Origin of the sequence: Rufibacter immobilis, assembly GCF_003721565.1 — a bacterium.
Lineage (GTDB): Bacteria > Bacteroidota > Bacteroidia > Cytophagales > Hymenobacteraceae > Nibribacter > Nibribacter immobilis.
On sequence record NZ_RJJE01000017.1, the window covers coordinates 608,636 to 666,306 of the forward strand.

Here is a 57,671-nt window from a genome sequence, read left to right on the forward strand (position 1 = left end):
TGGTACAACCGGAACTACAGGTACAACCGGAACAACTGGAACTACAGGTACAACCGGAACTACGGGTACAACCGGAACTACAGGTACAACCGGAACTACAGGTACAACCGGAACAACTGGTACTACAGGTACAACCGGTGGTTGATAAGAGTGGTATCCTTTGTCATAAGGAAATCATCTAAAACAGAAATGGCAGCTACTATTAGCTGCCATTTCTGTTTTAAGGTTAATTTTAAAAAAAGAGGCTCTAAACCCAACTTTAATTAAGCTTCTTCCAGATTTTCCTCCGGCTGTTCTGCGGTTTCCGGCAAGGAAGGAGCAAAGGAGGTGGACTTCTGCAACCATTGGGCCTCCATGGTTTTGCTTGTGCGAGCTCCCAGTTTCTTAAGTAATTCTACCTTCTTGAGCAAATTGCCGTTACCTTCGCTCAGTTTGTTCATGGCCATTTGGTATTTCTGCTGGCTGCGGTCCAGGTTGATGCCAATGTCTTTGAGGTCATCTAGAAAATTAGCGAATTTATCATAGAGTTTGCCGCTTTCCTCTGCTATGCGCAGCACATTGCGCTTCTGGTTTTCCTGCTTCCAGACACTGGCCACGGTCCTGAGGGTAGCCAGTAGGGTAGAGGTGGTCACAAACACGATGTTACGGTCCAGCGCCTCTAGAAAAAGATCGCGGTCATGCTGAATGGCCAGGTTAAAAGCCGGTTCAATGGGCACGTACATGAGTACAAAATCCGGGGATTGGATGCCGTGCAGGTGCTGGTAGTTCTTGCGTCCTAAATCTGTGAAGTGAGTGCGCAATGCCTGAATATGGCTTTTTAAATGAAGTTGCTGCTGTAGCTCATCTTCGCAGTTACAATAGGCATCATAGGCTACCAGACTCACTTTGGAGTCAATAATGAGGTGCTTGTTGTCAGGCAGGTCAATGATGACGTCTGGGCGGAAGATTTTGGCGTCATCGTGCTGCAGTACCTGCTCGCGGCGGTAATGCACGTTGCGCTCCAGGCCAGATTTCTCCAGCAGGTTTTCCAGCAGGTATTCGCCCCAGTTGCCTTGCGCTTTTTTCTCGCCCCGCAGTGCTTTGGTGAGGTTAAGGGTGTCTTGGCTCATCTGCTGGTTCAGACTGGCCATGTACGTGATCTGCTCTTTCAGCGAAGTGGTGTCTTTGAGTGTTTTCTCATAGGTCTGCTCCACTTTGCTCTCAAATTCCTTGATGCGTTCCTTAAGGGGGGAAAGCACCTGCTCCAGATTTTCAGCCGACGTTTTCCTGAAATGTTCGGCGTTATTGACCAGCACCTGGTTAGAGACCTGGGTGAACTGCTGCATGAACGTTTCGCGCAGGTGTGAGAGTTCGGCGCGCTCATCGGTGAGTTTCTGCTTGAGATGGTAAATGTCGTTCTCGGCGCGGGTCACCTCGGCGTGCAGTTCCATGACTTTGCTGTTCTCGCGACGCAGTTGTTCCTGCAGTTTCTGAACCTCGGCGGCTGCCACTTCCTGCTGTTTCAGGGCGAAGGCACGGTCAGTTTCCTGCTGCTGCAAAGCCGTTCTGAGCGAGGAAAGCTTGGCCTGCGTGAAAAAATAGGAGAGAATTGCCCCCACCAGAAAAGCCAGCAGAGAAAGCGTAATGTCCATAGAAATGAAAGCTAGGTGAGCAAAATCAACACCTAAAGATACGGAGAAAGTGCCTCTGCCTAAAATTTTTCGCAAATAGTAATAGGGTTAGCAAGGGACTTTGCTGTCTTTAGCTTACGAGCCCATAGAAACGGGTCATTTAAATCTGAAAACAATGGTTACTTCTGGCGGTTTAGGGTATTAACCAGTGGAAAGGGTTTTTGCCTTGGCCATTGGAGATCAGGGCGTTGCCGGGGCCGGCCGCAACCTGGTCTGTTTCTTGGAAAGAAAGCTAAATTCTTTCAGACACCGGGGGACTTTACCCCAACTTTGAGCGTTACGTAGGTAAGGCTGCAAAGCTCCACCAACAGTTGAAATTATAGAGAAACGTGTTACTACTTAAAAAAGGGGGATTCAGACATTTTTTACGCCGCAAGCTGTGGGAGCCGCTGCTGGATCTGGCCAAACAAGGCTTTACCCCGCACCAGTTGGCGCTTACCATTGCTCTGGGCTCAGGCTTCGGGATGATTCCCTTTATTGGGCTTACCACCGTGCTGTGCACGTTCTGGGCGCTCAGGCTACGGCTCAACGTGGCGTTCACCATTGTGATTGGCTACCTCATGCAGCCGTTCCAGCTGGCGCTCTACGTGCCTTTTGTGGACCTGGGGCAGACCATCTTCCCGGTTACGCCCATTTCGTTCACGCTGGAGAAACTGAGCAGCATGTTTCAGGCCGATTGGCTTCTGGCGCTGCAGAAACTATGGCTGGCCAATCTGGTGGGAATCTTTGCCTGGCTTTTATGCTTTATCCCCTTTGGGTTGGCAGTTTATTTCTCCAGTAGAAAGGTGCTGCACCGGGTGCTGCCAACGGAATAAGCCAATTTGCGTTTAGCGGCCGTTTTTCCTGATTTGGCTCCAAACTAGATCATCCAATAGAACTTTCCCCCGAAGGACGAAAACCAAATAGCACTATTGTTGCTTCTGTAGTAAACAGAGAAATTATTTCCTACAGTTTGAAAATGCGTTTAGGGGCTGTTTTTTGAAAAACAGCCCCTAAACGCATTTTGGGTTTTACACGGCAAAGTATTGCCATTACTACTGAATTTGGGCAGATAGGCGCCGCCTAACACAACACCTGTTTTCTGCTCGCGTAGCATAGGGAGCAGTGAAAATGATTTGCTGCTGAAATAAAGCATACCGGCAAGGACCTATAAACAACGCTTTGCGCGGGAGCTGGCACCCAATAATGATCAGCAGAACTATGTCAACCATTCCCGAAGAGAAAACCCTGGACAATTCCCTCCAACTGTTGCGCGAAGGATTCCCCTTCCTGCATTCGCGTTTCCAGCGCTTTCAGTCAGACATCTTCAAAACCCGGCTCATGATGCAGAACGTGATCTGCCTTCATGGCGAAGAGGCAACCAAGCTTTTCTATGACCCAGAGAAATTCATGCGGCTGGGGGCTATTCCTAAACGGATTCAGAAAACCCTCATGGGAGAGAACGGCATCCAGACCTTAGACGGAGAGGAACACCGCAAACGCAAAGCCATGTTCATGTCGCTCATGACCCGGCCGCAGGTAACCAAAGTAGCCAACCTGGCCGCCGACTATTGGTGGTCCGCCATTGGCAAATGGGAGAAAATGGACCAGGTGAAACTCTTTGACGAGGTGCAGGATTTGCTGTGCCGGGTGGCCTGCCAATGGTCTGGCGTTCCGCTCCCGGAGAAAGATGTTAGAAAGCGCGCGCAGGACTTTGGGGACATGGTAGACGGTTTTGGAGGTGTGGGGCCGCGGCACTGGAAAGGCAAGAAAGCCCGCCGCCGGGGTGAGAAATGGATCATGGAATTTGTGGAGGACGTGCGGGCCGGTAAAATCTATGTTGCCGAAGACACGCCCGCCCGTACCATTCTCTTTTACCGCGACACCAACGGAAAACTGCTGGACACCTACATTGCGGCGGTGGAACTGATGAACATCCTTAGGCCCATTGTGGCCATTGCCACCTACATCACCTTCGGGGCACTGGCAATGCATACTTACCCAGAGTGCCGACAGAAACTGCAGGCCAACGAAGACAACTACGCCGAGCTGTTTGTGCAGGAGGTGCGGCGTTTCTACCCGTTCGGGCCGTTTCTGGGCAACCGCGTGCGTCAGGACTTTGAGTGGCGTGGCCACCATTTCAAGAAAGGCACGCTGGTGTTCTTGGACATGTACGGTGCCCTGCACGACCCCAAAATCTGGGAGCACCCCGATGATTTCCGTCCCGAGCGATTCAGAACCTGGGATGAGAGTCCCTACAATTTCATCCCGCAGGGCGGCGGCGACCATTACACCGGCCACCGCTGCGCCGGCGAACGCATTACCATTGAGGTCATGAAAGTGGCCGCTATCTTCATGACCCACTTCATGGACTATCAGCTGCCGCCCCAGGACTTAAGTTTCAGTCTGGTACGTATGCCTACGTTGCCTAAGAGCGGCTTTGTGATGCGCAACGTGCGTCGGATCCAGATCCCGGTGAGCACAGCCTTGTCTGCTTCACCGGCCGCAACTGCGTACGCTTATACCGGTGGCGGAAAATGCCCTTTCCATCACTCCTGAGCGATGTGTAATTAATCCGGAGTTTACGTTTAGGGGCTTTTTTTGGAAAAGTAGCCCCTAAACGTAAACTCCGGTTTTCTGCTTAAAGCAGAGAAGTTTCAGTTTCTGTGCGGCAGAGTGCCAGAATAGTTTTACATTTGGCGGAAAGTAGGAACATTGGTATCTGCCTGTCTCTAAAGGGTTTGGTGCAGAACCAGTTCCTGATCTCAATTCTATTTTCAAGACAAAGCTATGAAAGCGATTTTGACCTTGTTTCTGGGCATGTGCGTAACCACCGCCACGTACGCTCAGCAAAACATTCCTTCTGCCAAAGCTGGGGTTACATACGGCAAAAAGACCACGGCCAAGAAAGCCGTTAAGATGACTGATCTTCCGGCCAAGTTAACTTCAGACTCTGTATTTGTAGGCAAGGTGGAAGGCACGGTGGTGGAGGTCTGCAAGAAGAAAGGCTGCTTCATGAAACTGGCCCGCACCAACGGCGAGCCCGTGATGGTGAAGTTCACTGACTACGCGTTCTTCATGCCGCAGGACATTGTGGGCAAAACCGTGGTAGTGGAAGGTACTGCCAAAGTGAAAGAAACTTCTGTGGAGCGTCTGCAGCATTTCGCGCAGGATGCCGGAAAAAGCAAAGAAGAGATTGCCGCCATCACGAAACCTAAAACCGACATTGAGATTGTCGCTGACGGAGTTTTAGTGGTGAAATAGAAAATTATACATACGCCGCACCGTTAAAGGTGTGCTTTTTAGTGAAAACGCTTCTTGAATCTCTGTTGTGGGGGTAAAGGAAGCGTTTTCTGTTTAGGGGCTGTTTTGGGAAAAAGAGCTCCTAAAAGGGTTGTTTAGGCTTTTGCCTAGGCTGTGGCGTTTGTCTATGGGTTTAAGAGCTGTATTGTTTCATCTTTTCTGGTAAGCGCTCACGGCCGCGAGGCCCCGTCTTCCCCTCTCGCACTGCCCTTGCGGCCAAGCCAGTACAGCTTGTGCTTAGCTGCTTACTTACTTGCCCACAAGCGAGGCGCTCTAGGGAAAGACTGGAAATGAGTGCGTTTAGCAGAGGCAGTTCTTATTGGCGACTAATTCAATTTCTTCTTGGGGAAACTTCAAGAAAAGGCTGCTGGCGCGAGTCTCCGGACTCATGCCTTTGGATGTTGGGGAGTCTCCAGACTACCCTCGCTGCCACGCAGCGATAGCGGGGCAGCAGAGTACGTAGACGGTAACCTCCAACAGGCGTTTAGCGGCTCTTTTTCTGAAATTAAGCCAAAACCAGAGAACTGCCGTTGCTCATCTAATCATCAGCTGCGGGCGCAGATGGTTTTGTAGGCGCAGTATTGGCAGGTTTCCAGGTCGTTAGTTTTCCGGATGGGTTCTTCGGGGTTGAGCATGTGGAGCACGAGGTCTTTGAGCAGGCGTTCTGAGGTGGCCGTGAAATCGGCGGGTTCGCCCTGGGCATCTGTGAACGGCAGTTCTGAGGTGAGCACTCCGGCCCCCAGGTTCCGGAAGGAAATGATACCGGCTTCGTACTCATATTGACTTTTGGGCAGGTTGAGCACTTTGCTTTCCAGGAGGCTGCCTTTCTGGATTTCCTTGGCCAGAATGTAGCGGTAAAGCCAGAGCTGGCGCACCTTGTCCAGATGACGGTCGTGGAGGAGGGTGGTTTCCAGGTCTTCGGGGGCTACTTTCAGGTTTCGGGCCTCTACTTTGCCGGTTTTGTAGTCAATCACGCGCAGGGTGCGGCCACTGAGGTCAATGCGGTCGGCTTTGCCGGCAATGCGTACGGGTACCCTTTCCCCGCCCGGCAGTGTCACGTCCAGCTCCGTTTTTAGGGTTTCCTCCAGTTGCAAAATGTAGAGCGGCAGCTCCTCTGAGGTCAGAAGCCCCTCCAGGTAGCGGGTAAGCAGCTGCACGGCCACCTGGTACAGAATGAGGTTCATGCCCTGCTCGGGCAGGTTACCCAAAGTGCCGCGCTTGAACTCGTCCTTCACCTTTTGCGGCAGTCCCGCCAGCATTTTCTCCACGTCTGGCTTCTCTATGGGGTGTGCTTCCTCGGCAAAAGGTTTAAAGTAATCTTCCAGCACCTGGTGCACAATGGTCCCGAAGGTGTCGGCGCCCACCAGTTCATCAATCTCGTCTACTTCCTCCAGTTTGGCAATGCGGCTGAAATAATATTGCAGCGTGCAGTTCACGTACTGGTTCAGGTGCGAGGGATAGAGGCCGCGCCGAAGTTCGGCTTTGATCTTGCCCAGCACCTCCTCATCTTTCTGGATGATAATGTCTGGTTCGTATTCTTTTGTATCCAGCTGCTCCACCACCGCCGTCAGTTCCCTGAACTTAATGTTAGGGTTGCGCAAGGCCAAATCATGCTGCAATTGCAGAATAAAACGGCTCCGTTCTCCAGACCCGTAGGTGTCTGAGGGCAGCACGTACAGCAGATTCACGCGTTTGGCCCGTTGCAGCAGACGGTAGAAGTAATAGGAGGTAATGCTTTCCTGCTCGGCATAGGTGGGCAACCCGAAGGTGCGCAACACATCATAGGGGAACAATGAGTTCTGCGTCTTGGGCTGGGGCAGCACGTTCTCGTTCACGCTCAGGATGATGAGGTTCTCAAAGTCCAGGGCGCGGGTCTCCAGCATCCCCATGACCTGGGTGGGCGAGATGGGTTCTCCGCTGAAGGGCAGTTTGGTGTTGTTGATCTGCTCGTAGAGGAACTTCTTGAAGCTGCGCACCGATATCTTGTGCTCGCGGCAGTCAAAGAGGGTGTCCAGGCGCTTCACGATGGTGTACAGAATGAAGAGGTACTCTGTCTCTATAGGGTTTTCCGTTTCTACCCTATAAATGCGGCCCAGCGCATCCACTAACTGGTAAAGTGATTCGATCAGATCCGTACAATCGTTCCAGGTGCGGAAGAGCGTCACGAACATGGGGTGCTCCAGACCCAGCCGGATGATCTCTTCGGCAGAGAGCAACACACTGTTGCGCTGCACCATCTCGTCCAGCACGTGCTGGAACAGATCCAGGTCGGTTTCGCGCTCCGCAATGCTGTTCAGGTACTGCTCGTAACGCCGCAGAAAAGGGTGTTGCAGCAGTTTTGTCACGGCCAGGTGGTGGTAGCGGTTTACTTTGTAGCCCGAGTCAGTGGGTTGGACTACGCCCGTGAGGTGTACCTCAAACAGCAGGTCTACCAAATTGAACAGGGGAGTGCCTTTGAAGGAGAGCCCCATGGTCACGTTGTAATCCTGTACTTCGTCTGAGATGGAGTGCAGCACCGGCAGGAGCAGGGTTTCATCTGGCAAGACAATGGCAATCTCGGCAGAAGGGTCCTGCTGCCGGATTTCGCGGAGCAGTTGCCCGGCAATTTTGCCCTGCATGCTGGCGTTGGCTACCCCAATGGCGTTGATTTCCTTTTGGTCTGAGAGCAACAGGTTCTGTTGCCAGTTCCACTCGGGCAGCGGCCACTGGGTTTTGTAGCGTTTCAGGAAGTGCCCCGCGCGTTTGTCGGCCTCCGGGGCCATGTAATACTCATCAGAATCGAAGAAAATATCGGCTTTGCCGGCCTCCAGTAAGGTTCTGATGATCTTCTGTTCGGCACGGGAAAGCGCATTCAACCCGATGAACACGTACCGGAAGCAGCCTTTCTCACTGCGGGCAATGTCTTTGATGCGGTCGGCCACCATCCTGAAGGCCATGCCGGTATATGCCTGCTTGTCACGCTTGAGCTTCTCCTGTAGGGCATGGTAGGTGCGCTCCAGATTGGCCCATAGCTGAAAGTACTGTTTCACATTGGCTGTAGGTTCGCTGCTGTTGGGTTTGCCGGGGTCCCAGCGTTCCAAGGCTTTGGCTTCGCTCACGTATTCAAACACGGCTTTGGGATCTACCAGCTCCATGTCCATGCGGGAGAAATCTTCCAGCAAGGTGGCACTCCAGCCCACAAACTGATCAAAGTCCAGCTTCGGGTCAAATTGCAGCATGAGGTCATAGAGGTCCAGTTGCAGGTGCAGCGGTTCCAGTACGTCTACGTTGGCCATGTTACAGACAAACTCCTCCATAGAGTAAATCTGTGGCGACCAGATACCGGTAGGGGCGGCCTGAGCCAAAGCGTTTTTGAAATATAGCGTAGCTCGGCGGGTAGGCAGCACAATGCACAGGTCACTGAGACGGTCGGCGTAGGTCTGGTAAATATGGTCGGCGGTTTGCCGAAGGAAAGACTGCATGCGTGGGTAGTATCTTTTGGCGTGGAGCGGAAAGTAAAGATACTACGTTTTTGGCCTGTTTTTCAGAAAACAGGCCAAAAACGCACTTGGTTATGGAATGGGTGAAGCGGGTAGACTTATACGGAGGCCGACTTACTAAAGGAAGCTTTCTTCACAATGAAATAGACCAGCAGATACACAACTGCCCAGGAAGCAAAATCAATGAGCAGCTTAGAAGTAAGAAGCCCTTCGGTGAAAGGATCATAGGCGAAACCGGCCAGATAATGTACTATTTTCACCACTACATAGGTGATGAATAAGAAGAGTAGTTGGGAAGGTTTATTATTGTTTTTCATGATAGCTTAATGGGGCATTGAAGTTGGAATATCAGAAAAGAAATCCCCTGCCAGGTTCAGGCACATGAGCTTGTTTTAGGGTGGCTTGTTCTGTCTTTATTCAGGTTTCGTGCTGGCCTACTTTGACCACTTTACCGTCTTTGAACTCTATATCCAGAACGTCTGGATCAATGTTGGCAAAACCAGGTCTGAACCCGAGATAATAATTCCAGTGGTCGCTGAGGTCTGTGTTGCCCTCGTCTCCCAACAATTGCCGGACTTCAGGTTTTGTCTTGCCCAGAAGCATTTTACTGTCAATAATATCGGAAGAGAGTTCATACCGCTTTTCTTTAGCGGCCATCCATCTTTCTCTTTTGAAGTCATAGCGGGGGTGATAGCTTAAGCTTTTGAGCAAAAGCATGATCAGACCCATATAGATAACAGGAGTAGCAACAATAGTGGTGGCCCACGTTGTTATGCGTCTTGTTCTGGTGTTTATGATGAATTTTTTAAGGACCCAACGGAAGAAGGCAAAGGTTGGAACCCCCAGTAGTATCATGATCAAATATACATCCAGGCTTATTCCAAAAATTGTTGGTAGGTATAGTAGCGTTGTCATATGGTGATAATTTATAATGATTCTGTCTTTTTAGCAAAAGTACCATGGTCAAGATTGATGGTGAATTCCCTGTCATCAATTGTTCTTACTACCAGGAAGGTCTGTCCGTTTGGTGCCGTGTTGTAGTGGTAGGGTACATCAAACTGGGAAAGCCACAGAAAGTGTAGAGGGGTTTTCTTCAGTTTTCTTGGGGAGGCGGCGAGACTATTAGGTAAAGAGTGCCGCTTACGCATTGTTGTGGTATGTTTTCTTGCTTATATTTTTATAGTAATAGGGCATGTATAGGGTTGTCTTTAAGATTTGCTTCAGGGCTAAATGAATTTAATAAGAACTTTATTCATTTTTTTCTTCCTTTAGATTTTTTGTTCAGATTAAATGTAATGTCTAGTTTGAACAATGTGCGAGGCCATCGGCAGAAGATGACGTTTACATGTGGATGGCAACAGTATTTATTTATTTTTAGTCACTAATTCAATAGCCCGTTCAAGTATTTCATCTTTGCCATCAACAGTCCCTTGAAGGGTTGGTTTGATTTCAATATCGATTTTCACACCCTTTCTTTGTATCGGGGCCATGTCTGGGTAGAAGATGGCACTGCTCGTAAAGTAGGACTTGTAACCTCCTACAAACTCCTGGGGAACCATCGTTCCGCCTGCTCCTGCGGTTTGGCTGCCTACCGTTTTTACATGGTATCCGTTCTGTAGCCACATGGCGGTATATTCGGCCCTGCTTTGCGTGTATTCGTCAACAAGAACTAGAACTTCACCTGTGAACTTGGGGTCCCCTTTGGGAACTATAGTATGGTTGGATAAAATATACTTACCAGGAAACTTAAAATCTGGCTTTGTTACTTTATTCGTTTCTGCGTTCCTCACTCCCAGAAAGTCCCTGAAATGGTAACCATAAAATTCTTTAGGGTAACCTCTCAGATCTATAATGATGGCTTTGGCGCTTACCAAACTATTAAGGGCATCAGCAAGCTCTTTCTCATTGATGATTCCCAGTTTAATATAACCAATGTTATCTTGAAGAACCTCCCACGATTTTTGATTAGTACCATACTTAAATCGGTCAAACGTGTATCTTGCCAGCTTTCGGTCTTTGGTTTCCCCACCCCTCGTAATTTCAACGTTGACACTGTCCGAAGAGCCACTTAGGATTTTGACAGTAGCATGTTTTAGTTTGGACTGATAGTTCGATCCATTGCAATATTTTAGATTCTGCTTCAATACCTCAGCTACTTCAACACCTTCCACTTTGCTTATGACGTCCCCTACCTTTATGTCATTTAAGTTGGCCAGTGCATTGTCATAAATGCCCGTTATTATAATCTGATCATCAATGATTCTGAACGCCGCTGGTATTTGTTTCAGGCCGAAATGCCCATCCAGCACATCAGTTGTAAAGTAGCCATGACTGTCATCAATCTTTACCACAAGCTCCAGCATGGCCAAGTGGTACGCTAATTCAGAAGCTGGGGAGGAAAATTTAGGAAGCATCTGGGAGAGAACCTCATCCCATTCTGTGTCTAGTTGATACTTGTGGGGATAGAAATACTCAATTATATTCCAGTACCTGAATAAAGACAGGAGACGTAATGGCCTGTTTGTCCAGACGAAGTTGTCATATGGTTTTTCATTCGAGATAACAAGGCTGGAGCTTCGACCCTCGGTAGTTACATAAAAAGGTTTCCCCTGAAACCTGTTTTGTTCTATGAACTTAAGTTTTTCCGTGAGCTCTTTGGTGAATACCTTGTTGTTTTCAAACCAAGTCAAATCAAAGTTTTTATCGAATGGTGCTGATTGAGGACTTGTCTGGCATTTTCTGCACAACTTAATTCCGCCTAGAGACTCGATCCAGGATGCAAAGATGCCAGACAGCTCCTCTTTGGTGCTGGCCTTTTCTATGGAGGGTAAGATTTCTAGGAACTGATTGTCCCAGTCTAACTTTCCGTTGGCAACATTCGGGTGGTAATACTTCAGAAACCCCCAGATTTTGGCAGTTGCTGTTAGTTTTTCTGTATCAGATAAGTTGTTTTGAGCATTTACAGTTTTATAGCTAATTATGATACTCAGGAGAACTAGAATTATATTTTTCATCTTGATATTGTTGCCAACGTACTTGTGTAAACGACGGCGAGGCCGTCGGCCGTAGCATGGTGTTAATACCTTATTAGGGCACGTTGTTTTATTCTTCACTCAAGCTAGTGTATAGTAGTTGCCTATTAGCTTTTGGAAATGAAATTGTGCCGAATTGTTTAGGGGTTTTGGCTGTTCTATTCACCTTGTCTGTATATATCTTCTCGTAATACTTTCCCAAGGAGTCTATCTGTGCCTCGGTTAGTTCAGGGCCCTCACTCCGTTCTAAATGTATTGACCTTGTGATAGCCGCCATTGGAGTGTCGTAATATGACTCATCAACCAGTTCTGTCAGGTTCCATTGCCTTGTTTTTTTATCAAACCTAAAGCGAAGTTCGTTGTAACTACTTTTGGCCGTGGCCTCCATAGCCCTGAATGTGAAATGGCAAGAGAAACCGCCTCCGAGAGAATCCACCTCGATGTAGTCATTATCGTTGCCGTCCTCAATATACTCAAGCAAGCCATGGTTACTCGAGTGGATACGCAGGGAGTTGTCTTTCTCTCTTACTATCAGGTGCACCAGCAGCTTTTCCGCCTCTTCATCTTCTTGGGGTGTTTTTTTCCCGTTCCTAAGGATAAGTATGTAATCTCCTAACTTGTCGCTGTTCAAATCCGCTTTCAAGTACTCGTGAAGTGTGTAGCCTTTGCCTATCATTGGAGCAAGTTCCTTTACAGAATTATCCATTCCATTTTTGGTTTCTACAGAAGGTGTGTCAGGTGTGGAAGTTTGATAAACTGGATTGCTTGCTGATGAATCACTTTTATCTTGATTTTCTGAAGCGGAAATAATCTTGCTGTCTCCGCTTTTGCTGCAGGAAATACTGGCAACTAGAGAAAAGGCCAACAAGAGGCGAGATATTTTCATGATTTTTGATTCAATGTGCCCTAACGGTTAGTATAAAAAACGTGCTAGGCCGTCGGCCGTAGCATGATTTTTATACAGTGTTAGCTGTTGTATTTTCTCCTTTCTTCATCTCTTTCAGACTTATAATCTTCCAATGTAAATTGCCAATGACTTTCTGGATTATCAAAAACTTTTGAATCTATTGCTTTTAAGTCTCCAATAACCTTGTCAAGCTCTTCATCCGAAAATTCCGTATCAAAGAATGAGTCAGGTTGTAGTTTTGTAAAGCTTTTAAAGAATCTGTCGAATCTAAGCGCACTAAATGAAAACTTCTTTAAGTCCGTGTTTATGAAAACCTCTTCAAAAAAGTTATCATGGTTAAGGTACACTAATTCTTGAGTCTCTAGATTTACTGCTATCGGGTCGCCTGCTCCATTGAAACCAATAGCTAAATACTTATCGTATTCAGAGTCGTTAAGCTCCCACATTTGGTTAACTGTGACTAACTCTTTTTCTTTTAAGTAGTCAAAGTTCAGCTCTTGAAACTCTGATGGCATGCCTGTAATGAATAGGAAATCAAACGCAGCGGAACCTAAATTGTATTTTGATTGCATATTTTGTTCTGCAACTAAATGTTCCCTCCCAAGGGTCTTCCACTTCATTAAGAATTCTTCTGATTTCATTATTTAATATAACAGCTAACGGCTAGTATAAACAACGTGCTAGGCCGTCGGCCGTAGCATGATTTTTATACAATGTTGTGTGTAGGCTTTTTTTTCTATTCTAATGGAATTATTACTTGCCGAATCAGAGAGGAGCTGTCGTTTATCTTTTTCAAATTCCATTCTTCATGAATCAATGTTATTTCAAAAGAATTTGTCTCAAGTTTTGATTCCTTCATTTGCTTGCCAAGTCTTTTGCTCCAGTCGTTAGCTTTTTCTGAATCTTTTATCTCTTCAAAACCTGGATATGCCAAAGACCAATTCGTTCCCCATACAAATCCGTCTGGTTCTTTATGCTTTTCCCATGTTTCAAAATCAGTAAATAGGTCATCCCAAGATTTTTTGATTAAATCGTCATCTATTAAGGTTTTGTATATCAAGTCGTAACAATGCTTAAATGTAAGTATGTATCTACCCGCTAAATCACCTATCCAATTTGCTTCAATTTCAAATTGGTAATCACGAACATAATCTGTAAAGCCATGTCTTAAAATGGCTACATCGTATATTTCATCTAATTTTATATCTTCTAAAGTCATTTTATTTTTAAGCTTGCACACAACACTTAGATAACATCACCGGTGATGTTATTTTCAATATATCTATACCAAAACATCCTGTTACAGACGCAATTGACAGATAAATGGAACTGGACTACCCAATATACTATATAGCAACTACTTAATGAAGTGTCTCCCGCTTAATTTTCAAGAGTAAATATGCGGAAGTTACTTCTCAGAAATACCCAGAGCGGGCAGGTAATCCTGCTCTCCAGATAGCAAGACGAAGAGGCCAATGTTCACGCCGTAGGCTGCTTGCCGTTGTCTAATATGTTCTTCCATCCGGGGCCATGTTTTTCCGCCGTGCCGCCGGTAGTACGCCAACAATTGGTGCAACGCCTGCTCGCCAAAAATGGATAGGAAAGAAACAAAGTCAATGGCAGGGTCTGAGACTTCGGCCTCCGTCCAGTCCAGCAGCCCCGTGACCCTTGAGGCATCATCCACTAATATATGGGCAGCTTGCAGATCGGCGTGGACCAGGCAAGAGTGGGGAGGCCAGTAGCTATCCTCAGAGAGCCAGAGCTTCCATTGCTGCCAAAGCGCCTCAGCTACCCCAATTTCATGTTTCACCCGGTCCATTTGGGCGCTTATTGTTTCACGGACTTGGGTTGGGGTGGAGATGTTGAGCTCTGCCTGTGCCGCTGCTTCCGGGGCACCAGCGTGTAGGGCCACCATGGCTTGGGCCAGGGAAGAAACAAAACCCAGGGGCAGTTCCTTGTGGTTCAGGTGCCAGTTGTATTGCTGCCGTTCCAGGTCTATGGTAGCCGCCGGGGTGCCCGGTAACTGCGGGTAGGCAATGAGAGTAGGCTCAAAAATTTGCCAGTTGGGTACGGCTACGGGTAGTTTGCCATGCAGGAATTGCAAGACCTTTTGTTCATTTTTGGCGCGGGGCAGCACGTCTGGGCGGCGCGGAATCCGGAGAATCCAGGGTTGTCCTGCCTGGTCTAGCGCATGGATTACCTGAAAATCCAGACCAGTCTCATTAAATCGGAAGGAGGAAGGGTTCAGGGGCAGGCCATGTTGCCGCGCCAGTTGCTCTATGAAGTCGGTATTGAGTGGTTTGGCCATGAGCACAAAGTCTAGGTCTACTTAGGTATTTTTATCAGTAAGAAAAGGGGGATGCCCTGAAGAGAGAAGGGTTCTTCTGGTAGGGACAGAGAAATGCAATGGCAAAAAGGATTTGCCCCGGCTCTTTAGAGGGCCGGAAGACGCCACAGGAATACAGGCTTTATTGTTAGAAGTAAAGTTGTAATAAGAAGGTGCTCATAACGGAACTTGTATACGTTGAATTTAGGGGTGGAAGGAGAAGGAATGTTGCGTTTAGAGGCTTTTTTTTCAAAAACAGGCGCTAAACGCACCGGCGCTTTTTCAAATAAGCCCAATCTTCAGCCACTAAATTCAGTGAGCGATCAAAAGTATTGTAACCTTTTGAAGAGGAAAAGGATTTAAAAGATACCTAGCGACCACTCTATGCCCCGATACGCCATTTCAGACATTCACGGCTGCTGTAAAACCTTCCGGTACATGGTGGAGGAGGAGCTACGGCTGCAACCGCAGGACCACCTATACCTGCTGGGCGACTACATTGACCGCGGTCCAGATTCTAAAGGAGTGCTGGAGTACATTATGTCATTGCGCGAGAAGGGCTACCAAGTCACCACCTTGTCTGGCAACCACGAAGACATGCTGCTGCACGCCCGGGACAACGCTGCCCACCGCACGGCCTGGCTCCGCATCAGTGGAGGGGAAACCCTCAAAAGTTTTGACGCGGAGTCTCTTGACGGAATTTCACCGCGGTACTGGGATTTTCTGGAGCAGCTGGAGTTGTACGTAGCTCTAGAAGATTACCTGCTGGTGCACGCTGGTTTTGACTTCTCGCTCCAAGACCCTTTCTCAGACAGGGAAAGTATGCTTTGGATCAGGCATTTTGAGGTAGATGTAACGGTGTTGGGCAACCGGAAGATAGTGCATGGGCACACGCCCACCCCACTGTCCAAGATGGAACATTCCCTCAAAACAGAACAGCGGCCGGTAATTAATATCGACGGCGGTTGCACGTATTGGGCGGGCTACGGCTATTTAACGGCGCTCAACCTGGACACCCTGCAACTCCACCGCGTCAGGAACAGAGAGACGTAAAACGTCTAGGCTCATGAAACTTCGGCCTAAAGAACAGAGGCTGATTAGAGGCTCTTTTTCCATAAATAGGGTAAAACTAACTCTTTCCTCAAGTAGACAGAAACGTTAATAAAGGCAAATCTGGTAGCATCTCATTTAGTTAAGAACTCTTTCTGAAAACAAAAAGCCCCAGAATTTCTCCTGAGGCTATCCTGTGTGTAGGGTAACTTACCGTTGTACCGGTTGCGGCTCCTGTAGTTGCAGAACCCGGCTGGTGTAGGCTCTGGTTTCTTCGCAGAGCTGCGGGTCTTTGGCCAAAGACTGCCCGTAAGTAGGGATCATCTGCTTGATTTTCTCCTGCCAGGCCGGCGAGGCGGCTTTGTCTGGGAAGCAGGTGTGGATCAGGCTCAGCATGATAGACACTGCCGTAGACGCTCCCGGAGAAGCGCCCAGTAAAGCCGCTATGGAACCATCAGCGGCGCTTACCACCTCAGTCCCGAATTCCAGTACGCCGCCGCGTTTAGGGTCTTTTTTGATGACCTGCACGCGCTGTCCGGCAATTTCCAGTTCCCAATCTTTGGGGTTGGCGGTAGGCACGTACTCCCGCAAGGCCGCCATCCGGTCTTCAGACGACTGCATTACCTGGTTAATAAGGTATCTGGTCAAGGGAATATTGGTGTAACCGGCTGCCAGCATGGGGCGCAGGTTGTTCACCTTAATGGACAAGGGGAGGTCAAAGAACGAGCCTTTCTTCAGGAATTTAGTAGTAAAACCGGCGTATGGGCCAAAAAGCAGAGCTTTCTGTCCGTTGATCACGCGCGTATCTAAGTGGGGAACAGACATAGGTGGAGAGCCAACCGCTGCTTTCCCGTACACTTTGGCCTGGTGCTGGGCGATAACGTCTGGGTTGGTACACTTGAGCCACTGTCCGCTCACCGGGAAGCCGCCAAAACCTTTGCCTTCGGGAATTCCTGAGGCCAGCAACAGCGGCAATGAACCTCCGCCAGCGCCAATGAACACAAATTTAGCTTTGGCCCTACGCTTCTGGCCCGTAGTTAAGTCTTTGATGCGCACGCGCCACAGCTTGTCTTCTTTGTGGCGGAAAGAGCGCACTTCATGGTTCAGGTACATTTTCACGCCGCCCATGCTCTCCAGGTACTGGAGCAGTTTACGTGTAAGGCATCCGAAGTTCACATCGGTACCCACTTCCATGCGGGTAGCGGCCAGGGGAACTGAGGTATCGCGGCCATTCATAATGAGCGGCATCCATTCAGACAGCTGGTCCAGGTTTTCTGAGTATTGCATACCCTGGAACAGGGGAGAGGTGCTCATCTTCTCGAAGCGCTTCTTCAGGAAAGATACATTTTTATCGCCCCACACAAAGCTCATGTGCGGCACGCTTCTGATAAACTCTTTGGGGTCTTGGAGAATGCCCTGCTCTACCAGGAAAGCCCAGAACTGACGGGACTGCTCAAACCATTCGGCAATCACATCGGCCTTGGAAATGTCAATGGAACCGTCTGGTTTCTCAGGGGTATAGTTCAACTCACAGAAAGCGGAGTGGCCGGTGCCAGCGTTGTTCCAGGCGTCAGAACTCTCGGCGGCCACTTTGTCTAAGCGTTCGTATATTTCTATGGTCAGATTTGGTTGCAGCTGCTTCAGCATCACGCCCAGGGTGGCGCTCATAATGCCCGCGCCAATCAACACAACATCTGGTTCGGTTACTATTTTGTCCATGGTTTCCTTTTAAATACTCTCCTAGGATACGAATAAACTATCAGAAAGTGTTTTGCCAAAGTAATCTGGTATATAAAACAAAAAGCCAATGCAACTGCATTGGCTCTTTGGTATAACCTCAAAAGTAATTAATTGTTTTTCACTAGTTTGTGCATAGTTACCTCTTTGCCCTGGTATACTTTCAGAAAGTAGATACCCGCCGGAGACTGTTGCAGAAGATCCAACTCTATTTTCTGCTTTCCGGCTTGGCCCTGAACCGATTTACTCTGCAGCGTTCTGCCCGTCTTGTCAAGCAGCACTAGGTTTACTTCGCCCGCGCTAGCCAACTCTACATCCAGAACAACCGGTCGGCTGGGAATAACCGGGTTAGGGTACACAGCGGTTACATTTACTCTCTGCATTTTCTGGATGCTTGGAGCCGCTTTTACGGTAATCATTTTAGAATACTCATACGCTCCGTCAAAATCTACTTGCTTTAAGCGGTAGTAAGTAGTGCCTGCTACGGGCTGCTGATCCAGGAAGGTGTAGCTAAGGGCCACTTGGCTGTTTCCGTTACCTTTCACCTGGCCAATTTGAGTGAACTCATGGCCATTGGTGCTGCGCTCAATAGTAAAGTAATCATTGTTTTTCTCAGAGGCGGTGCTCCAGGTCAGTTTAACAGCATTGTTCGCAAAGTTTCCGTTGAAAGAGGTCAATTCTACGGGTAAAGGGTTTGCGTTGCCGCACTCAGTTATTATGACGTGCTTTGACGCAGAATTGCTGCCGCAATTATTATAACCTGTTACTGTGATTGTTTGTGGAACTCCTAATTGACTTTCTTCAAATGCGGCAAATACTGTGATAGTTCCTGTTCCTTCTCCTTCAACTAAGGTGATACCTTCAGGCAAAGTAAATATATAGGTTGTATTTGGTTGTGGATTGGTAACCTTATAGGTGATTAATTCATCAGAAATGTTACAAATTTCTGACGGACCAGTTATGGCCACAGTTGGTTTCTCGCAAGAAGGAGTAGTAGGGCAGTATGAGGTTAACTCATTATCAGTGAGAATAAATTGTAATGTAGTAGCAAAAGAACCTTGGTTCCTACTAGACTTAGTACCCATGATATAGAACATACCATTTCCAGTTACTAAACCTTCATTGTCAATGAAGTTGTTTCTAATTTTAATATATCCATTATTGATGAGTGATGATTGGTTGTTTTTATTTACAAAGTTCTCAGCTTCAATGTATGCACATGGATGGTTGACGATTTTACCACTACTTACGTTTTCAATGTTTTCTTTGCAGTATACTTTACCCCAGTTCTCAATGGTGCTTATAGCGTTTTGGTAAATTTTCTTCGTGTTGATTACCCCATAATTATGTAGCAGATTCATGCTGTTGCCGCTTGCAAAATTAATCCCACCCTTCATAGTGACTTTACCGTAGTTGTAAGCTGCTCCTCTATTAAGGTTCAACGCCTCATTTACCGTAGATTGCATTACTACATTACCATAATTGCGGACAACCGTTCCTTCGTTTAGATGTACCTGATTTTGAAACGTAAGCACACCGTTAGTTAAGTTCTTAATCTCAGAATTCACTAATGCTACACTATTATTTGTGAAAGTGAAGTTGCCATTGTTCTCTATCAGGGTATTTTTTGCTTGTTCACTGCTGGTAATGGATGCAAAACCATTATTGATAAATATGGCTTTACCAGAAAGATCCCTACCAAAAACTACATTACCTAATTCAACTTCGCCTTCATTTATTAGATTAGAGCCGTTATTATGTATGGTTAATTTTGATGAACCTTTTAAAACTGCTCCTTCCTCTATAAGAATCTGCCGAGCAATTGAAGTGTTATTACTCTGGTTACCTAATTCAAAATTAATATTAAGCACTACTGTATGCCCAGAACGAATCACAAATTTAGTAATCTGTGTCCCCCTATTATTGTTGTTGTATTCATTGCTGCCTGGAGCTATGTTTTCACCCCATACAGCACCCTCATTGAAATTCCCTGACTTTTGTGAGTAATAGGTAACCCCAGTTACCTGTGCCTGTGCCGGTTCTGCCACCAGCAGCAGGTGGAACAAGACAGTTAGAAGTAAGCAAGATCTTTTTGGATTCTTAATTAAACCGATTCCAATAAAATTTAGAACTCTGTAGAAGTTAGGATGTGAAGAGCCAGTAAAGAAAGAGGGGACGTAAAGATTTGGTTTCATTTGGGAAGAAGTAAAGATACTTTTGGCTTTTGTAGATGTTTTTTGATGAATAGATAGGAGCAAAGGAAATGGTGTGGCCATTTTAACGACTTTGCACTTAGGTAGAGTTGGTTATAGATATACGTTTAAGCTAAACCTATCTCATTAAAAGATAGATTTTTATTGTTTTAGTATCTTATCATCAGGGGGATGTAATGATGCTGCTAAATTACTACATGCATATACTCTAAGCAAGAATAAGTTAAATAATTTTTAGTAGGGTGCTTGTGGAAAATAACACCGAAGTATAGGGATTAATTTTAATAGTTAAGTTTTATATATGTAAAATCATATTATTAGCATGAAAATGGCTTTAAGAGGCATTGAAAAAGTCGTTCCTATTATTGATACAAGCTATAGATTAGCAAGATGGAGCACCTGTGCAAGAAATTGGCTTAGAAAAATAACAAGTTGTTACTTGTATTAGCTTAAACTAATATAATTTTGGCTTTTGCTGATTGATGTATGGTTTACTGTAGTTATCTAGATGATCTACTCATTAGCTAGGGCTAGAGGAGAATACAAGAAGAAGTTAATCCGTTTCCTGATTAGGGGATGTTTTCCCAAAAGTAACCCCTAACTAGGTAGTGGAACGGTTGATGCCTACTACATGCCCTCGGTGCTGGTATGAGATTCCATATCTTGGCTCAGGTAGAGCTGCCGCAGGGAAATTATAGTGATGTCTTGGGATAGACTTAGATGAATGATTGCTTGATGTTGCGTTTAGGGGCTGTTTTTCTGGAATTGGTGTTAAAACAGAGTGCTTCTTCAAATTTATAGATCTTGAGACAGTAGAGCCGCGTTTTGATTTACGTGCATGATCACCCGCTCTTGCCACTGCTTCTCTTCTTCAGAAACCAACAGTGTCAGAAACCAGAACCGCTCCCCCTCCATTTCCACGCCCTTGGAATCATCCACGTGCAGGTCAATCCCAAAGCCGGGCGGATACTTGGAGAAATTCTTCGCTTCTGCCGCTAACGTACGGTTATGCCGCCGTTGGTTGATGATCCCACCCAGCCAGATGCCATACGTCAGGAACAGCCACCTGATATAGCTGGCAGAACGGAAGGAGGTGGTGTAGATGAACACCTGGTGCCCCTCGGCCTTCAGCCTCTTCATTAAGGGTACCGTTCCCTGTCTGATTTTCTCTATTCCCAAAATTTTCTGGAACAGGTTCTGCTTTTGGTTGGGAAGCGCTTGGTGCCAGGGATGAGGGTGTCGTCTAAGTCAAAGGAGATGTCATCAATAAAAGTACGTTTTTGGTTTATTTTTGGGAAAGAAGCGGAAAACGCTGGTACTATAGAATTAGCACCAGCGTTTAGTTAAAGGCGTTGTTTAATCTTTAATATATCTTTTATCTTTAAGAGAATGCTTAGTGGTCCATTCATTTATTTGTTCTACTAAATGAGATTCTATGTCATCATATAAAGTTTCTTCGGGACTGTTTATATTAATAAGTTCATCTAATACCTCCATTACTGAATTCTCAACTTCAAGATCAAAATGTACCCTTGACCACATTTCATACAGTTTGTCTTTAGAAGTACTTTCAATTAGCTCTCCAGCGTCGTTGACTTCTAAAGGTATATGTGCATATTCAAAATATGGTATTGATATCCTATGGATGACCTTTACTCCCTGTGACCTTGAATCTAAGAGTGTTTGATTAATAGTAAGGTTGGCTGTCCAAGCGTTATTTTTATTTCCGTTGTTATTATATATAGAATCGCAATCATGTAGAACAGTAAAAGGTACCTTAAAGTGTGTTAACATCTTTACTAAAGAAGGAATAGTATATTTACCTCTTGCTCTAATCAATATTGGTCTGGAGCTGATAGGATATTTTACTGGGTTTTTATTCATTACAGCTTCAAATGCTGCAAACTCAGTATCACCTTCTATAATTATCGGGTGCTGCCCAAAAAACATTTCAGCCAAATTTAAATCAAATCTGGTAAGCATTTTTAGATTCTTTATCTCTTCTTCTGAAAAACTGACTTTGTCCGATATGTAAGTTTTAGGCGAAGGATTATTCTCAGACCTATCAATTCTTACAATTGTCGTGTGCTTTTCTAACGGATTAATAAATATTGGAGAATGTGTAGTTAGCATTACTTGCCACGAAGGATCATTTGCTAAAGAGTAAAGATACTTGCTGGCAGCTCTTACAGCATTAGGATGAAGTGCTATTTCAGGCTCGTCAATCAAAAGCATGTAACTCGGGAGTGCAACATCATCTGTATCATTAATTGATAATGTTTCCGTTTCTCTAAGCAATGAAATTTCATTTTCTAATAAGGCAATAGCGTCTTGTTTTTCTTGAATCTTTTGTGCGGTTTTAATTTTACTAATTTCAGAGGTAAGTTTCTTGATAGCTTTTAATTTCTCTTCTATCTGCTTGCTCTTAAGCTTTACAAGTTCTTGAGAAGTAGCAAGCTTAGATCTAACCTGCATCATTGCCCAAAATAATGCTCTTTGTGATCCAGTTCCTTGTTGATTCCAGTCTATTTCATCACATCCTTCCTTAAATTTAAATTTAGAAGCTTTAAGAAGTTCTGCTAAGGGATCAATTTTAATGTCACCAATTCCTACATTCAAATCAATTGAGAGATTAGGGAAAATTTCATTGTGGGACTTATTTAAATCACCTTTGATTGTTTGAATTAAATTATTGTGCTCATCAACTGGGCCTTTGGCTTCTGCTGAAATAGATTTAAGTAGTTTGCTCAAGGCAGAACTTTCATCATTCATTATTCGTTTTAATTGCTCCGCAATAGGCTGAATGATGATAGTCAAAAGTGCCTTATGTTCGGTTTCCGGGTTTTCTAATGATCCAATTCTAAACGGCTTTGGTAGTTTACTTGTGAAAACTGTATCTAGGCCACTTGCTTTTTCTGTTTCAGAATAAGCTTGTGCTTCCTTGTCCCAAGTTTTCCTCGTTTTTTTGAAATCATCTTTACTCCATTCCCAAATACTCCTGACTAATTTTAAATCTCCTTCCTCTTCTTTCCAATCATCTGAGATGTTTTTAGTCCCATCAGGGATATGTACCCAGATTTCTACAGAGCTTGGTGATTCATCAGCTCTTTGACAACGATCTTCTTTCTTAAAGCTAATAGTCCCTACTGCAAGTTCATAAGCCTTAAGTAGAGTAGACTTTCCAGAATTGTTTGCTCCTACAATGCATAAAATATTGTCCAAATCAATTGTGAGTCCTTCTGGCCCTATACAACCAATATTGACTACTCGCATTCTTACTAATTTTGATCTTTTTAGCATATATAATGTTCTTAAGTAATATATAGATTTTATAAATATATGAATTTTGAATACTTAAGTGGGTGAGGTGCTGTGATTTTTCAATAAAGCTCAAGTCTCACTCGCTGAAACATAAGTATGAATCTTTTAAATAATATTTTACCCAGCTACTTCCCCCACAAACTCCCATTCCTCCACGCGCTCCTCTTCAAAATAGTACACCACGCACGTAATCCTGCTCATCATCAACTCCCGGAACAGCGCCGCATAAGAATTCAGGTTCTCCACGTATTCCTCCTTGGCAGGTGGTAATTTGTAGTCAATGAGCGTCACCTCACCGGTCTCCCCGAACACAATGCGGTCTGGTTTGTAGCGGTTGGTGCGTACGTCTAGCACTTCGCGTTCGTTCTCCACGGTCACGGCGCGGCTGAAGTAGCGCTGCATCTGTGGGTGAGTGAGCACGTGGTCCACCATCTGGGTGAGGGTGGGCAGTTCGCGCTGGGAGATGATGCCCTGGTGCACCAACTGCCGAAGGGCTTTGGGCGCGTCATCGGCGTAGGTGATGCGGGCGAGGGCGTAGTGCAGCTTCCGGTTCCAGCGGCGGTGCTCCTGCTGGGTCTCAAAATCGAAGACGTTGTTGGCGTGCTGCTTCAGTTTCAGGTTTTGGGCCCAGTCGGCGGAGGTGAACTTGTCCAGCACGTACACGTCTTCAGAAACAGCTTTGTGGCTCACCGCCTGCGGCGCGCCTTTGGCGAGTTGGTAGCAAAATTGGCCCTCCTGCCAAAGGGCCTTGCTCTCCAGGTATTTGTGCAGCCAGAAACTTACGTTCTTCTGCGCGCCGCCTTTCCTGAAATCCTGCGCCTTGCCAATGAGGTAGAGGCGGTCCACGGGGCGGGTGAGGGCTACGTAGAGCATGTTCAGGCTTTCAATAAACGTCTTTTCCAGCTTCTGGGCGTATTGGTCGGCTAAGGCAGTCTGCTCCAGTTTTTTGTTCAGGTTCACCACGGCCGTGCGCAGCTTTCCGCCCGCGGCCACACTTTCGGGCAGCGTGCCCCAGAGCAGCGACGAGGTTTGCGGTTCAAGGCTCCAGTCGCAGAAGGGCACAATCACCACGGGGTAGTCCAGCCCCTTGCTTTTATGAATGCTGGTGATGGTAATGGCGTCGCGGTCTTTAGGCGTGTTAATGCTCAGGTTCTCCTTGTGTAAATCCCAGTACTGTAAGAAGTTGTTGAGGTTGTTGCTGTACTTGAGTGTGTACTCCAGCACCAGATCCAGGAACCGGAACAGGTATTCGCACTCGTTGTTCTTGTCCAGCAAATCAAACACCCGTATCAGCTTCTCGGTGAGCTCATAGATAGAGAGATTCCCGGCATCGCGGTACGCCAAATCAAATCCCTGCTGCTGCAAAAACTGGAAGAATGGGTCAATGCTCGGCTCCACGGCCAGCGCGGCAATCTTGCCCGTGGTGGCACTATCGGGCAGTTCCTGGTGCACCACTTTATAGACCAGATACAAGGCCTGCGACCGCGCCAGACTGTTGGTAGGCTGGTTCAGAATCCGGAAAAAGGCAATAATCAGGTTAATGACCTCCGCGAACTGCAACGAAAGTGAATCCTGCGAGATAATGTCGTATTTCTTCTGCTTCAGAAAGTTGGCTACCAGCTTGCTGTTGCGGTTGGTGCGGCTCAGGATAGCAATATCGCGCGGCGCGTAGCCATCGGCCTGGGCCTGCTGCACCATCTGCAACACCAGCTGCAAGGTGCTTTCCTGGTAGGAGAGGAGATCCTCTTCGGCGTAGCCTTCATATATCTCCTCGGTTTGGCGGCAGGCATCTAAGTCCACTTTAAATGGCGGCACCTCGTCCTGCGTGAACAGTACCTGCAGATGGGCTTTGCCCGATTCTTTCCCTGCGGGTGATTCCTGCTGAAACTTATCATCATAAATAGCCTGCAACAGCGGGAACTGCGGATTGCTCTGACTGATGAACCCGAACAGCTCGTTGTTGAACTGGATGATTTCAGGGGCGCTGCGGTAATTGGTGTTCAGGTTGTCGGGTGAGAGGGTCCAGCGGAGGGTATCATAGCGTGGGGCCACGTTCTCCTCAAAGCGGGAATTCTGGTACAGGTGGTGCGTCTGGTTGCGGTGCAGGTGCAGAATCTGCTCCATCTCGCCACCGCGCCAGCCGTAGATGGCCTGTTTGGCATCGCCCACCACCATGTTGAAATTGTCGCCGGCCAGGGCATTCTCCACCAGCGGCAGCAGGTTGTTCCATTGTAGCACGGAGGTATCCTGAAACTCGTCAATCAAGATATGCTGGTACCGTTCACCCAGCCGCTCATAGATAAACGGAATAGGCTCCTGCAGCACAATCTCCGTGATGCGTTTGTTGAACTCCGAGATGTGCACCAGGTTCTTGTCCAGCTTTATTTCCTGGATGCAGCGGTCCAGCTCGCTCAGCACGCTCAGCTTGTACAGGTGTGGCAGCATGGCCGAGATGAGGATGTGGTTCTGCGTCTCGCGCTCCTTCAGGTCCTCAATGCCTCTATAGATTTCGGCTAGCCGAGGTTTGATCTGGTCCAGTGCTACCTTGGCCCCGGTGCTGGCTTTGGCGCTGGCCCACTTGTCATCGTTCACGGTTTTGGCGGCGTTGCTGTTGGCGATGGTAATGTCAAAGCCGCTGTTCCATTTTCTGAAGTAGGAGTAGATGCCGTTCTTGCCGTAAGACATTTCCTCTGGCATAATGCCGTGGCGGTCAATCAGGTCACTTGCCTCCTGCGCCAACGTCTGTATCTGCTTTTCTACGTTTACTTTCTGGCTGTACAGCTCAGAGCGTATCTTCTTGAAATCTTGCAGGGTAAGCTTCCCAATGTCAAGTAAATGTTCATAGGTCTGCTCATTCAGAAGATTGCGGGCGAAGTCGGCGAGTTCATCAGGCAGCACGTTCCAGCTTTTGCCTTCCTCGGCTTTGTCCAGGGCGTACTGTTGCAGGGTCTCGGCCAGCAGCCGGTTCTCTGCCTGGGTGTTCACTTTGTTTAAAAGCAGACTCACGGCGGTACTCAACAGCGTCTGCGCGTCCATGTCCACCTCAAAATTGTGGGGCAGCTTGAGCTCGGTGGTAAAAGCAGAAACCACCTTGTTCACAAAGGAGTCAATGGTGCTCACCGCGAACTCAGAGTAGTGGAAGAGGAGGTGGTCAAACACCTTGGAAGCCCGCGCCCGCAATCCTTCCTCGGTTAAATCGGATTGTCCGTACTCTGTCCGTATTTCTTGTAATATGTAAAATAGAAGTTGGTCGCTGTTCCGCTTTTCCTTCTCGGGCAAAGCCGTGTCATTGAAGCCCCGCAAGGCCCCCAGAATACGCGTCTTCATTTCCTGGGCGGCATCATTAGTGAACGTGATGGCCAGGATGTTCTTGTAATAGGAGGGTTCCTCGCTCTGCAAGGCCAGTTTCAGGTATTCCTTGGTGAGGTGGTAGGTTTTGCCGGAACCGGCCGAGGAGGAGTATATTTTAAAGGAAGCAGGCACGTTCTTTAATCAACAATTGGGAATTAGGAATTGAGAATTCGGCGGTAGCCGAAAATGGGGTTGCGTTTAGGGGCCTTTTTTACGAAATTAGGCAAAAAACAGGAATTAGGGATTAACGGTACTACGCTTCTTTTGAAGTATCTTTCGGGTAAATCACCGCTCATGAAAAAGCTTTTTTTTGCCTTGCTCTTGCTGCCCTTTCTGTTTTCGCTCAGCGGTTGCAGTGACGACGAGGAGACTCCGCAGCCCGACCTGGAAACGTACGTGAAAGGAACATGGGCTGAATCTAAGGTGACTATCAAAGTGACTGATTTGTCCGGGGTCACTGTGTCCGAAACTGAATCAGTGGGCTACGGCACATATGTGCTGGATGGCAGTAACCTCTCCATCAGTTTTATGCCAGACTTCAAGTGGGTGTATTCCATAGGGCAGCGCAACGACGAACCTTTTATTGCGGCAACCTACGGCCAGAACTTTTCCCTGGAATACAAGATCATCGTTGTCTCCAACCAGGAGATGATCTGGCAACGTGCCTCCACCCAACCCGATGCCAACGGTCAAATGAACCACGTAAGCGTGCAAAATATCTACCTGAACAGAAAGTAAGGTAATGCATGCTGTTTAGAGCCTCTTTTTCAAAAAACGGCCCCTAAACGCAAGAGTTGTTGAGGTAATGTTTCTATCAACGTTATCTGCATTCATGGTTTCGCTGCGTTGCAGCGAGGGTAGTCCGGAGACTACCCATCATCCGTAGGCACGAGTCCGGAGACTCGCTCCAGAAGCCTTCTTTAAAGTAATTTACGGTAGATCAAAAGGAGTTGATTTTGCTTCAAGCTTTAACTGCTTTACTACCCGCACCCTTTCCAGTCTTTCCCTAGAGCGCCTCGCTTGTGGCCAAAGAATAGCAGAGGCTAAGAGCCAACACAGCTACCTGGCCGCATGGGCTTGCGAGAGGGAAAGACGGGGCCCCGCGGCCGTGAGCGCTTACCGCCAAAGATGAAACAACCCAGCTCTAAAACCATAAACAAGCGGCACCGCCTAGGCATCAGCCTAATCCATTAGCCAAGGCAAACCACCCCACGCAAAAATTCCGTTTAGAGCCTCTTTTTCCAAAAACAGCCCCTAAACGTCCACCACACTCTCTCTAAAAAAAGTTTGGGTGCAAAACGGAAAGCCCCTCTATGGCAAGTAGAACAATACAAACTATAATTAATAATATTAGGAAGCCTCTAATCTTTTCCGTACCTTTGCACCACAATACACGCCGAGACTTCGTTGGTCTCATTTTTGGCATTAAGGCACTTCTCAAGCAATCCTCTGTGCGGCTTTCTCCGCAACGAAATCTTGATAAATGACGAATACCCTAGGGCAGGTGTATTGCATTTATATATCATACATAACAATTGATGGAAAGAATCAAATTCCAGGAGCTTCCGTTGTCGGATGAAATCCAGCGTGCAATCGTGGATTTAGGCTACGAAGAAGCTTCCCCAATCCAGACCGCCGCTATTCCGGTGTTGCTGGAAGGCCGTGACGTGATCGGCCAGGCCCAAACCGGTACCGGTAAAACCGCTGCCTTCTCAATCCCCACCATTGAAGCGATTGATCCCAATAACCGCGACGTGCAGGCCCTTATCCTGTGCCCTACCCGCGAGTTGGCCATTCAGGTGGCGGAGGAAATTCAGAAACTGGTAAAATACAAAAAAGGCATCAGCGTAGTGCCTATTTATGGTGGTCAGCCCTATGAGCGCCAGTTACGCGCCCTCAAGCAAGGAGTACAGATCGTGATCGGGACGCCCGGCCGCGTGATGGACCACATTGAGAGAGGAACCCTCCAGCTGGAGAACACCAAGAAGATCATCCTGGATGAGGCCGACGAAATGTTGGACATGGGCTTTAGAGAGGACATTGAGTTCGTTCTGAGCCACATGCCAGAAGACCGCCAGACCATCTTCTTCTCCGCTACCATGAGCAAGCCTATCATGGAACTGACGCGCAAGTACCAAACCAATCCTGAGATTGTGAAGGTAACCCAGCAGCAGCTGACCGTGACCAATATTGAGCAGATCTACTTTGAAGTACGCAGCAGCGGCAAGATGGAAGTGACCACTCGCCTCATTGACATGTACAATTTCAAGGTGGTGATCATCTTCTGTAACACCAAACGCATGGTAGACGAGCTGGTGAGCAATCTCCAGGCGCGCGGCTACTTCGCAGACGGGTTGCACGGTGACCTGAACCAGAACCAGCGGAACAACGTGATGAACAAGTTCAAAGCCGGTACCCTGGAGATACTGGTAGCCACAGACGTTGCCGCCCGCGGTATTGACGTGGACAATGTAGAGGCTGTGATCAACTATGACCTTCCGCAGGACGAGGAGAACTATGTGCACCGCATTGGCCGTACCGGCCGTGCCGGTAAATCTGGAAAAGCCTTCTCGTTTGTAGCCGGTAGAGACCTCTATAAACTACGTGACATTGAGCGCTTCACCAAGGCCAAGATCGTTCGTCAGAACGTGCCAACCTATGAAGACGTGGCCGAAGTACGTACCACGTTGGTTTTAGACCAGGTGAAAGAAGTGATCCAGAAAGGTGGCCTGTCTAAGCACATCCTCAAGATTGAGCGTCTGGTTGACCAGGATCTGACCACCATGGACATTGCCGCGGCGCTGTTGAAACTGGTCATGAAAGACACCAAAAACAAGGAAAAGAGCGCCGAAGCCAGCGAAGGCAAAGGTGGCCCTAAACCTGGTTTTGACCGTCTGTTCGTGACCCTGGGCAAAAAAGACCGTCTGCACCCCAAGGATCTGGTAGACATCATGACCGACTACACCAGCATTCCGGCCGGTAAAGTAGGCGATATCGATTTATATGACCGTTTCAGTTTCGTGGAAGTACCTACTGAGTACACTGCTGAAATTCTGGAGCGCCTGGCGGTAACTGAGATCAACGGCATGACCGTTAAATTCCAGAAAGCCGAGAAAAAAACCATGGACCCTGCCGAAGGCGGACGTGAGTTGCAGGAACTAGAGGATCGCCCACGGAAGAAATTCTATGACGGACCGTTCAACAACAACCGTGGCGGCGGAGACCGCGACCGCGGAGGTGACAGAGGCGGAAGCCGTGGCGGTTATGGCGGCGGCGACCGTGGTGGCCGTTCCTACGGTGACCGTGACAGAGGCGGCGACCGCGGAGGCAGAAGCTTCGGTGGCGGCGGCGGACGTGACCGTGACAGAAACAGCGGTGGCGGTGGCTTCCGGGAAAGAAAAAGAAGAGATTTCTAAAATATTTTTCAGAAATACATAACCCCGTAACTAAGCGTCCGTATACACAAGGGACAGAGCTTAAAAGTTAATAAAGGGTTTAGTATCTGTTTTAAAATAAACGCAGCACTAAGAATGCTGCGTTTATTTTTTTGTGCCTATCACACCCGTTTAGCAGCCCTTTTTCTAAAATCTTGCCAAAACTAGAAAGAAGCCATTCTGCAAAAGTCAGTCCTCCATCAAGTGAATGTGTTCACAAAAAGAATCTGTGAAAACCTTCAATACCTTCAGCTAAACGCACCTATTCCAGTCTTTCCCTAGAGCGCCTCGCTTGTGGCCAAGTAAGAAAGAAACCAAGAGAAAGCTGCATTACTTGGCCGCAAGGGCAGTGCGAGAGGGGAAGACGGGGCCCCGCGGCCGTGAGCGCTTACCGCCAAAGATGGAACACCACTGCTTATAAACCCATAAACAAACGCCACAGCCTAGGCATTAGCATTCTAAAATCAAACTCCAACTTCAGCCATTGCCTTACCCGCCAAAAATCCCCCCGTCCAGGCCGCCTGAAAATTGAATCCGCCGGTAATGCCGTCAATATCCACCACTTCCCCGGCAAAAAACAGTCCGGGCACCAATCTACTTTCCATCCGCTCCAGGTGCAGTTCCTCCAGCTTAATGCCGCCGCAGGTCACAAATTCTTCTTTAAAAGTAGTCTTTCCCTTCACCTCAAAAGGAGTCCTGATGAGTAACTCAATCAATTTATTCTGGGCTTTACCCGAAAGTTCTGCCCATTTCACGGTTTCCGGCACTTCGGCCAACGTGCAGAGGCGTTGCCAGAGGCGGTTGGGCAACTGGAAGAGCGCATTGGTGTAGACCGTCTTTTTAGGGGAATGCTGCCGTTGCAGCAGCAGTTGGCTCCGAACCTGTTCTTCAGTGAAATCGGGCACCCAGTTCACCAAAGCGGTACCCGTATAAGCCAAGCCGTGCAGCAGCTTGGCGCCCCAGGCGGAGAACCGCAGTACCGCCGGACCGCTCAGTCCCCAATGCGTAATGAGCAACGGTCCCTCGGTTTCCAATTTCTGGCCCGTCAGCTTCACTTTGGCTTTAGGAACCGACACTCCCAGCAAATCTTTGAAAGGGGAGGCGGGCACATTCAAGGTGAACAGCGAAGGAACGGGAGCTTCAATGGTATGACCAAGATCCTGTAGCCATCTGTAATGCTCCATTTTAGGATTACCGCCCGTGGCGATCAGAACTTTTGAAGCTTTTAATTGGCTTCCGTTGCTCAGGTGAAGGAGAAACCTATTTGGTGCAGGAGCTTGCGCTTGTACCTGAAGGGAGGAAACGCCTACGCTGGTTTGGATTTCCACCCCCGCCCGCTGCGCCGCCTGCACCAGACAGTCTACAATGGTCTCTGAGGTGTTGGACTGTGGGAACATCCTGCCATCTGCTTCGGTCTTCAATTTTACGCCTCGCTTCTCAAACCAGGCTACGGTATCTTCGGCCCCGAAGAGCGGGAGCAACTTCTTGAGGGCTTTCTGACCTCTGGGATAGTGCTGGGAAAAGGCGTTCGTTTGGAAGCAGGCATGCGTCACATTGCATCTTCCGCCCCCTGAGACCCTAACCTTAGAGAGAAGTTTGGTGGTTTTTTCCAGCAAGAGCACCCGTAGCGTTGGGTTGGCTTCGGCACAGGTGATGGCCCCGAAGAATCCGGCAGCGCCACCTCCAATCACAACTACAGTCTCTCGCATCTGTTTAGAGCTTGTTTTTGCAAAAATAGGCAAAAAACAGCTGGCACAAGAGGTGTTGCTTAGAAGCCAGGTGATGAGAGGCAGCTCAATGGATCAGGATACCGGAACTGATATTGAAGTTCCTGGTTTACCAAATCACTGTTGATCAGTTTAAAAGAAGGCTCACCCTGTGCGGAGAAGGTGGGCGGGGGCAGTTGCAGGTGATGGGCGGCAGTTGTATAAAATTGCTGGCGCGAAGGATGGAGGGGCGCACACGCGTTGAAGGTATATTTCCATTTGTTCTGCGTAATGATTTGAAACAGAATCTGGACGCAATCACTTAAATGAATCATATTAACTGGTGCCTGTGGTTGGGCTACCTTGTCTTTGCCCGCCAAAAACCGACCGGGATGCCGGGTGCCGCCCATCAACCCCCCAAAACGTACCACCGTGGTGCCGTTACCAGACCACTGTTGTACCTGGTGCTCACAACGTAGGAGAAGGTTATCGGCATTGGCTGCGGCGAGGGCATCTGCTTCGGTAATTTCCCGGTTCAGGTCTGGATAAACCGATGTGGATGAAACAAAAAGAACGTGCTTCACTCGTCCGGCTGCTTCCGCTAGTACCTGTTCCACAACTTGTTCATAGGGCATGGCAGAAGATGGCTGCCGTGAGGGCGGAAGGTTAAATACCAGCACATCGGCTTGCAGAAAACGCGACAATTGCGTTTCGGGGCCTTTTTCCGGAAAAGTGAGCAAAAACGGTTCAATGCCCTGAGCGGCTAAAATGGGTAGTTTCTCTTGGGTGGTGGTGGAGCCATGCACCCGGTAACCTGCTTGCACCATGGCCTGCGCCAAGGGAAGCCCTAACCAACCGCAGCCCATCACACTGATCGTTTTCTGTTGCATGCCACAAAGAACGGCGGTAAACGTATGCCTTGCAACAAAAGCTCCTCCAGTTGGTTCTTGAGCATACATGGAAACAATAGATGTACAGGTAGCAGTGATTGGGGCCGGTTTTGGCGGGCTCACCACGGCTACTCTGCTGGCAAAAGCCGGTTTGCAGGTGGCGGTGGTAGAACAGAACAATTACCCCGGCGGCTGTGCCTCCAGCTATAAACGCAAAGGCTACTGGTTTGAAACCGGGGCCACCACGTTGGTTGGTCTGGACCAGGACATGCCGCTCCGGTACCTGTTTGAGGAACTGGACCTACAGATTCCTTTATTGCGTTTGGAGATCCCCATGCAGGTCCGGCTCCCCAATGGCACTTTACTGACCCGGTTTCAGACGCTGGAGCTATGGATACAGGAAGCGGAACGGGTTTTTGGAGCGCCAGGACAGCGGGCGTTTTGGGAAACCTGCTACCAGATCAGTCAGCGGGTGTGGCGCACGTCTCTGCGGCAAAAGAGTTTCCCGTTCAGCTCCTGGTCAGATGTTTGGCAGGCGGCAAAGGCCTTGGAAATGGAACAGTTGAGCCTTCCGCCCTTGGCTTTCAAAAGTATGAAAGATTTGCTGTCACAGCACGGTCTGTTGCAGAACAAAACCTTTATAGCGTTCTTGGACCAGCAGCTATTGATTACGGCGCAGAGCAAGCACACAGAGGTGAATGTACTGTTTGGCGCCACCGCCCTCTGCTATACCATGTATGGCAATTATTATATGCCCGGCGGCTTGCGGCAGTTGAGTAACCACCTGGTGCGGTACCTGGAACAGCACCAGGGGCAAATGCTGTACCGCCGGCAAGTGCGCCAAATTATTCCAAAAGCAAAAAGAGAAGGCTATACCATTTTCACGGAGAAAGGCACAATTACAGCTTACTATCTGGTCTGTAATCTGCCCCTGAACAATTTGCAGCAGTTGTTTGAAAGTGCACAGCTACGAAAGAAACTTGCTACCTACATTCTTCCTGCGCATAAAGTAAACGGGGCTTTCACCTGGGGAGTGGTTTTTGAACGTTCAGGTACTACGCCAGCGGTTTTCCACCACCAGTTGCACGTACCCGGCGGAGTCCCCTTTATAGGCAGTGAAAGCATCTTTGTGAGCCTGAGCCATCCGCTAGATGAGGAAAGGGCTCCTAAAGGTATTTGCGTAGCGGCCGTGAGTACGCATGTGCACCATCCGGAAGCGACATGGATTACACAGAAAAAGGAACTGGAGCGCTGGCTGGTCCAGTTTCTGGTAGAGCAGCAATTTTTTACTCAGGAACAAGTGCGCTTTGTGCAAGCGGCTACCCCGGGGGCCTGGATTGAATGGACAGGAAGGGAGTGGGGGCAGGTAGGCGGTTACCCGCAGTACTTGAACGTGAAGCCCTGGCAAATGAAAGACGCCCGTTTAGATGGAGATAAAGCCTATCTGTGCGGAGACACGGTGTATCCGGGGCAAGGTATTCCGGGAGTTTGTTTAAGCGGAATTATTGCCGCCGACAAGTTACTGCGGGATCATTTTTAGCCTTGTCTTCTCAAGCCATTGAACCATGGCCCGAGAGCGGAGAGTGTTCTTTCTGCAGTGCACCGGCAGCTACTGCTTTAGGTAAGGAGACATAGAACGTGGTGCCTACCCGCTCTTCGCTCTCCACCCAAATAGAGCCATGGTTAATTTGTATAAATTCTTTGCAGAGCATTAACCCCAAGCCACTCCCTTTCTCATTGGCGGTGCCTCTTCCCTTAAAATGATTTGGCCCGAACAGCTTGGAGAGGTTCTTACGGTTAATTCCTATGCCCGAGTCCTGTACAGAAATAATCACTTCAGTGGGGCTGGTACCAGTGTCGCTTATACTGACCAAATCGTCTCTATGGCAGAACTTGATGGCATTGGATATTAAATTCCGGAAGACTAGATTGATCATTTCCTCATCGGCTATTACAAAGAGGTCTTTCTTAAGTTGGTTTTGGAGCACTATTCCTTTTTGGGCCGCTTGTGGGGCAAGCAGTTGAATATTTTGCTGAATAAGCTTCTGCATGGAAACTTCTTTGGGTTCTATGTTCAGCCCCTTCATCTGGATTTTGGCCCATAGCAGCAAGTTATCCAACAAAGAGAGGGTATTCTGTTGCTGGGCTTCCAGGTCTTTCATGAAACAACTCATCTTCTCGGGCGGAAGAGTACCCATGGTCATAATCCGGAAGAGCGACTGCAGGGAAATGAGGGGTCCCCGTAAGTCGTGGGCAATAATAGAAAATAGTTTGTCTTTGAATTGGTTCAGATTTTCAAGCTCTCTTTTCTGGGTATGCAGGAGTTGCGCTTGGCTGGAGAGGGCATTGGCCTGCTCCTGAATGTTGGAGTTCTTTTCCAGGATCAGCTGGTTGTACGCTGAAAGTTGTTGATTTACGGCTTCCATTCTGCGTCTTCCCCTAAAGAACACGTAGGCAAGGGCAGCCATGAGAAGGAACAGAATGGCAACGGCAAACTGGGCGTTGGATTTCTGAGCCAGCTTCGCTTTCTGAAGTTCACGTTCCGCTTTAAGCTGCTTTATCTCTATTTCCTTTTTCTCGGTTTCATATTTTGTGTTTATCTCCGCAATGGCCTCCGCCTGGTTCTGTGAACTTAGAGAATCAAGGTAGTGGGTATGCAGGGTTAGGTAGTGGTGCGCTTTTGGGTAATCTCCGGTAGCGGTATAGATTTCATTCAGCAGCATGGTCGTCTCTTTGATTCCCTCCGGCGAAGGAAGCTTTTGGGCTACTTTAAGACTTTGCTTCGCCATTTCCAATGCCTTGCCATAGTGCTTTTGTTTTAAATGCACATATGACATAGCCCGCAGAATATAAATTAAATTAACCTCACTCTGGGTCTCCTGGCTGTAGAGGAGAGACTTCCGGAGGTGGAAGAGGGCGCTGTCATGCTTGCCCATCTCCATGTAAAGATTTCCAATGTTGAAGTAGTCTGTACCTAATTCGTATTTATCGCCTATCCCTTTGTCTATCTCGGCTACCTCCAGATACAGACGAAGGGCCTTCTGGGGTTGCTTGGTTAGTTCATAAACAGTGCCAATGTTCCCTAAGGAGGTACTGATGATGCTGTTCTTCTTCAACTGCCTCCCAATAGCCAAGCCCTTTTCAAAGTAGAGAAGGGCCTTTTTGTAGTTTTCCTGCTCCCGGTATAGGTTCCCTATGTTGTTATAACTGGAAGCTAAGCCTATAGTGTCTTGGATGCTTTCCCGTATTGTAAGCGATTTATAAGCGTATTCTGTGGCTTTGGTGTAGTTGTCTTGCCAATAATAGCCAATGCTGATGGTGTTATAGGAATTACCCAAGTCTTTCTGCAGCCCGTATTTCTGACAAAGCTTAGCTGCCTTCAGGCCATACTGTACCGCTAAGGAAGGATCGCTTTCCCAGTAATGTTCAGAAATATAATTTAGCAGGTCAGCTTTCTCTTGGGGGGTAGAGGCTTTCTTCAGTGCCTGAAGCAGTGCCTTTGGTTCATCTGCGGCTACCAGGCGTAGGGTCATGCCTAGTAAAGCAATGACCAGCAGAAATTTTCTCATAGTGATTTTATACAAAGTAAAGTTAGGAGTTTCCTTTATATTTCAATAGTATGCATGCTGATTATGTTTGAAAGGGCAGTAATTTTAAAATAGAAGACACTATTTATTAAAAAATTTCAAAAGAAGTCTATTCAAAAACATATTTCCTCAAGAGGTCGTTTGTGTTCCTGCATGTAAACTACCTATACAAGACTTGCACAACTACTATGGCACACTATTCACAACCCATGCTGCGCGATGGCGCTTTACAAGGTAAAACCATTATCATCACTGGCGGTGGCACCGGTTTGGGGCGTTCTATGGGTACTTACTTCCTGCAATTGGGGGCCAACTTGGTCATCACCAGCCGGAAACTGGACGTGCTGGAAAAAGCCGCCGCTGAAATGAGGGAGGAAACAGGAGGGCAGGTGTTGGCCGTTGCCTGCGATGTACGGAAACCCCTGGAGGTGGAAGCCATGTTACAGGCCACCTTAGCTAAGTTCGGGGCAGTACACGGCCTCCTGAACAACGCGGCAGGCAACTTCATCAGTCCCACGGAGCGGCTATCGCCCAAGGCGTTTGATGTGATCGTGGATATTGTGCTGAAAGGCAGCTATAACTGCACCCTCACCTTAGGTAAGCATTGGATTGAAGCAAAGCAACCCGGCACCATCCTCAACATTGTGACCACCTACGCCTGGACGGGTTCCGGCTACGTGGTACCCTCCGCGACGGCCAAGGCGGGCGTGCTGGCCATGACCCGTTCGCTCGCTTCTGAGTGGGCCAAATACGGCATCCGGTCCAACGCCATCGCCCCGGGGCCGTTTCCTACCGAAGGAGCCTGGAGCCGCCTGTTCCCGGAAGCCTTGGCCGAACAATTGGACCCTTTGAAACGCATTCCGGTAAAACGTTACGGCGAGCATCAGGAACTAGCCAATCTAGCGGCTTATCTCATCTCTGACTATTCAGCCTACGTGAACGGCGAAGTCATCACCATTGACGGCGGCGAGTGGCTCTACGGTGGCGGCGAGTTCAACTACCTGGACCAGGTGCCCCATGAAATGTGGGATTCTATTGAGCAGATGGTGCGCGGCAAAAACTCAGGAAAACAAGAGTAGTATATGCCAACGCTGGAAGGAGTACTAGAGGTGCATGCGCCCCAGGAAGCTCTTTTTGACCTCTCCCAGGATTACGACCAGCGGCTGCTCTGGGACAAATACCTACGGGTGGCCCGGCTGGAGCATGGCGCGGAACAGGCCCAGAAAGGGGTAGAGGCATATTGCGAAAGCCGCAAAGGCATTGGCATGACCGTGCGGTACCTTACCTATCATCCACCTACACAGGTGGCCATGGAAATGACCAAAGGACCTTGGGTATTCCAGAAGTTCTCGGGGAGTTGGCGGTTTAAACCGGTAGGGAACAGTTCTACCCACGTGTACTTCCGGTATCATTACAAGCCAAAGTTTGGGTGGATGGGAAAACTGCTGCTGCAGCCCTTTATCTCTAGCCTCCTGCGCACCGACATCAAAAACCGGCTTCGCTTTTTCAAAGAAGCCGTGGAGAGCGGAATTCTGGATACAAAAAAATAGCCCCGAAGCGTTTCGGGGCTATTTTTTTGAAATCAGGGCAAAACCAGCTTAATCTGCTTTTACCTTTACTTTGGTTTTCTTCTTGTCTTTCTTAATCTTCATTTCCGCTTTGCCGTTTTGGGCGGCGGGAGCGGCACCTTGAGGACCATTGTTCACCAGCGTCATCTCTTTCACCAGATGGCCGGCTCCGGCAAACTTATCTACAATGAAGAGGAAGTAACGGGCATCCATGCTGATGTTGCGCACGCGGTCTGGGTCATACATAATGTCAGACATGGTGCCTTCCCAGTTGCGGTCAAAGTTGGTACCAATGAGCTCGCCGCGGGCGTTGATCACGGGTGAACCCGAGTTACCGCCGGTGGTGTGGTTAGATGCGATGAACGCTACCGGCATCTGTCCATTCACGCCATACGGACCGTAGTCTTTCTTCTGGTACAGCTCTTTCAATTTGGCAGGCACTTTGTAATCTACAATGGCAGGGTCTTCCTTCTCTATGATTCCCTCCAGGGTGGTGTAGTAGTCATACGTAACCCCATCTGCCGGCTTGTAAGAATCTACCTGACCGTAGGCTACCCGCAGGGTAGAGTTTGCATCTGGGTAGAATTTACGGTCTTTCTGCATCTCGCGCAGGCCTTGCAGGTACGTGCGGTTCAAGAGGGTATTCTGGTCATTGAGAGAGGTGTACACCGGCAACACCTGCTGACGGAAACTGTTGCCGAAGCTCTGCATTAAGGTTACGGCAGGGTCAGTCAGTAATTTCACTTTCATGGCGGCAGGTGCCAGTTTCAGCAGGGCCTGCACTTTCTCCTCAGACACCAAGTTAGAGGTGGCATACACTTCATTGGCGTACGCAGTCCAGTTAAAGTTTTTGTCTTTGGTGATTCGGCCGAAGGCTGCCGGATGGAATTTAGGATCTACCCCTTGCTGGTACATTTCCATGAGCGCGGCAAACACTTTGCGGTCGGTGGGCAGGTTGTAATTCTTGAAGAAGCCGGGCGCGCTGGCGCTCAGTCTCTTCACCTGGGCCTGAATGGCGGCTTTGTTCTCCTCGGTCTCCGTGCCTTTCTGGAGCAGATCGGCCAAGGCCATGTAATTCTGCGCGTAGCTCAACAGCTCCACACCCATCACTGCTTCCATGAAATAGTCGCGGGCCAGGGTGATGCCGTTGGCCAGCTGGCTGTAGTTCTGCTCAAACTGCGACAATACTTGCCCATAGGTGTTTTTGCGGCCGGTTTCCTGGGCTACCCACTGAGCGAATTGGCGCTCCTGTTCCTGCTTCTTGGTAATGGCGTCTAACTTGCGGAGGCCGCGCATTTCCCCAATCCATTTTTTGTGGGCGTTACTCACGCTGGCGTACTTGGCCGCGTACTGGATGCGCACTTTAGGATCGGCTTTCATGTCCTGGTCCAGAATACCCAGTTTCACGGTACGGATCTTCACCTTGGCCGGGTCAGAGATCTCGGCAATCTCACGCACCGCCTGAGACGGGAGGTACTCGGTAGTGCGGCCCGGGAACCCAAAGACCATGGTGAAATCGCCTTGCTGAATACCCGCTAAAGAGATAGGGAGGTGGTGCTTGGGCGTGAACGGCTTGTTGTTAGGAGAATAGTCGGCGGGTCTGTTGTCTGGACCGGCGTAGATCCGGAACAGGGAGAAGTCGCCGGTGTGGCGGGGCCACATCCAGATGTCGGTATCGCCCCCGAATTTCCCGATGCTTTCGGGCGGAGCCCCCACCAGACGGATGTCTCGGAAGGTTTCGGTTACGTACATGTAGTACTCATTGCCGTAGAAAAACGGACGGATGATGGCTCCGTAGTGCGTACCGGCGGTGGCCTGGGCCTGCACTTTCTTGATGTTGGCCTGCACGCGGCTCTCGCGCTCCGCCTCCGGCAGGTTAGCCGGAATGTCGCCCAGAATCTGCTTGGTCACGTCTTCCATGCGCACGATGAAGGTGGCGGTAAGGCCGGGGTTGGGTTTTTCCTGGCTGCGTTCCATGGCCCAGAAACCGTTGGTGAGCAGGTCATCCTCCACGGAGCTGTGCGACTGGATCTGGCCGTAGCCGCAGTGGTGGTTGGTGAGCAGGAGGCCCTGGTTGGAGATGATCTCGCCGGTACACCCGCCGCCAAACTGCACAATGGCGTCTTTGAGGCTGGATTTGTTGATGCTGTAAATGTCTTCGGCGGAGAGGCGCATGCCCTTTTTCTGCATGTCGGCTTCGTTGAGCTGCTTGAGCAACATCGGAAGCCACATGCCCTCGTCGGCGGAGGCGGAAAAAGAACTAATGGCCAGCAACACCCACAGACAGAACTGTTTGCGGTTAAACATACATTAGTTTTGGTTTGTGATACCCAAAAGTACGAATTAATGGCGTCAAGTAGCATGTAGCTTGGCGTAGCATGTATCAAGTATCAAGTAGCAAGATGGAATGTGGAGTAGGAGATGGCACATAAAAAAGCCCCGGTCTGTTTAGGGCCTGTTTTTTGAAAAACAGGCCCTAAACAGACCGGGGCTGAAAAAGTCTTGCTACTTGATACGTGCTACCTGATACGTACCGAGCTACATGATACGCTTTAGGAATGCCCCACGGCCACGCTTCCTTCTTCCCACACCTGGAATTTCTGCATCTCCTCCTGGAACGCGTTGATAAACCAGGCCATGAGGCTCAGGTCATCGGCGAAGCCCAGAATGGGAATGAAATCCGGTACCAGGTCCAGGGGCGTTACCACATACACCAGCACGGCCACCCCCAGCAGCAGGGTTTTGGTGTTGATATCGCGGTAGGTGCCGTTGTAGTAGGCTTTCACCAGCCTGATGAACCGGAACATGATGTCTTTGATCTGGTCCAGCCCGCTTTCATTGCTGTTGGCGTCGGTGAGTTTTTCATAGGCGGTGGTGAGCAGCAAGCCTACCTTTACCGGTTTCTTCATGATGCCAGAGGCTTTGGAGATCATGAAGCTGAAAAACGCATTCTTAGATAAATTAAGTCCTTTGTCGGCTAATGAGCTCATATTGGTTGGTTTTAGAGTCCTGTTTCACTGCACCGTATACGGCGGCGGCCGAAGTCTGGATATGGCTCTTTCCAGTTTAGGGTAGTTTCAGGAAAAAGAGGTGCTAAACGGCGGAAAGTGAACAGAATACGTTTAAATTTATATATTTAGAAAGTTGAATGGCCGGAGCAGCTCTGGCCCATTACCGGTTCTTTCACCTTTACCCGCTGTAACCGCATGAAAAAACTGTTCCTCACTTTTGTTTGTGTAAGTGCTTTTTGTAGCGCCTGGGCGCAGAGACCGTTGGCCGTGCCGTACGTGTTGGGGCTTCTGGATGACCACAATGGCCGGCTCCTGGCCAAAGAATCGGGAGCGCAGAGTGCGCAGTTAGACAAGTTCCACGCCATAGAGAGTACCCTGGTTTCTTATCTAGATTCCCTCCTGATGCTGGAAAACAAACGCACGCCAGACAAAATCCAGTATTCGTTCACTACCTGGGAGAAAGACGGCTGCTACTACTGCAAGGAGTTCAAGCTTTTGCAGTCAAAGAAGCTATCGGAGAAGATCAACGGGTCTTACACCTTCAAACCGGGCAAAGACGAGGGCAGCAGGGCGCAGGGGCTCTACGTGGGCACCCTCAAAAAGAACCTGTTCAAAACTCCCAAGGAGCGATGCTCTTTTCTGGCCGGGGCCTTTGCGCGCTACGGCAGCCGCGAGGAGCACTTGTACAAGTTCAGGCTGACCAATTCACTCAGCAAGTTCAACGCCATCCTGAGCGAGCTGAAGGCGCTGCGGTGCGAGGTGGTGAACGTAGACGAGAAAGACGGCGAGCCGCGGGTGCAGCAGATTTCCTTCATTCCCAGCGAGGAACTTAAAGCCTACCTGGACAAGCAGCTCAGAATCCAGACCGACATCCAGCGTCGCAAAGAGAAATTCGCCCGCGAACACAAACCCGGCAAAGAAGCAGAAAACCTCTTCCTGATGAACGAAGAATAATCTGCACGCCAACCCCGGGTGTCTATTGTTGAAGTAGATGTTTTTTGGGGGGACATAATATCTTCCAATATAGGCGATTATAAAGTAATACCTATGAAAGGGCTTGCGTGTGTTTAGGGGCTGTTTTTCTAAAAAGAGCCCCTAAACGTCATTGCAGTGCCTAGAATCTACGGCCCCGGGGTTACTTACCGGCCAAACCACCGTACTTGTAGAACTAACGCATCTTCCCTATGATTCCTAAACCACTACCATCTGAGTATAACGACTACTACCACAAGTACATCCAGCCCATCCCAGACCAGACCGATGTGCTGGAACTGCTCCTGAAGCAGCGGCAGGAAGTAACGCAGCTGTTTGGGCGGGTAACTGAGTCCGAAGCGAATTTCGCCTATGAGCCCGGCAAGTGGAGCATTAAAGAGCTGTTGGGTCACATGAACGATACCGAGCGTATCATGGCTTACCGCGCCCTGTGCATTGCCCGCGGAGAGCAAACCACGCTCCCCGGGTTTGACGAGAACGCATACGTTGCTAATTCGGGGTTCAGCCAGCGTACCCTGGCGGGTTTGCTCAAGGAGCACCAGGTTATCAGGGAAGCAACCGTAGCTTTGTTTGATACCCTACCCGAAGAGGCGCTGAGCCGAGTGGGGAGCGCCAACGGCAGTCCGGTTTCTGTGCGGGCCCTGGCCTTCATCATTGCCGGACACGAGCGGCACCACCTCCAGATTTTGAAAGAACGGTACCTGGTTAAATTGTAATGGATTGCTGATTGCTCTTTAGCGATTGCAGCAATTCAAAACAAAAACCAGCATCCCTTTCGGGGCTGTTTCCTAGAGAATAACCCCGAAAGGGATGCTGGTTTGAATGCGTTACCACCAGCACAAATTACAATAAGATATTCAGCAATCAACAATCCCCATCAAAGAAGCTGGTTCGCCAGGTTGGCCAGTTCTGAGCGTTCGCCTTTCTGCAGCGTGATGTGCGCGTACAGGGGGTGGTTCTTGGCTTTGTCTATGAGGTAGGAGAGGCCGTTGCTTTGGCTGTCTAGGTACGGGGTGTCTATCTGGTAGATGTCGCCGGTGAAGATGATTTTGGTGTTCTCCCCGGCCCGGGAGATAATGGTCTTGATCTCGTGGGGGGTGAGGTTCTGGGCTTCGTCAATGATGAAGATGATGTTGGAGAGGCTCCTGCCCCTGATGTAGGCCAGCGGCGTAATGACCAGCCGGTCGTCTTCTACCATTTCCTTGATGCGGTTGCTTTCGCGGCTGTGCTCCGGGAACTGGTTCTGGATGAATTTAAGGTTGTCCCAGAGCGGCTCCATGTACGGACCAATTTTGGAATTGGCGTCGCCGGGCAAAAAGCCCAGGTCGCGGTTGCTGAGCGGCACAATGGGGCGGGCCAGGTAGATCTGCCGGTACACCTCGCGCTGCTCAATGGCGCCCGCCAGGGCCAGCAGCGTTTTCCCGGTACCCGCCACGCCCTGGATGGAAACCAGTTTGATGTCTGGGTGCAGAATGGCGTGCAGCGCGAAGGTCTGTTCCGCGTTGCGCGGCTTTATGCCCACCGCCACCGGCTTGTCTACCCGTTCCAGTATGCGCGACTGGGGGTTATAGTACGCTAAGGCAGAAGATTTTGCGCTGCGCAGAATAAAGTAGTGGTTGTCCAGGGGCGGCTGCGGCAGGGCTTCCTCCACGGGACATTCGCCTTGCTCATACAGCTGCGTGATCACGGTAACCGGAATGCTCTCTACTAAGTCGCTGCCCCGGTACAGGTTGGTCACGTTCTGGATTTTGCCTGTCTCATAATCCTCGGCAGAAAGATTGAGCGCCCGGGCCTTCAACCGCAGGTTAATGTCCTTGGTCACCAGCGTTACCCGGTGGTCGGGCAGCTCGTGTTGCAGGGCCAGGGTGGCATTCAGGATCTTATGGTCGGTTTTGTCTTCATTGAAGATTTTTTCGGCGTCAATGGGCGCCCCGTGGCCCATGAGTACCTTGAAGCGTCCTTTGTTGGAGCCGCTGAGCGGAATCCAGGTCTGAAGCATGTGCTCTGCCGAGAGCTGGTCAATGAACCGGATAAACTCCCGGGCCTCAAAGTTCTTGATGTCGTTCCCTTTCTTGAAGTTGTCCAGTTCCTCCAGCACCGTGATGGGAATGGCTACGTCGTGTTCGCCGAAATGCTCTACGGCGCTGTGGTCATAGAGAATGACGGAGGTATCCAGTACAAAGGCTTTCTTGGGTTTGGGCGCTTCGGCCTCCGGCTTGGGAGCCCGTTTTCGGGTGGTGGCGGGTTTCTGCACAAGACTCAGTTTAATGTGAAAACTAGAAGATAAAATAGGGCGATTAGGATGTACCTAAGATGGCAATTATTTCGTTCCCAAAAAGGAAAGCGGTCTATTAAATTTTGATAAAGTTCTTTCTGAGTATCAGGTTTTTCTCATCCTTCATCTTATGGAAAAGAGCGCCCCTTTTTTTGAAAGCCGAAAAGCTGTTTTTGCCCTTCTGCTGGCCTCAGGACTGGTGCTGCAGAGTTTGCCCAGCGCCGCGGCCTGGCCCTGGCAATGGAACCAGTACGACAAAAAGCAGCTGAAGAACGGCCGCTGGCGAGTGTACCATGACGCCGACTCCCAGGTGCTGCACTACAGCGGCCGGTACCGGCACGGCAAGGAAGTAGGCCGCTGGAAAACTTATACCGCAGACGGCAATCTGTACTTCAAAGAGCGCATCAAGCGCCGCAAGAACTACATTGAAACCGTGTATTACCATCCCAACGGGCAGGTGTCGCACCGCGGCTTGGCGTACCTGCGCGATGCTGAGCACGGCGGCGTGCACTACTACTGGGACGGCGACTGGGAGTATTTTGACGAGGCCGGAAAAGCCTTGGGCATCAAGACCTTCGCGAAAGGGACCGCCGTAACCAATACACCGGTGCTAAGCAATAATAAAAAGAAGAAGGAGTAGGGCGTAGGTAAGGAAATATTGCTTACTATTGTGAACTAAACTTTTAGTTCATGAAGAAGCCGGTTTACCTTAAGTCTTTTCTGCTGCTGCTTTGCGTGTTCTTAGTAGCAAACTCTGGGAGTGCCTCCATGGCCTGGCCCTGGAAGTGGAACCAAGTGAACAAGGCGGGCAACCGGCAGGGCAAGTGGCGCGCTTTCTATGAGCACAAACCGGAGCAACTCATGTACCGCGGGCGCTTCAAAGACGGCCAGGAACGAGGCACCTGGAGAACGTACTCAGAAAACGGAACGTTGGAGCGGCTGGAGAAGTATGAGCCCCGGCACAAGCGCATCAGGACCATTTTTTACCATCCCAACGGGAAGGTGTCCCATACCGGCATGGCGTATCTGTTTGAAGAGAAGAATATGCTCATGTACAAGTGGCACGGCGACTGGCACTACTATGATGCCGCGGGCAACTGGCTCGGCTGGAAGAGCTTCAGCTGCGGACAGGCCGCTTCTGCCGAGCCCGTGCAAGCGAAGAAACCAGCTGATGTAAAGTAAAATAAGTTTCATTCATCTTTTGGTCTTCCCTCTTTAGGAACTCAGTTTCCAGCTGCTTCTTTTAATATCTGTTTTTGTGCCAAATTGGGAAAAACGGCAGCTAAACGGAAAATCGAAATGGGTTCTGTAAAATAGCTTGAGCTACTGATCGTGAGATAAGCTTTGCATACGTTTAGGGGCTTATTTCAGAAAAAGAGCCCCTAAACGCCCTATAAAAGAGAAGGCCAGACTTTTCAGTCTGGCCTTCTCTTTTACTATATAGAAGCGGAATATTAACGCTCGTTGATGGCGGTGTAGTCACGTTCGGTAGCACCGGTGTAGATCTGGCGCGGACGACCGATAGGCTCTTTCGCGTCGCGCATTTCTTTCCACTGGGCAATCCAGCCGGGCAGGCGACCCAACGCGAACATCACAGTGAACATCTCCGTCGGGATCCCGATGGCGCGGTAGATGATACCGGAGTAGAAGTCCACGTTAGGGTACAGCTTGCGCTCCACAAAATAAGGGTCTGTAAGGGCGGCTTGCTCCAGGTCTTTGGCAATGTTCAGGATGGGGTCATTCACGCCCAGGGCGGTTAAGACTTCATCGGCAGTTTTCTTGATGATAGTGGCGCGAGGGTCAAAGTTTTTGTACACCCGGTGCCCGAAGCCCATGAGACGGAACGGATCGTTCTTGTCCTTGGCTTTCTCAATATACTTCTTGGAGTCTCCGCCGTCTGCCTTAATGGCTTCCAGCATTTCAATCACCGCCTGGTTCGCCCCGCCGTGCAGCGGTCCCCACAGGGCGCTGATACCGGCAGAAACCGAAGAGTACAGGCTGGCGTTGGCAGAGCCCACCAGACGCACGGTAGAGGTAGAGCAGTTCTGCTCATGGTCGGCGTGCAGGATCAATAGCTTGTTCAGGGCATCTACCACCACCGGGTTAATCTCGTACTCCTCCGTTGGGTACGCGAACATCATGTGCAGGAAGTTAGAGCAGTAGTCCAGCTTGTTCTTAGGGTAGTTCACCGGGTGACCTACGGAGTTTTTGTAAGACCAGGCCGCAATGGTAGACAATTTGGCCATAAGGCGGATAATGTCCAGGTCGCGGGCTTCTTTGGTCTGGTTAGGGTTCAGAGACTCTGGATAGAAGGCGGTGAGGGAGCTTACCAGGGCAGAAAGGATGCCCATAGGGTGCGCCGTGGAAGGGAAACCGTCCAGAATTTTGCGCATGTCCTCGTTCACCAGGGTATGAACTTTGATCTGGTTTGCGAAATTGTCTGATTCCGTTTGGGTAGGCAGGGCACCGTAGATGAGCAGGTAAGCCACTTCAATGAAAGAAGACTTCTCCGCCAGTTGCTCAATAGGATACCCCCTGTAGCGCAGGATACCGTTTTCGCCGTCCAGGAACGTGATGGCGCTCTCGGTGGCCCCCGTGTTCTTGTAACCAGAGTCAAGGGTTACGTAACCGGTTTGCGCGCGTAAAGCATTAATATCAATGGCCTTCTCGTTCTCAGTGCCCGTAATAACCGGAAACTGGTACGATTTGCCCTCCAAAATTAGTTCAGCAAAATCAGACATATTACTTCTTTAAGTTGTGTAGTTAGGTTGTTACGCCTCGCGGCGAAGTTAGCCAAAAGCGCCAAAAAATGAAAAGTGTTATGCAGAACATACTTCTTTAGGCGGCCGAAAGGTTGCACAAAATGTTGTTCTTCCTGTTGCACAGCCTTTGGGTAAGGCTTGGCAGCGTGCAAGAAGAACCAGCCTTTCGTTCTCTACAAGCCAGTAGCTCCTGATTAAATCTAAACGCTTTTGCTGCACCCAATATAGAGACAACTGCAGTTTAGCTCCAATAAATTTTTTATATTTTCTACTCTTTACGGCTTTTTATGAAGGATATACGGCGGGTGGGGTGGCTTTAAGAAACTGTTAAACAAACATCTGTTAGTTCTGTCAATGATAATAAATTCTTAAATAGCCTGCTTTAAATACGAAAAATGTTAAATAATAATCGTTTAAATAAAATATTAATAAACAGTAAAAATCAATTTTGAGAATATCATAATAATGCCTAAGATTGGTTTATGTCATAAGTTAAAACATTGTAAGAGTAACACACTTAGTATGGAAGTAACAGATAATCTAGAACTGGTGACAGAGGACACTCTGCGGCAGATCTTCCCCCGCGAAGAGCAGATTCCGGCGGAGTATGCCCTGCCCCAGGAGATTCACCAGCGGGAGTACCTGTCTAATGGAAGCATGAAGACCTGGCAAGGCCCTACCCATGAGGTATACTCACCGGTAGCGGTAGCCCTGCCAGACGGAACCTACCAGCGCAAGCTCATAGGCACCTACCCGGTCTGTACCGAGAAAGAAGCCATGGAGGCCTTAGACGCCGCCGTTGAAGCCTATGATAACGGGCGCGGTGAGTGGCCCACCATGGGCGTGGATGACCGCATCCGGTGCGTAGACCATTTCACCCAGAAGATGATTGCCCAGAAAGACATTGTGGTAAAGCTCATCATGTGGGAGATTGGCAAATCGTATGCAGACTCTGTGAAGGAATTTGACCGTACCGTAGAATATATATATGCCACCATTGACGCCCTCAAAAACATAGACCGGCAGTCTTCCCGGTTTGAGATAGAGCAGGGCATTGTGGCGCAGGTGCGCCGGTCGCCGCTGGGGGTGGTGCTGTGCATGGGGCCTTTCAACTACCCGCTCAATGAGACGCTCACCACGTTCATCCCGGCGCTCATCATGGGCAATACCATTCTGTTCAAGCCGCCTAAGCACGGTACGCTGTTGTTTTACCCCTTGCTGCAGGCGTTCCAGGAGAGTTTCCCGGCGGGGGTGGTGAACACCATCTACGGTCGGGGCCACGCCATTGTGCCCGCCCTTATGCAGTCTGGCAAGATCAACGTGCTAACCCTCATTGGTTCCAGCAAGGTAGCCGACGAGCTGAAGAAACTGCACCCTAAAGTAAACCGCCTGCGCGCCATTCTGGGTCTGGACGCCAAAAACGCCGCCATCATCACGCAGAACGCAGACCTCAAGCAGGCCGTGGAAGAAACAGTGCTGGGTTCTTTGTCTTTCAACGGACAGCGCTGTACCGCCTTGAAAATCGTCTTTGTGCACCGGAGCAAAGTAGATGAGTTCCTAGAAAGGCTGAGCCAGGCGATCAGTCAACTGAAATTCGGGATGCCTTGGGAGAAAGGCGTGGCCTTAACCCCGCTTCCGGAGCCGCACAAACCCGCCTATTTAAAGGAATGCATTGATGATGCCATCGCCCACGGGGCGCAGGTGGTAAATGAGGGCGGCGGAACCGCGTTTGAGTCGTTCGTTTATCCCGCCGTTGTGTACCCGGTTACGCCGGAGATGAAACTGTACCGTGAGGAACAGTTCGGGCCCATTATACCGGTGCTGGCCTTTGATGACATAGAGGAACCCATCCAGTACCTCATCAACTCCACCCACGGGCAACAGGTAAGCCTTTTCAGTAATGACCACGAAGAACTTTCCTCACTCATTGACCCTTTGGTGAACCAGGTGAGCCGCGTGAACATTAACTGCCAGTGCCAGCGGGGGCCAGACGTGTTCCCGTTCACGGGCCGCAAAGACAGCGCCGAGGGAACGCTCTCCGTGGTGGACGCACTGCGTTCGTTCTCTATCCGTTCATTGGTAGCCACCAAACTGAACGAGAACAACAAACAGTTGCTCAACCAGATTGTGAGCGACGGGACCTCCAATTTCCTGAGCACCAAATTCATCTTCTAGTAGTGCTGTTTCTAAGCAAAAGGCCGCCGCAGTTTTATCTGCGGCGGCCTTTTTTTATGGTGTGCGTTTAGCGGCTCTTTTTCCAGAATTAGCCCCAAACCAAGTAGGCCCAGACAGAGGCAGCAAGGGCTAAGGCAGCCTGTTAGCGCTATGCTTTCCCTCTTCTTCCAGACATAGTCCGATTTTTTTAAGAATCAGGACTTTCACTGTAGACACAAATTGCATTTCTCCGTACACGGTACGCAAGGAAAACGATAGAGTACCAAACTCTCCTCTACGCACTCAAACCTGACACACACAGACTATGAACATTATTACCTATCCGGGTAGTCCTTTCCCCTTAGGAGCCACTTGGGACGGCAAAGGCGTGAATTTCGCTCTGTACGCCCGCCACGCCGAGAAAGTGGAGCTCTGCCTATTTTCTACTACTGAAGATGATGTGGAGACCGCCCGCATCAAGATGACGGAGCGCACCCATGAGGTCTGGCACACGTACATTCCGGAACTGGAGCCGGGGCAGCTCTACGGGTTCAGGGTACACGGACCCTATGAGCCGGAGAACGGACACCGGTTCAACCACCACAAATTACTCATAGACCCGTACGCCAAAGCCATTGCCGGCACCATCAACTGGCATGAATCCCTGTTCGGCTACCAGTTTGGGAATGAAGATGAAGACCTGAGCTTCAGTGAGATGGACAGCGCCCCGTATATCCCCAAAGCGGTGGTAATTGACCCTAACTTTGACTGGGAGGGAGACGTATCACCTAAATATCCTTACTACCAGTCCGTCATCTATGAGGCGCATGTGAAAGGCTTTACCCAGCTGCACCCAGATATTCCAGATGAGATACGGGGCACCTACGCGGGCATCGGGCACCCAGCCACCATTCAGTACCTGAAGGATTTAGGAATCACGGCCATAGAGTTACTGCCAGTGCACCATTTTATCACAGATTGGTACCTGCAAGACAAAGGCCTCACCAATTACTGGGGCTACAATACCATTGGGTTCTTTGCCCCAGACGTGCGCTATTCCAGCAGTGGCGTGCTAGGCCAGCAGGTTACTGAGTTCAAGAACATGGTGAAGGCCCTGCACAAGGCGGGCATTGAGGTGATCTTGGACGTGGTGTACAACCATACCGGCGAAGGCAACGAGAAAGGCCCTACGCTCTCCTTTAAAGGAGTAGACAATGCTTCCTATTACCGCCTGGTGGAAGACGACAAACGGTACTATATGGATTACACCGGTACCGGCAATACCCTCAATGCCAATCTACCCAGTGTGCTGCGCCTTATCATGGACAGCCTGCGGTACTGGATTCTGGAAATGCACGTAGACGGCTTCCGCTTTGACCTGGCCTCGGCCCTGGCCCGTGAACTGCATGGGGTGGACAAACTGAGCTCCTTCTTTGACATCATCCACCAGGACCCCGTGATCTCCCAGGTGAAACTCATCGCTGAGCCCTGGGATGTGGGCGAAGGCGGATACCAGGTAGGCAACTTCCCGCCGGGCTGGACCGAATGGAACGGAATGTACCGCGACTGCATGCGTGATTTCTGGCGCGGAGAGGAGAGCATGCTGGCTGAGTTCGCCAACCGCTTCACCGGATCATCTGATTTGTATTATGATGACTACCGCCGGCCTACCGCCAGCATCAACTTCATCACCGCCCATGACGGCTTCACGCTGCATGACTTGGTTTCTTACAATGAGAAGCACAACGAGGCCAACGGCGAGGACAGCAAAGACGGCGATGACCATAACCGTTCCTGGAACTGCGGCGCCGAAGGCCCCACCGATGACCAATGGATCATTGACCTGCGCAACCGCCAGAAGCGCAATTTCCTGGCTACCCTGTTTCTTTCCCAAGGGGTGCCTATGTTGGTGGCCGGTGATGAGATGAGCCGCACCCAGGGCGGGAACAACAACGCCTATTGCCAAGACAATGAGATCTCCTGGATCAACTGGCAGCACGCTGATAAATCTTTGATGGAGTTTTCCAAAAAGCTCATTCATTTCCGCCAGAACCATCCGGTTTTCCGCCGTAGGCGCTGGTTTAAAGGCAGCGAGATAGAAGGGCTGGGGGTAGAGGACATCGCCTGGTTTTTACCTACCGGCCACTCCATGTCTATGGAGCACTGGGACCAGGACCACGCCAAATCCCTGGCTATTTACCTCAACGGCCGGGGCGTGCATACCCGTGGGCCTAAAGGCGAGATTCTGATAGATGATTCTTTTTACGTGATCTTCAATGCCTACCATGATTCTCTGGAGTTTACGCTGCCCGCAGAGAAATACGGAAGCCAGTGGGAAGTTGCCATTGATACCTTCAGAGACCAGGTAGAGCCTGAGCAACCCGCCATTTACAACGCCGGAGACAGTTTCCTGGTGGAAGGCAGGTCTGTGTTGGTCCTGAAAAACCATGTGCATGCAACAGAGCCAGAAGCAAATGAATAACGTACTGCCAACTAAAAGAACTTTAGGGGTATGCTTTACCCCCGGCGGCCAGGCCGAAGTATTGGTCTGGGCCCCCAAAGCCGACCTAGTGGAAGTGAGCCTGAACGACGGCAACACCATTGTCCCGCTCAAGAAGCAAGACTACGGCTATTGGCACGTGATCACGGATCAGATTCAACCCGGCGACACCTATAAATTCCGGCTGAACGAGGACCAGGAATACCCGGACCCGGCCTCCCTGTTGCAGCCCCAGAGTGTGCACGGTCCCTCACAGGCCATTGACGTGGCCAAGTTCAAATGGACCGATGACCAATGGAACAACCTGCCCCTGGAAGACTACGTGCTCTATGAACTGCACACCGGTACCTTTACCCCAGACGGCACCTTCGCCGGACTGGAAGAGAAACTGGATTACCTGAAGGAGCTGGGCGTGAACGCCATTGAGATCATGCCCGTGGCGCAGTTCCCCGGAGACCGTAACTGGGGGTATGACGGGGTTTTCCCGTTCGCGGTACAGGATTCATACGGCGGACCCAAAGCCTTGCAGCATCTGGTAGACGTGTGTCACCAGAAAGGGCTGGCCGTGGTGCTGGACGTGGTCTACAACCACCTGGGCCCCGAGGGAAATTACCTGGGCGTGTACGGCCATTACTTCACCGACAAATACAACACCCCCTGGGGGCCGGCCATCAACTTTGATGACGCCTGGTGTGATGGGGTGCGCCGCTACTTTGCGGAGAACCTTTTGATGTGGTTCCGCGACTTTCACATTGACGCTGTGCGCATGGATGCCGTGCACGCCATCAAAGACTTCAGCCCGGTGCATATTCTGCGCGAGATGAAGCAGCAGGTAAACCAGCTCATGCAGGAAACCGGCCGCACCCACTACATGATTGTGGAACTGGACCTGAACGACACCCGCTTCATCAATCCGCTGGAGGAGCAGGGGTTTGGCATGGATGCCCAGTGGGTAGACGAGTTCCACCACGCCCTGCGCGTGACCACCACCGGCGAGAACACTGGCTATTACGCAGACTTCACGGGCATCTGTGATCTGGCCAAAGCCTACCGCGACGCCTACGTTTATGACGGACAGTTCTCCCCGCACCGGAACAAACACTTCGGGATTAAGGCAGAGAAGAATCCGGGCCAGCAGTTCATTGTCTTCACTCAGAACCACGACCAGGTGGGCAACCGCATGCTGGGCGAGCGCCTGGGTGAACTGGTGAGCTTTGAGATGCAGAAGCTGGCCGCCGGAGCCGTGATTCTCAGTCCGTTCCTGCCCATGCTCTGGATGGGCGAGGAGTACAGTGAACCCAACCGTTTCCAGTACTTCGTGAGCCACACAGACCCAGACCTGGCCGAAGCCGTGCGCAAAGGACGCAAAGAGGAGTTCGCCGCCTTCCATGCTCAGGGCGAAGCCCCAGACCCTATGGCCCAGGAAACGTTCCAGAACTCTAAACTACAGTGGGATTTGGTGCAGCAGGGAGCGCATCAGGTCATGTTCAAGTTCTACCAGACGCTCCTGCGCTTGCGCCGCGAACTCCCGGCCCTCAAGCACCTGAACCGGCAGAACGTGGAAGTGGAGGAGAAGGAGGCGCAGAAAACCCTGGTGCTCCGCCGTTGGCACGAAGACCAGCAGGTGGCGATTCTGATGAACTTCTCGGCGGCGCCGCAAAAAGTGACGCTACCGGTCAGTACCAAGAGCTGGCAAATCTTGTTAGACTCCGCCGCCCCGGAGTGGAACGGCCCCCAAACCTCTGCCGCCACCGTAAGCGGCGGTGAAGAACTAAGCCTGCAACCAGAGAGCTTGGTGGTGTACGTGGCGTAGCCCCTTTGGCGTAAGCTGATGCAAGAAGAGATACCTTGCGTTTAGGGGCTGTTTTTCCAAAAACGGCCCCTAAACGCAAGGTTTACCTAAAAGTATTCTGAATCTCTAGCAGATACTCCCCCTTTGAAGGGGCAGGGGGATGTTTACTCAGGAGAGCACGCCTATTTAATACTCCCCTCCTCGGAGGGGTTGGGGTGGGTGAATACGCTTGCTACCTCGTTACCACTTGCATAGAATACTTGGCAGTTGTTATAAGACCTGAAAGAGTCTGCATTTGCTGGCGCGAGCTTGCAGCTCGTGCCTCTATAAAAACACATGAGCAGAAAATAAGGAGCAGGTATGCGTGAGGGCACGAGCTGCAAGCTCGCGCCAGCGGCAGCCACTTGTACAAAATACCTAGCAGTGGTTATAAGAACTGCAAGCGTCTGCGCCAAAACAGTGTATACAGAAACTTGCCTTCCACCTAAACGCCGTATTTTCTTAGTCAATGGTAAAGCAATGTCCCCTGAACTGAACCCACCCCAACCCCTCCGAGGAGGGGAATCATCAGCAATATGGACTCTCCTGTGTCAACATCCCCCTTCGCCCCCTTCAAAGGGGGAATATCTACAAATGTAAGAGGGGAGTAGCTGCATGCGTGAGAAAGTGAGCACGACCTCATAAATTTTTACCAAAAAATATAAATCCTGTTTAGCGCCTGTTTTTCAGAAAATAGGCCAAAAACAGCAACACATACCCCTCTCTTTACGTGAGGTCTACAGCGGGAGAAATCATTTTCAAATTTCCCCATTTCCAAATCTTCAAATCTGAAAAAGAATGCATAATCCTGTCGCGACGTATCGCTTGCAGTTTCACAAGGAGTTTACCTTTCAGGACTTCGAGCGCATTATACCCTATTTACAGAAACTGGGGGTGAGCACCATCTATGCCTCGCCCATTTTTGAGGCCACTCCCGGCAGCACGCACGGCTACGACGGCGTAAACCCGCACCGCATCAACCCGGAGATTGGCTCAGAAGAGGAACTGAAGACGCTTGCCAGTGGCCTGAAAGAGCAGGGCATCAGCTGGCTGCAGGACATCGTGCCCAACCATATGGCTTATCACCCCAACAATCCCTGGCTCATGGATGTGCTGGAGAAAGGTGCCCTGAGCCAATACCGCAACTTCTTTGACATCGGCTGGGACAGCTCGCTGTATAATGGGCGCGTGATGGTGCCGTTTTTGGGCGCTACCCTGGAGGAGGTCATTAAAAACGGGGAGTTACAGGTGGCTTTTGACGAGGGGCAGCAGCGCCTGGTGTTAAAGTACTATGACAGCGCCTATCCGTTAAACCCAAGGGCCTACGAGACACTGCTCAAAGGGGAGGGCGAGCCCAACCAAGCCATTGACCAACTCCTCCAGAAGCTGGAAGAAGTACATCAGGATGAAGACCCGAAAAGTTTTGCCCTCAAGTGGGATGAGTTCCGGCAGCAGCTGGTGTCTTTGATGAAAAACGAGGTGGTGAAGACCTCGGTGGAGGCGAGTTTGCAGGCGTTCAATGCCAAGCCCGAGAAAATTCAGCAGTTGGCCGAGCAGCAGGTGTACCAGTTGTGCCACTGGCAGGAAACAGATTCCCTGATCAACTTCCGGCGGTTTTTCACCGTGAACGGGCTCATCTGCCTGAACATACAAGACCCCGAGGTTTTCCAAACGTACCACCAGTACGTGAAGCAACTGCAGGACGAAGGCGTTTTCCAGGGCCTCCGCATAGACCACGTAGACGGCCTATATGACCCCACCGGGTACCTGCAGCAACTGCGTGAACTGGCGGGTGAGGAGACCTACATTGCCGTAGAGAAAATTTTGGAGCCGGGCGAACCGATGCCCAAGCAGTGGCCCATCCAGGGCAATACCGGCTATGATTTCCTGTCGTACGTGAACAACCTGTTTACCTACAAACCTGGGCAGGAAGCTTTTGACCAACTCTACCACCAGCTGGTAGGCGAGGGCGCGGCCGTGCATGACCAGATTCACGAGAAAAAAGCCTACATCCTTAATAACCACATGGGCGGCGAGCTGGAGAACCTGTACCAACTGTTCCTGGAGCAACGGCTGGTGGACGAGGAAGTGCTGAGCAGCGTGCCTGGGGAGAATCTGAAAGCCGCCATTGGCGAGTTTCTGGTGCAGTGCCCGGTGTACAGATATTATGGTAACCAGATGCCGCTGGACGGCGAGGAAGCCGAGGCAGTGCAGAACATCTTCAACGCTATCAGAGAGAGTAAGCCTGATTTAACCGGTGCGGTGGAGATTCTGGAGAGAGCCATTCTGGGGGCTGCGCCCGAAGGGGAAGATGACACCTATTTGCAGCGGTCACAGCGGTTTTACCAGCGGCTCATGCAGTTCAGCGGCCCCATTATGGCCAAAGGGGTGGAAGACACCATCATGTACACCTACAACCGCTTCATCGGCCACAACGAAGTAGGCGATTCGCCGGAGGCCTTTGGGGTGAGCCCGCAGGAGTTCCACCAGATTATGCAGGACCGGCAGCAGAATTGGCCGCTGTCAATTAACGGAACCTCTACCCATGACACCAAACGCGGTGAAGACGTGCGAGCACGCCTGAACGTGCTCACCGAACTAGGGGAGGACTGGACCACGGCTGTGCAGGAATGGCGCGAACTGAACGCCGACCTGAAGCAGAACAATATGCCGGATGCAAACGACGAGTACCTCATCTACCAGACCCTGCTGGGCGCTTACCCCATGCCGGGGCAGGACGAGGACGATTTTGAGAACCGCGTGCAGGAGTATATTCAGAAAGCCCTCCGCGAAGCGAAAGTCAACTCCAACTGGACGACGCCCAACGAGGAATACGAAGCCGCGGCCAAAGCCTTCGCGGTGAAGCTGCTGGACAAGAGCCGTCCGTTTTGGGGCAGTTTTGAGAAATTCAGGTCAAAAACGACCGACTTCGGGATAGTGAACTCGCTGAGCCAGGTGCTGCTCAAATTCACCGCGCCGGGCGTGCCCGATGTGTACCAGGGCACCGAACTCTGGGATTTCAGTCTGGTAGACCCAGATAACCGTCGGCCTGTGGACTATGAGAAACGGCAGGCCTGGCTGGAGGAACTGGACAGTACTGATTTACGCAAGCTGGAAAACCTGTGGGAAGACCTCTGGGAGAACCGCTATGACGCCCGCATCAAACTCTGGCTCACCCGTACGCTGTTCACCGAGCGCAAGAACAACGCTAACCTCTTCGCCAAAGGCGAATACCTGCCGCTGGAAGTTGAAGGCGAGGGCAAAGACCACGTGCTGGCCTTCGCCCGCAAGCATCTGCACACCTGGTACATTGTGGCGGTGCCACTGCATCTGGCAGCGCTGGCTAAGGAACAGGGCGTAGAAACGCTGGAAGAAATTGACTGGAAAGACACCAAAGTCATTCTGCCCAAAGATGCGCCTAAAGACTGGCAAGACACGCTGGTGCGCAGCAACGGCAGCTATGCGCATGAGTTGAGCGTAGGCGACCTGTTCGGGATATTCCCGTTGGCGCTGCTCAAGCTTAGAGCCAAGAATGAGCGCGGGGGCGGTATTCTGCTGCACATCAGTTCCTTGACCTCGCCGTTCGGGATTGGGGACATGGGACCGGAAGCGCGGAACTTCGCCAACTTCCTACAGGCCAGCCACCAGAAATACTGGCAGTTGCTGCCGCTTAACCCCATTGAGGCGGGGCAGGGCTACTCGCCGTACAGTTCCATCTCCAGCCGGGCGGGCAACCCGCTGCTCATCTCGCCGGAACTGCTGGCCAAAGAAGGACTGCTGAACGCGCAGGAACTGAGCCAATACCACCTTCCGCAGACGGGCAGCGTGGACTATGAGCAGGCCAAGCGCGTGAAAGACGAGCTGCTGGAGAAGGCCTGGCAGACCTTCAGGAACGGCGATTACCCGTCGCTGCAACAGCAGTTTGTGGACTACTGCGGCACCGAGGCGGGCTGGCTCCATGACTTCGCGCTGTACGTGCTGCTCAAGGACCAGAACGGCGGCAGCGCGTGGTTCCAGTGGGAAGACCAATACAAGCAACGCGACCCCCAGGCGCTGGAACAGCTGGTGCAGGACCACGCCGAGGCCATTGAGAAAACCAAGTGGGTGCAGTTCATCTTCAACAAACAGTGGAAGCGCCTGCGCACGTACTGCAACAACCGCGGCATCCAGATGTTCGGGGATATGCCGTTCTACATCAGCTATGACAGCGTAGATGTGTGGGGCAACCGCGATATTTTTGCCGTGGACGAAGAAGGCAACATGACCGGCGTGGCGGGCGTACCACCCGATTCTTTCTCGGAGGATGGTCAGCTCTGGGGCATGCCGGTGTTTAAGTGGGACGTACTCAAGGAGCAGGGCTATGACTGGTGGATTGGCCGCCTGCGCAAGAACATGGAGCTCTATGACTTGGTGCGGCTAGACCATTTTAGAGCCTTCGCCGATTACTGGGAAGTGCCCGCGGGTGAGGAAACCGCCAAGAACGGTGCCTGGAAACTAGGCCCCGGGGCCGATTTCTTCACCTACGTGGAGAAGGAGCTGGGTAGCCTGCCGTTCATCGCCGAGGACTTAGGCGAGATCAATGACCTGGTGCT

40 protein-coding genes (1 of these 40 cut by a window edge) are annotated in these 57,671 nt (G+C 50.0%); 19 read left to right on the forward strand and 21 right to left on the reverse strand.

The window, feature by feature from the left end:
• Positions 1–182: hypothetical protein (locus EFA69_RS20450; RefSeq protein ID WP_221175756.1), on the forward strand; the 182-nt coding region annotated here is incomplete at its 5' end.
• Positions 183–263: 81 nt separating this feature from the next.
• Here EFA69_RS20450 and rmuC read toward each other — a convergent pair.
• Positions 264–1,631, reverse strand: coding sequence for a DNA recombination protein RmuC (gene rmuC, locus EFA69_RS15340; protein ID WP_123134868.1), 1,368 nt, complete (start codon positions 1,629–1,631; stop codon positions 264–266).
• Positions 1,632–1,999: 368 nt separating this feature from the next.
• Between rmuC and EFA69_RS15345 the strand changes: the two genes are divergently transcribed.
• The 3 genes from EFA69_RS15345 (at position 2,000) to EFA69_RS15355 (ending at position 4,913) form a co-directional block, all read left to right on the forward strand.
• A complete protein-coding gene (locus EFA69_RS15345) occupies positions 2,000–2,485 on the forward strand; it encodes a DUF2062 domain-containing protein (protein WP_123133968.1) in 486 nt (161 codons plus the stop codon).
• A gap of 385 nt (positions 2,486–2,870) precedes the next feature.
• On the forward strand, positions 2,871–4,208 hold the full coding sequence (locus EFA69_RS15350; protein ID WP_123133969.1) for a cytochrome P450: 1,338 nt from the start codon (positions 2,871–2,873) through the stop codon (positions 4,206–4,208).
• A 231-nt stretch (positions 4,209–4,439) separates the two neighbouring features.
• Complete coding sequence (locus EFA69_RS15355; RefSeq protein ID WP_123133970.1) at positions 4,440–4,913, forward strand: DUF4920 domain-containing protein; 474 nt, start codon at positions 4,440–4,442, stop codon at positions 4,911–4,913.
• A gap of 584 nt (positions 4,914–5,497) precedes the next feature.
• Here EFA69_RS15355 and EFA69_RS15360 read toward each other — a convergent pair.
• The 3 genes from EFA69_RS15360 to EFA69_RS15370 all read right to left on the reverse strand — a co-directional run bounded on the left by EFA69_RS15360 (position 5,498) and on the right by EFA69_RS15370 (position 9,346).
• Complete coding sequence (locus EFA69_RS15360) at positions 5,498–8,413, reverse strand: PD-(D/E)XK nuclease family protein (protein WP_123133971.1); 2,916 nt, start codon at positions 8,411–8,413, stop codon at positions 5,498–5,500.
• A 116-nt stretch (positions 8,414–8,529) separates the two neighbouring features.
• Positions 8,530–8,748 carry a hypothetical protein gene (locus EFA69_RS15365; protein ID WP_123133972.1) on the reverse strand — a complete coding sequence of 73 codons (219 nt, stop codon included), beginning with the start codon at positions 8,746–8,748 and terminating at the stop codon, positions 8,530–8,532.
• Positions 8,749–8,848: 100 nt separating this feature from the next.
• Positions 8,849–9,346 carry a hypothetical protein gene (locus tag EFA69_RS15370; protein ID WP_123133973.1) on the reverse strand — a complete coding sequence of 166 codons (498 nt, stop codon included), beginning with the start codon at positions 9,344–9,346 and terminating at the stop codon, positions 8,849–8,851.
• A gap of 44 nt (positions 9,347–9,390) precedes the next feature.
• On the opposite strand from EFA69_RS15370, the gene EFA69_RS20620 reads away from it, so the two are divergent.
• The gene (locus EFA69_RS20620) at positions 9,391–9,513 is read left to right on the forward strand and encodes a hypothetical protein (protein ID WP_262696991.1); all 123 of its coding nucleotides are present in this window, start codon (positions 9,391–9,393) and stop codon (positions 9,511–9,513) included.
• 282 nt (positions 9,514–9,795) lie between these two features.
• Here EFA69_RS20620 and EFA69_RS15375 read toward each other — a convergent pair whose 3' ends face one another.
• The 5 genes from EFA69_RS15375 to EFA69_RS15395 form a co-directional block, all read right to left on the reverse strand.
• Positions 9,796–11,445 (reverse strand): S41 family peptidase, encoded by a 1,650-nt coding sequence (locus EFA69_RS15375; protein WP_123133974.1) that lies wholly within the window; start codon positions 11,443–11,445, stop codon positions 9,796–9,798.
• A gap of 88 nt (positions 11,446–11,533) precedes the next feature.
• Positions 11,534–12,349 (reverse strand): hypothetical protein, encoded by an 816-nt coding sequence (locus EFA69_RS15380; RefSeq protein ID WP_148041380.1) that lies wholly within the window; start codon positions 12,347–12,349, stop codon positions 11,534–11,536.
• An 80-nt stretch (positions 12,350–12,429) separates the two neighbouring features.
• On the reverse strand, positions 12,430–13,011 hold the full coding sequence (locus tag EFA69_RS15385) for an SUKH-4 family immunity protein (protein WP_123133976.1): 582 nt from the start codon (positions 13,009–13,011) through the stop codon (positions 12,430–12,432).
• A 95-nt stretch (positions 13,012–13,106) separates the two neighbouring features.
• Complete coding sequence (locus EFA69_RS15390; RefSeq protein WP_148041381.1) at positions 13,107–13,589, reverse strand: YxiG-like protein; 483 nt, start codon at positions 13,587–13,589, stop codon at positions 13,107–13,109.
• Between the two features lie 189 nt (positions 13,590–13,778).
• A complete protein-coding gene (locus tag EFA69_RS15395) occupies positions 13,779–14,678 on the reverse strand; it encodes a macrolide 2'-phosphotransferase (protein ID WP_123133978.1) in 900 nt (299 codons plus the stop codon).
• 402 nt (positions 14,679–15,080) lie between these two features.
• Here EFA69_RS15395 and EFA69_RS15400 point away from each other — a divergent pair, with 402 nt between their 5' ends.
• The gene (locus tag EFA69_RS15400) at positions 15,081–15,749 is read left to right on the forward strand and encodes a metallophosphoesterase family protein (RefSeq protein ID WP_123133979.1); all 669 of its coding nucleotides are present in this window, start codon (positions 15,081–15,083) and stop codon (positions 15,747–15,749) included.
• A 207-nt stretch (positions 15,750–15,956) separates the two neighbouring features.
• Here EFA69_RS15400 and EFA69_RS15405 read toward each other — a convergent pair whose 3' ends face one another.
• From EFA69_RS15405 to EFA69_RS15425, 5 genes are all read right to left on the reverse strand, one after another.
• Complete coding sequence (locus tag EFA69_RS15405; RefSeq protein WP_123133980.1) at positions 15,957–17,465, reverse strand: malate:quinone oxidoreductase; 1,509 nt, start codon at positions 17,463–17,465, stop codon at positions 15,957–15,959.
• 128 nt (positions 17,466–17,593) lie between these two features.
• On the reverse strand, positions 17,594–19,759 hold the full coding sequence (locus EFA69_RS15410; RefSeq protein ID WP_123133981.1) for a T9SS type A sorting domain-containing protein: 2,166 nt from the start codon (positions 19,757–19,759) through the stop codon (positions 17,594–17,596).
• Positions 19,760–20,491: 732 nt separating this feature from the next.
• Entirely contained in the window at positions 20,492–20,836 is a 345-nt protein-coding gene (locus EFA69_RS15415) for a hypothetical protein (protein WP_123133982.1), read from the reverse strand.
• A gap of 216 nt (positions 20,837–21,052) precedes the next feature.
• Positions 21,053–22,996: an ATP-dependent nuclease gene (locus EFA69_RS15420; protein WP_123133983.1), complete on the reverse strand. Its 1,944-nt coding sequence runs from the start codon at positions 22,994–22,996 to the stop codon at positions 21,053–21,055.
• Between the two features lie 138 nt (positions 22,997–23,134).
• Positions 23,135–26,500 (reverse strand): UvrD-helicase domain-containing protein, encoded by a 3,366-nt coding sequence (locus tag EFA69_RS15425; protein ID WP_123133984.1) that lies wholly within the window; start codon positions 26,498–26,500, stop codon positions 23,135–23,137.
• A 162-nt stretch (positions 26,501–26,662) separates the two neighbouring features.
• Between EFA69_RS15425 and EFA69_RS15430 the strand changes: the two genes are divergently transcribed.
• On the forward strand, positions 26,663–27,106 hold the full coding sequence (locus tag EFA69_RS15430; RefSeq protein WP_148041382.1) for a hypothetical protein: 444 nt from the start codon (positions 26,663–26,665) through the stop codon (positions 27,104–27,106).
• A gap of 800 nt (positions 27,107–27,906) precedes the next feature.
• Positions 27,907–29,784: a DEAD/DEAH box helicase gene (locus EFA69_RS15435; protein ID WP_123133986.1), complete on the forward strand. Its 1,878-nt coding sequence runs from the start codon at positions 27,907–27,909 to the stop codon at positions 29,782–29,784.
• Between the two features lie 482 nt (positions 29,785–30,266).
• Here EFA69_RS15435 and EFA69_RS15440 read toward each other — a convergent pair whose 3' ends face one another.
• Both EFA69_RS15440 and EFA69_RS15445 read right to left on the reverse strand, forming a co-directional pair.
• Positions 30,267–31,511 (reverse strand): BaiN/RdsA family NAD(P)/FAD-dependent oxidoreductase, encoded by a 1,245-nt coding sequence (locus EFA69_RS15440; RefSeq protein WP_123133987.1) that lies wholly within the window; start codon positions 31,509–31,511, stop codon positions 30,267–30,269.
• 59 nt (positions 31,512–31,570) lie between these two features.
• The gene (locus EFA69_RS15445; protein WP_183906812.1) at positions 31,571–32,398 is read right to left on the reverse strand and encodes an SDR family oxidoreductase; all 828 of its coding nucleotides are present in this window, start codon (positions 32,396–32,398) and stop codon (positions 31,571–31,573) included.
• 67 nt (positions 32,399–32,465) lie between these two features.
• On the opposite strand from EFA69_RS15445, the gene EFA69_RS15450 reads away from it, so the two are divergent.
• Positions 32,466–33,938 (forward strand): phytoene desaturase family protein, encoded by a 1,473-nt coding sequence (locus EFA69_RS15450; RefSeq protein WP_123133989.1) that lies wholly within the window; start codon positions 32,466–32,468, stop codon positions 33,936–33,938.
• A gap of 10 nt (positions 33,939–33,948) precedes the next feature.
• On the opposite strand, the gene EFA69_RS15455 is transcribed toward EFA69_RS15450, so the two are convergent.
• Positions 33,949–35,967, reverse strand: coding sequence for an ATP-binding protein (locus EFA69_RS15455; RefSeq protein WP_123133990.1), 2,019 nt, complete (start codon positions 35,965–35,967; stop codon positions 33,949–33,951).
• A gap of 206 nt (positions 35,968–36,173) precedes the next feature.
• Here EFA69_RS15455 and EFA69_RS15460 point away from each other — a divergent pair, with 206 nt between their 5' ends.
• Together EFA69_RS15460 and EFA69_RS15465 are read left to right on the forward strand one after the other, a co-directional pair.
• Positions 36,174–37,064 (forward strand): SDR family oxidoreductase, encoded by an 891-nt coding sequence (locus EFA69_RS15460; RefSeq protein ID WP_123133991.1) that lies wholly within the window; start codon positions 36,174–36,176, stop codon positions 37,062–37,064.
• Between the two features lie 3 nt (positions 37,065–37,067).
• On the forward strand, positions 37,068–37,535 hold the full coding sequence (locus tag EFA69_RS15465; RefSeq protein WP_123133992.1) for a type II toxin-antitoxin system RatA family toxin: 468 nt from the start codon (positions 37,068–37,070) through the stop codon (positions 37,533–37,535).
• 48 nt (positions 37,536–37,583) lie between these two features.
• Here the strand turns inward: EFA69_RS15465 and EFA69_RS15470 are convergent, their stop codons facing one another.
• Together EFA69_RS15470 and EFA69_RS15475 are read right to left on the reverse strand one after the other, a co-directional pair.
• Entirely contained in the window at positions 37,584–39,860 is a 2,277-nt protein-coding gene (locus tag EFA69_RS15470) for a S46 family peptidase (RefSeq protein WP_123133993.1), read from the reverse strand.
• 245 nt (positions 39,861–40,105) lie between these two features.
• Positions 40,106–40,543: a YkvA family protein gene (locus EFA69_RS15475; protein WP_123133994.1), complete on the reverse strand. Its 438-nt coding sequence runs from the start codon at positions 40,541–40,543 to the stop codon at positions 40,106–40,108.
• Positions 40,544–40,759: 216 nt separating this feature from the next.
• Between EFA69_RS15475 and EFA69_RS15480 the strand changes: the two genes are divergently transcribed.
• Positions 40,760–41,518, forward strand: a complete 759-nt coding sequence (locus EFA69_RS15480; RefSeq protein ID WP_123133995.1) for a hypothetical protein — start codon at positions 40,760–40,762, stop codon at positions 41,516–41,518.
• A 230-nt stretch (positions 41,519–41,748) separates the two neighbouring features.
• Entirely contained in the window at positions 41,749–42,273 is a 525-nt protein-coding gene (locus tag EFA69_RS15485) for a DinB family protein (RefSeq protein WP_123133996.1), read from the forward strand.
• Between the two features lie 161 nt (positions 42,274–42,434).
• Here the strand turns inward: EFA69_RS15485 and EFA69_RS15490 are convergent, their stop codons facing one another.
• A complete protein-coding gene (locus tag EFA69_RS15490) occupies positions 42,435–43,811 on the reverse strand; it encodes a PhoH family protein (RefSeq protein ID WP_123133997.1) in 1,377 nt (458 codons plus the stop codon).
• Between the two features lie 151 nt (positions 43,812–43,962).
• Here EFA69_RS15490 and EFA69_RS15495 point away from each other — a divergent pair, with 151 nt between their 5' ends.
• Both EFA69_RS15495 and EFA69_RS15500 read left to right on the forward strand, forming a co-directional pair.
• On the forward strand, positions 43,963–44,472 hold the full coding sequence (locus EFA69_RS15495; protein WP_123133998.1) for a toxin-antitoxin system YwqK family antitoxin: 510 nt from the start codon (positions 43,963–43,965) through the stop codon (positions 44,470–44,472).
• Between the two features lie 50 nt (positions 44,473–44,522).
• Positions 44,523–45,014: a toxin-antitoxin system YwqK family antitoxin gene (locus tag EFA69_RS15500; protein ID WP_123133999.1), complete on the forward strand. Its 492-nt coding sequence runs from the start codon at positions 44,523–44,525 to the stop codon at positions 45,012–45,014.
• 272 nt (positions 45,015–45,286) lie between these two features.
• On the opposite strand, the gene EFA69_RS15505 is transcribed toward EFA69_RS15500, so the two are convergent.
• The gene (locus tag EFA69_RS15505) at positions 45,287–46,573 is read right to left on the reverse strand and encodes a citrate synthase (protein ID WP_123134000.1); all 1,287 of its coding nucleotides are present in this window, start codon (positions 46,571–46,573) and stop codon (positions 45,287–45,289) included.
• A 543-nt stretch (positions 46,574–47,116) separates the two neighbouring features.
• Between EFA69_RS15505 and EFA69_RS15510 the strand changes: the two genes are divergently transcribed.
• The 4 genes from EFA69_RS15510 to treY all read left to right on the forward strand — a co-directional run.
• Positions 47,117–48,769: an NADP-dependent glyceraldehyde-3-phosphate dehydrogenase gene (locus EFA69_RS15510; protein WP_123134001.1), complete on the forward strand. Its 1,653-nt coding sequence runs from the start codon at positions 47,117–47,119 to the stop codon at positions 48,767–48,769.
• A gap of 304 nt (positions 48,770–49,073) precedes the next feature.
• Positions 49,074–51,230, forward strand: coding sequence for a glycogen debranching protein GlgX (gene glgX, locus EFA69_RS15515; RefSeq protein WP_123134002.1), 2,157 nt, complete (start codon positions 49,074–49,076; stop codon positions 51,228–51,230).
• The gene (treZ, locus tag EFA69_RS15520; protein ID WP_123134869.1) at positions 51,223–53,061 is read left to right on the forward strand and encodes a malto-oligosyltrehalose trehalohydrolase; all 1,839 of its coding nucleotides are present in this window, start codon (positions 51,223–51,225) and stop codon (positions 53,059–53,061) included. Before glgX ends, treZ begins: the two co-directional genes overlap by 8 nt.
• 816 nt (positions 53,062–53,877) lie before the next feature.
• A protein-coding gene (gene treY, locus EFA69_RS15525) for a malto-oligosyltrehalose synthase (protein WP_123134003.1) crosses the window boundary here: on the forward strand, positions 53,878–57,671 show its 5' portion. 439 nt of this gene lie beyond the right edge of the window; only the first 3,794 of its 4,233 coding nucleotides appear in the window; it begins with the start codon at positions 53,878–53,880; the stop codon falls past the right edge of the window.

Bases quoted from the DNA above. Each gene is read 5' to 3' on its own strand.
- rmuC (WP_123134868.1), bottom strand. From the start codon at position 1,631: ATGGACATTACGCTTTCTCTGCTGGCTTTTCTGGTGGGGGCAATTCTC.
- EFA69_RS15350 (WP_123133969.1), top strand. From the start codon at position 2,871: ATGTCAACCATTCCCGAAGAGAAAACCCTGGACAATTCCCTCCAACTG.
- EFA69_RS15355 (WP_123133970.1), top strand. From the start codon at position 4,440: ATGAAAGCGATTTTGACCTTGTTTCTGGGCATGTGCGTAACCACCGCC.
- EFA69_RS15360 (WP_123133971.1), bottom strand. From the start codon at position 8,413: ATGCAGTCTTTCCTTCGGCAAACCGCCGACCATATTTACCAGACCTAC.
- EFA69_RS15365 (WP_123133972.1), bottom strand. From the start codon at position 8,748: ATGAAAAACAATAATAAACCTTCCCAACTACTCTTCTTATTCATCACC.
- EFA69_RS15370 (WP_123133973.1), bottom strand. From the start codon at position 9,346: ATGACAACGCTACTATACCTACCAACAATTTTTGGAATAAGCCTGGAT.
- EFA69_RS20620 (WP_262696991.1), top strand. From the start codon at position 9,391: ATGGTCAAGATTGATGGTGAATTCCCTGTCATCAATTGTTCTTACTAC.
- EFA69_RS15375 (WP_123133974.1), bottom strand. From the start codon at position 11,445: ATGAAAAATATAATTCTAGTTCTCCTGAGTATCATAATTAGCTATAAA.
- EFA69_RS15380 (WP_148041380.1), bottom strand. From the start codon at position 12,349: ATGAAAATATCTCGCCTCTTGTTGGCCTTTTCTCTAGTTGCCAGTATT.
- EFA69_RS15385 (WP_123133976.1), bottom strand. From the start codon at position 13,011: ATGAAATCAGAAGAATTCTTAATGAAGTGGAAGACCCTTGGGAGGGAA.
- EFA69_RS15390 (WP_148041381.1), bottom strand. From the start codon at position 13,589: ATGACTTTAGAAGATATAAAATTAGATGAAATATACGATGTAGCCATT.
- EFA69_RS15395 (WP_123133978.1), bottom strand. From the start codon at position 14,678: ATGGCCAAACCACTCAATACCGACTTCATAGAGCAACTGGCGCGGCAA.
- EFA69_RS15400 (WP_123133979.1), top strand. From the start codon at position 15,081: ATGCCCCGATACGCCATTTCAGACATTCACGGCTGCTGTAAAACCTTC.
- EFA69_RS15405 (WP_123133980.1), bottom strand. From the start codon at position 17,465: ATGGACAAAATAGTAACCGAACCAGATGTTGTGTTGATTGGCGCGGGC.
- EFA69_RS15410 (WP_123133981.1), bottom strand. From the start codon at position 19,759: ATGGCCACACCATTTCCTTTGCTCCTATCTATTCATCAAAAAACATCT.
- EFA69_RS15415 (WP_123133982.1), bottom strand. From the start codon at position 20,836: ATGAAGAGGCTGAAGGCCGAGGGGCACCAGGTGTTCATCTACACCACC.
- EFA69_RS15420 (WP_123133983.1), bottom strand. From the start codon at position 22,996: ATGCTAAAAAGATCAAAATTAGTAAGAATGCGAGTAGTCAATATTGGT.
- EFA69_RS15430 (WP_148041382.1), top strand. From the start codon at position 26,663: ATGAAAAAGCTTTTTTTTGCCTTGCTCTTGCTGCCCTTTCTGTTTTCG.
- EFA69_RS15435 (WP_123133986.1), top strand. From the start codon at position 27,907: ATGGAAAGAATCAAATTCCAGGAGCTTCCGTTGTCGGATGAAATCCAG.
- EFA69_RS15440 (WP_123133987.1), bottom strand. From the start codon at position 31,511: ATGCGAGAGACTGTAGTTGTGATTGGAGGTGGCGCTGCCGGATTCTTC.
- EFA69_RS15445 (WP_183906812.1), bottom strand. From the start codon at position 32,398: ATGCAACAGAAAACGATCAGTGTGATGGGCTGCGGTTGGTTAGGGCTT.
- EFA69_RS15450 (WP_123133989.1), top strand. From the start codon at position 32,466: ATGGAAACAATAGATGTACAGGTAGCAGTGATTGGGGCCGGTTTTGGC.
- EFA69_RS15455 (WP_123133990.1), bottom strand. From the start codon at position 35,967: ATGAGAAAATTTCTGCTGGTCATTGCTTTACTAGGCATGACCCTACGC.
- EFA69_RS15460 (WP_123133991.1), top strand. From the start codon at position 36,174: ATGGCACACTATTCACAACCCATGCTGCGCGATGGCGCTTTACAAGGT.
- EFA69_RS15465 (WP_123133992.1), top strand. From the start codon at position 37,068: ATGCCAACGCTGGAAGGAGTACTAGAGGTGCATGCGCCCCAGGAAGCT.
- EFA69_RS15470 (WP_123133993.1), bottom strand. From the start codon at position 39,860: ATGTTTAACCGCAAACAGTTCTGTCTGTGGGTGTTGCTGGCCATTAGT.
- EFA69_RS15475 (WP_123133994.1), bottom strand. From the start codon at position 40,543: ATGAGCTCATTAGCCGACAAAGGACTTAATTTATCTAAGAATGCGTTT.
- EFA69_RS15480 (WP_123133995.1), top strand. From the start codon at position 40,760: ATGAAAAAACTGTTCCTCACTTTTGTTTGTGTAAGTGCTTTTTGTAGC.
- EFA69_RS15485 (WP_123133996.1), top strand. From the start codon at position 41,749: ATGATTCCTAAACCACTACCATCTGAGTATAACGACTACTACCACAAG.
- EFA69_RS15495 (WP_123133998.1), top strand. From the start codon at position 43,963: ATGGAAAAGAGCGCCCCTTTTTTTGAAAGCCGAAAAGCTGTTTTTGCC.
- EFA69_RS15500 (WP_123133999.1), top strand. From the start codon at position 44,523: ATGAAGAAGCCGGTTTACCTTAAGTCTTTTCTGCTGCTGCTTTGCGTG.
- EFA69_RS15505 (WP_123134000.1), bottom strand. From the start codon at position 46,573: ATGTCTGATTTTGCTGAACTAATTTTGGAGGGCAAATCGTACCAGTTT.
- EFA69_RS15510 (WP_123134001.1), top strand. From the start codon at position 47,117: ATGGAAGTAACAGATAATCTAGAACTGGTGACAGAGGACACTCTGCGG.
- glgX (WP_123134002.1), top strand. From the start codon at position 49,074: ATGAACATTATTACCTATCCGGGTAGTCCTTTCCCCTTAGGAGCCACT.
- treZ (WP_123134869.1), top strand. From the start codon at position 51,223: ATGAATAACGTACTGCCAACTAAAAGAACTTTAGGGGTATGCTTTACC.